Origin of the sequence: Trinickia diaoshuihuensis (genome assembly GCF_003390925.1) — a bacterium.
GTDB lineage: Bacteria > Pseudomonadota > Gammaproteobacteria > Burkholderiales > Burkholderiaceae > Trinickia > Trinickia diaoshuihuensis.
Map to the genome: position 1 here is coordinate 1 of NZ_QUBS01000072.1, position 57,671 is coordinate 57,671.

At 63.7% G+C, this 57,671-nt stretch carries 44 protein-coding genes (1 of these 44 running past the window's edge); 22 read left to right on the forward strand and 22 right to left on the reverse strand.

Going from position 1 to position 57,671, the window contains the following annotated elements:
- Positions 1–1,217 precede the first annotated feature (1,217 nt).
- The gene (locus tag DXT59_RS14395; RefSeq protein ID WP_162878083.1) at positions 1,218–2,024 is read left to right on the forward strand and encodes a hypothetical protein; all 807 of its coding nucleotides are present in this window, start codon (positions 1,218–1,220) and stop codon (positions 2,022–2,024) included.
- Positions 2,025–2,845: 821 nt separating this feature from the next.
- On the opposite strand, the gene DXT59_RS14400 is transcribed toward DXT59_RS14395, so the two are convergent.
- Positions 2,846–3,787: a LysR family transcriptional regulator gene (locus tag DXT59_RS14400; protein ID WP_116137571.1), complete on the reverse strand. Its 942-nt coding sequence runs from the start codon at positions 3,785–3,787 to the stop codon at positions 2,846–2,848.
- A gap of 145 nt (positions 3,788–3,932) precedes the next feature.
- Here DXT59_RS14400 and DXT59_RS14405 point away from each other — a divergent pair, with 145 nt between their 5' ends.
- Positions 3,933–4,937, forward strand: a complete 1,005-nt coding sequence (locus tag DXT59_RS14405; protein ID WP_116137572.1) for a zinc-dependent alcohol dehydrogenase family protein — start codon at positions 3,933–3,935, stop codon at positions 4,935–4,937.
- 41 nt (positions 4,938–4,978) lie between these two features.
- On the opposite strand, the gene DXT59_RS14410 is transcribed toward DXT59_RS14405, so the two are convergent.
- The 7 genes from DXT59_RS14410 to DXT59_RS14440 form a co-directional block, all read right to left on the reverse strand.
- A complete protein-coding gene (locus DXT59_RS14410) occupies positions 4,979–5,569 on the reverse strand; it encodes a nucleotidyltransferase family protein (protein WP_116137573.1) in 591 nt (196 codons plus the stop codon).
- A 126-nt stretch (positions 5,570–5,695) separates the two neighbouring features.
- Positions 5,696–7,921, reverse strand: coding sequence for a xanthine dehydrogenase family protein molybdopterin-binding subunit (locus DXT59_RS14415; RefSeq protein WP_116137574.1), 2,226 nt, complete (start codon positions 7,919–7,921; stop codon positions 5,696–5,698).
- Positions 7,918–8,940, reverse strand: coding sequence for an FAD binding domain-containing protein (locus DXT59_RS14420; protein WP_116137575.1), 1,023 nt, complete (start codon positions 8,938–8,940; stop codon positions 7,918–7,920). The genes DXT59_RS14415 and DXT59_RS14420 overlap by 4 nt, the downstream gene beginning before the upstream one ends.
- 19 nt (positions 8,941–8,959) lie before the next feature.
- The gene (locus DXT59_RS14425; RefSeq protein WP_116137576.1) at positions 8,960–9,646 is read right to left on the reverse strand and encodes a 2Fe-2S iron-sulfur cluster-binding protein; all 687 of its coding nucleotides are present in this window, start codon (positions 9,644–9,646) and stop codon (positions 8,960–8,962) included.
- A 264-nt stretch (positions 9,647–9,910) separates the two neighbouring features.
- Entirely contained in the window at positions 9,911–11,203 is a 1,293-nt protein-coding gene (locus tag DXT59_RS14430) for an aspartate carbamoyltransferase (protein ID WP_116137577.1), read from the reverse strand.
- Positions 11,204–11,380: 177 nt separating this feature from the next.
- Complete coding sequence (locus DXT59_RS14435; RefSeq protein WP_240324514.1) at positions 11,381–12,454, reverse strand: NHL repeat-containing protein; 1,074 nt, start codon at positions 12,452–12,454, stop codon at positions 11,381–11,383.
- A 376-nt stretch (positions 12,455–12,830) separates the two neighbouring features.
- Positions 12,831–13,718, reverse strand: a complete 888-nt coding sequence (locus DXT59_RS14440) for an SDR family oxidoreductase (protein WP_116137578.1) — start codon at positions 13,716–13,718, stop codon at positions 12,831–12,833.
- 104 nt (positions 13,719–13,822) lie between these two features.
- On the opposite strand from DXT59_RS14440, the gene DXT59_RS14445 reads away from it, so the two are divergent.
- The gene (locus DXT59_RS14445) at positions 13,823–14,725 is read left to right on the forward strand and encodes a helix-turn-helix transcriptional regulator (protein ID WP_116137579.1); all 903 of its coding nucleotides are present in this window, start codon (positions 13,823–13,825) and stop codon (positions 14,723–14,725) included.
- A gap of 172 nt (positions 14,726–14,897) precedes the next feature.
- On the opposite strand, the gene DXT59_RS14450 is transcribed toward DXT59_RS14445, so the two are convergent.
- Both DXT59_RS14450 and DXT59_RS14455 read right to left on the reverse strand, forming a co-directional pair.
- Positions 14,898–15,767, reverse strand: coding sequence for an SDR family oxidoreductase (locus tag DXT59_RS14450; RefSeq protein WP_116137580.1), 870 nt, complete (start codon positions 15,765–15,767; stop codon positions 14,898–14,900).
- A 30-nt stretch (positions 15,768–15,797) separates the two neighbouring features.
- A complete protein-coding gene (locus DXT59_RS14455; protein ID WP_116137581.1) occupies positions 15,798–16,733 on the reverse strand; it encodes an NADP-dependent oxidoreductase in 936 nt (311 codons plus the stop codon).
- Between the two features lie 103 nt (positions 16,734–16,836).
- Between DXT59_RS14455 and DXT59_RS14460 the strand changes: the two genes are divergently transcribed.
- Both DXT59_RS14460 and dapA read left to right on the forward strand, forming a co-directional pair.
- Positions 16,837–17,712 (forward strand): LysR family transcriptional regulator, encoded by an 876-nt coding sequence (locus tag DXT59_RS14460; RefSeq protein WP_116137582.1) that lies wholly within the window; start codon positions 16,837–16,839, stop codon positions 17,710–17,712.
- A gap of 287 nt (positions 17,713–17,999) precedes the next feature.
- Positions 18,000–18,857 (forward strand): 4-hydroxy-tetrahydrodipicolinate synthase, encoded by an 858-nt coding sequence (gene dapA / locus DXT59_RS14465; RefSeq protein ID WP_116137583.1) that lies wholly within the window; start codon positions 18,000–18,002, stop codon positions 18,855–18,857.
- Here the strand turns inward: dapA and DXT59_RS14470 are convergent.
- Complete coding sequence (locus tag DXT59_RS14470) at positions 18,823–19,290, reverse strand: rhodanese-like domain-containing protein (RefSeq protein ID WP_116137584.1); 468 nt, start codon at positions 19,288–19,290, stop codon at positions 18,823–18,825. The genes dapA and DXT59_RS14470 overlap by 35 nt on opposite strands.
- Before the next feature lie 145 nt (positions 19,291–19,435).
- Here DXT59_RS14470 and ftrA point away from each other — a divergent pair, with 145 nt between their 5' ends.
- Entirely contained in the window at positions 19,436–20,407 is a 972-nt protein-coding gene (ftrA, locus tag DXT59_RS14475; RefSeq protein WP_116137585.1) for a transcriptional regulator FtrA, read from the forward strand.
- Between the two features lie 22 nt (positions 20,408–20,429).
- Here ftrA and DXT59_RS14480 read toward each other — a convergent pair whose 3' ends face one another.
- The 4 genes from DXT59_RS14480 to DXT59_RS14495 all read right to left on the reverse strand — a co-directional run bounded on the left by DXT59_RS14480 (position 20,430) and on the right by DXT59_RS14495 (position 24,547).
- Entirely contained in the window at positions 20,430–22,175 is a 1,746-nt protein-coding gene (locus DXT59_RS14480) for a tetratricopeptide repeat protein (RefSeq protein WP_116137586.1), read from the reverse strand.
- Positions 22,176–22,313: 138 nt separating this feature from the next.
- Entirely contained in the window at positions 22,314–23,072 is a 759-nt protein-coding gene (locus tag DXT59_RS14485) for an SDR family oxidoreductase (RefSeq protein WP_116137587.1), read from the reverse strand.
- 6 nt (positions 23,073–23,078) lie between these two features.
- Positions 23,079–24,137, reverse strand: coding sequence for an alkene reductase (locus tag DXT59_RS14490; RefSeq protein ID WP_116137588.1), 1,059 nt, complete (start codon positions 24,135–24,137; stop codon positions 23,079–23,081).
- A gap of 107 nt (positions 24,138–24,244) precedes the next feature.
- Positions 24,245–24,547 carry an ArsR/SmtB family transcription factor gene (locus tag DXT59_RS14495; RefSeq protein WP_116137615.1) on the reverse strand — a complete coding sequence of 101 codons (303 nt, stop codon included), beginning with the start codon at positions 24,545–24,547 and terminating at the stop codon, positions 24,245–24,247.
- A gap of 207 nt (positions 24,548–24,754) precedes the next feature.
- On the opposite strand from DXT59_RS14495, the gene DXT59_RS14500 reads away from it, so the two are divergent.
- A complete protein-coding gene (locus DXT59_RS14500; protein WP_116137589.1) occupies positions 24,755–26,200 on the forward strand; it encodes an NAD-dependent succinate-semialdehyde dehydrogenase in 1,446 nt (481 codons plus the stop codon).
- Between the two features lie 224 nt (positions 26,201–26,424).
- A complete protein-coding gene (locus tag DXT59_RS14505; RefSeq protein WP_116137590.1) occupies positions 26,425–27,063 on the forward strand; it encodes a LysE family translocator in 639 nt (212 codons plus the stop codon).
- Between the two features lie 69 nt (positions 27,064–27,132).
- Here DXT59_RS14505 and DXT59_RS14510 read toward each other — a convergent pair whose 3' ends face one another.
- Positions 27,133–27,642 carry a DUF1993 domain-containing protein gene (locus DXT59_RS14510; protein WP_116137591.1) on the reverse strand — a complete coding sequence of 170 codons (510 nt, stop codon included), beginning with the start codon at positions 27,640–27,642 and terminating at the stop codon, positions 27,133–27,135.
- A gap of 381 nt (positions 27,643–28,023) precedes the next feature.
- Here DXT59_RS14510 and DXT59_RS14515 point away from each other — a divergent pair, with 381 nt between their 5' ends.
- The 5 genes from DXT59_RS14515 to DXT59_RS14535 all read left to right on the forward strand — a co-directional run bounded on the left by DXT59_RS14515 (position 28,024) and on the right by DXT59_RS14535 (position 33,976).
- Positions 28,024–29,637, forward strand: coding sequence for a S53 family peptidase (locus DXT59_RS14515; RefSeq protein ID WP_116137592.1), 1,614 nt, complete (start codon positions 28,024–28,026; stop codon positions 29,635–29,637).
- A 137-nt stretch (positions 29,638–29,774) separates the two neighbouring features.
- Positions 29,775–31,430, forward strand: coding sequence for a S10 family peptidase (locus tag DXT59_RS14520; protein WP_116137593.1), 1,656 nt, complete (start codon positions 29,775–29,777; stop codon positions 31,428–31,430).
- Between the two features lie 303 nt (positions 31,431–31,733).
- Complete coding sequence (locus tag DXT59_RS14525; RefSeq protein ID WP_240324515.1) at positions 31,734–32,021, forward strand: H-NS histone family protein; 288 nt, start codon at positions 31,734–31,736, stop codon at positions 32,019–32,021.
- A gap of 117 nt (positions 32,022–32,138) precedes the next feature.
- On the forward strand, positions 32,139–32,846 hold the full coding sequence (locus tag DXT59_RS14530; RefSeq protein WP_116137595.1) for a winged helix-turn-helix domain-containing protein: 708 nt from the start codon (positions 32,139–32,141) through the stop codon (positions 32,844–32,846).
- Positions 32,843–33,976, forward strand: coding sequence for an ATP-binding protein (locus DXT59_RS14535; protein WP_116137596.1), 1,134 nt, complete (start codon positions 32,843–32,845; stop codon positions 33,974–33,976). The genes DXT59_RS14530 and DXT59_RS14535 overlap by 4 nt, the downstream gene beginning before the upstream one ends.
- Before the next feature lie 10 nt (positions 33,977–33,986).
- On the opposite strand, the gene DXT59_RS14540 is transcribed toward DXT59_RS14535, so the two are convergent.
- The 3 genes from DXT59_RS14540 to DXT59_RS14550 form a co-directional block, all read right to left on the reverse strand.
- Positions 33,987–36,230, reverse strand: a complete 2,244-nt coding sequence (locus DXT59_RS14540; RefSeq protein ID WP_162878084.1) for an ATP-binding protein — start codon at positions 36,228–36,230, stop codon at positions 33,987–33,989.
- Positions 36,173–37,000, reverse strand: coding sequence for a PDC sensor domain-containing protein (locus DXT59_RS14545; RefSeq protein WP_116137598.1), 828 nt, complete (start codon positions 36,998–37,000; stop codon positions 36,173–36,175). Before DXT59_RS14545 ends, DXT59_RS14540 begins: the two co-directional genes overlap by 58 nt.
- Positions 37,001–37,166: 166 nt before the next feature.
- The gene (locus DXT59_RS14550; RefSeq protein WP_240324516.1) at positions 37,167–39,434 is read right to left on the reverse strand and encodes a patatin-like phospholipase family protein; all 2,268 of its coding nucleotides are present in this window, start codon (positions 39,432–39,434) and stop codon (positions 37,167–37,169) included.
- Between the two features lie 187 nt (positions 39,435–39,621).
- On the opposite strand from DXT59_RS14550, the gene DXT59_RS14555 reads away from it, so the two are divergent.
- Positions 39,622–42,051, forward strand: coding sequence for a tetratricopeptide repeat protein (locus DXT59_RS14555; RefSeq protein ID WP_240324517.1), 2,430 nt, complete (start codon positions 39,622–39,624; stop codon positions 42,049–42,051).
- Here the strand turns inward: DXT59_RS14555 and DXT59_RS14560 are convergent.
- Positions 42,048–42,791, reverse strand: coding sequence for a response regulator transcription factor (locus DXT59_RS14560; protein WP_116137601.1), 744 nt, complete (start codon positions 42,789–42,791; stop codon positions 42,048–42,050). The genes DXT59_RS14555 and DXT59_RS14560 overlap by 4 nt on opposite strands.
- 431 nt (positions 42,792–43,222) lie before the next feature.
- On the opposite strand from DXT59_RS14560, the gene DXT59_RS14565 reads away from it, so the two are divergent.
- The 7 genes from DXT59_RS14565 (at position 43,223) to DXT59_RS14595 (ending at position 51,891) form a co-directional block, all read left to right on the forward strand.
- The gene (locus DXT59_RS14565) at positions 43,223–44,668 is read left to right on the forward strand and encodes a FecR domain-containing protein (RefSeq protein ID WP_116137602.1); all 1,446 of its coding nucleotides are present in this window, start codon (positions 43,223–43,225) and stop codon (positions 44,666–44,668) included.
- Between the two features lie 9 nt (positions 44,669–44,677).
- On the forward strand, positions 44,678–47,116 hold the full coding sequence (locus tag DXT59_RS14570) for a CHASE2 domain-containing protein (protein WP_116137603.1): 2,439 nt from the start codon (positions 44,678–44,680) through the stop codon (positions 47,114–47,116).
- A 31-nt stretch (positions 47,117–47,147) separates the two neighbouring features.
- A complete protein-coding gene (locus tag DXT59_RS14575; protein WP_162878085.1) occupies positions 47,148–47,822 on the forward strand; it encodes a DUF4136 domain-containing protein in 675 nt (224 codons plus the stop codon).
- A 173-nt stretch (positions 47,823–47,995) separates the two neighbouring features.
- A complete protein-coding gene (locus DXT59_RS14580) occupies positions 47,996–49,402 on the forward strand; it encodes a GGDEF domain-containing protein (protein WP_116137605.1) in 1,407 nt (468 codons plus the stop codon).
- Positions 49,403–49,528: 126 nt separating this feature from the next.
- Positions 49,529–50,191: a response regulator gene (locus DXT59_RS14585; protein WP_116137606.1), complete on the forward strand. Its 663-nt coding sequence runs from the start codon at positions 49,529–49,531 to the stop codon at positions 50,189–50,191.
- On the forward strand, positions 50,188–51,537 hold the full coding sequence (locus tag DXT59_RS14590; RefSeq protein WP_116137607.1) for an ATP-binding protein: 1,350 nt from the start codon (positions 50,188–50,190) through the stop codon (positions 51,535–51,537). The genes DXT59_RS14585 and DXT59_RS14590 overlap by 4 nt, the downstream gene beginning before the upstream one ends.
- A gap of 69 nt (positions 51,538–51,606) precedes the next feature.
- Positions 51,607–51,891 carry a hypothetical protein gene (locus DXT59_RS14595; RefSeq protein ID WP_116137616.1) on the forward strand — a complete coding sequence of 95 codons (285 nt, stop codon included), beginning with the start codon at positions 51,607–51,609 and terminating at the stop codon, positions 51,889–51,891.
- Positions 51,892–51,954: 63 nt separating this feature from the next.
- Here DXT59_RS14595 and fusA read toward each other — a convergent pair whose 3' ends face one another.
- Positions 51,955–54,003, reverse strand: a complete 2,049-nt coding sequence (fusA, locus tag DXT59_RS14600; RefSeq protein ID WP_116137608.1) for an elongation factor G — start codon at positions 54,001–54,003, stop codon at positions 51,955–51,957.
- A 1,114-nt stretch (positions 54,004–55,117) separates the two neighbouring features.
- Between fusA and DXT59_RS14605 the strand changes: the two genes are divergently transcribed.
- The gene (locus tag DXT59_RS14605) at positions 55,118–55,783 is read left to right on the forward strand and encodes a hypothetical protein (protein WP_116137609.1); all 666 of its coding nucleotides are present in this window, start codon (positions 55,118–55,120) and stop codon (positions 55,781–55,783) included.
- A 76-nt stretch (positions 55,784–55,859) separates the two neighbouring features.
- Here the strand turns inward: DXT59_RS14605 and DXT59_RS14610 are convergent, their stop codons facing one another.
- Positions 55,860–57,671, reverse strand: partial view of an NAD(+) synthase gene (locus tag DXT59_RS14610; protein ID WP_116137610.1) — the 3' portion only. 258 nt of this gene lie beyond the right edge of the window; the window shows 1,812 of its 2,070 coding nt (coding positions 259–2,070); the start codon falls outside the window, past its right edge; it ends in the stop codon at positions 55,860–55,862.

The window sequence follows — 57,671 nt, forward strand, 5'->3', positions numbered from 1 at the left end:
TTCGACAATCAGATTCTCAGCTGAAACCTCCACCGCCTTCAACTTCCCGCCTCAACTCCCCCGTACACCACATTCGACTTTAGCTCCCGCAGTACCGCGAAATGACATTACATTCCGAGAATGTAAAACGTCCAATCAGGTATGTCTTTGATCCAGGTTGAATCATTCGTCACAAGCTGGCCGATCTGCTCGGTGTCGCAGTAGATGTCCTGACGCCGAATGCTCAGCCGGACAAGTTCCGGGCGCGATTGCTTGCAGAGGCTCCGCCTGTATGAGCAAAAAGGGAACCAGGCCTGCCGGGATTGCCTCGGCTATTTTGTGGAAGCCATAGACCGGATCGAGTCCTAGTTAACGATATATTGGAATTGGAAGCCGAGCTACGGTCGAATCAGCTTCTGATTGATGCTATCGTCGGTAACGATCGAAATCGTCCGCGAAGCGAGCAACAGTATATACAAGCAGCATCGCGAGTTTCGCGATGCGCATCGTGCGCATTCGAATCCCGAGGGGGCACGGTGGATCTCGAACAGATGGACAGCAGGATGCGACCGATGCGCGAGTTCGCGCTTGTTGTGTCAATCACAGGTCTGAAACACTACAAAGTGGGGAAAAAGCCTTGACCGTCCAACCTCCAGCATTCTTTTCGTCGGTGATCTCTGCGGGGGCCATCCTTACGGGCTTTTGCGGATCGTTCCTGGCATTCCGCATTCAGCGCGAGGCGAGCTACTATCGACAGCCTGCACTCAACTACGACAATGAGGACGCTCGGGACATATACATAGGGCTCTCTCATTTCTCACTGCCATTCCTTCTGCTAATCATCGCTTCGGTGGGCGCCCTCTTCTTCGGTGTGCTTCTACCGCTGTTCGGGATTGCAGGCGTCAGTAACGCCCTGGTGGCGCCGGGGGTGACGGTAGCGGGACTAGGGGCGAGCGCAGTTGTGTTATGCGGATACTTCTGGTCCGAGCTCAGCCATTACGAAATCTTGCGTGGGAAGTTAATAAACGACGCTGCGGAGCGACGCCGTGCGCGTCCCATCGTATTCGCGATGGCGCTTCTGGTGCTAGTCGTTGTGGGTATTGTGTGGCGCACAGGGCTGCTTCCTTAGAGCAGCTCCGACACTTGTGCCGATCGGAAAACGGCGACGAGACTTTCCGATACGCGAGACGTGGAAAAGGAAGTAGGTAAGGGCTAGCTTGAGACTGATCGGAAAATCAATGAACAAATGTACTCGAACAAAGATCGGGCTCTCCGTCGCAGTGTTCGTCATGGCCTCGCTCGGAGGATGTTCGCGTGGAAAGGGCAATCAAGAGGTCGCGGCCAGCACCCCGAACACGAGCGCGCAATTCGATGAGGCCCGAGCAATTGCCGAGGGAAAAAGGATTGCCCACGTTCTGCCATTCAAGATATGTCGCCTGGCCGTCAATGACCAGTTCACCAACGGGTACACGCTTGAGCAAGCCGAAATTCGCGTATCAGCATCCGCAAAACCCGAAGATTGGTTCGCAACTGCGGTGTCCGCTGCTGGGTACTTGGCAGATGCTGGGGTAGCCGAAGCCGTCGAACTTGATGTAACACGCGACGACTTGCCTACCGAGGGCGTGGCCGGTGAGTATGCATGGCTCGCCCAAGTTAGTATTGGCCGTGATGCCAAGCAATCGAATGGGCAAAAACTCCCGTACGATTGGAGCTCGTTTAACCCAATCTACATGAGCGCGGAGCGTGCGGCCCCCTGGAAAAGCCTCGCTATCCACGAGGCATTTGATGCCTTGCCGGAACGCCTTCAAGAACAGGATAAGGCAAGCGAGGCAGCGGCCCGGATTCGGAAGCAGATGGGGCTGAAGTATTTGCCCGATCTTTCACTCACGGGGCCGGTTTTCAGTGGCAATGCTTTGGAAAATCGCAAGCTCAATGATTACCACATTGTGGCTGGGGCTAATGCCGTGAAGCAGCTTGATCACCTGAAGGAATTGGCGCGAGGAAAGCCGGTTCACGATCTGCAATGCCCTGATTGGCACTCGTAAGCCTCAGGACTGACGAATCCAATGTGGTGGGCATATTTGAGCGCCACGCCTACCAACAGGTCGCCACCCTACGACTGGATTGCCGGTCGAGCACGTGAACCAGACAATGAAAAAAGTGGGGCAGCAGACATGTGGTTGAAGCGAATCAGGCGACGGCGAAGCACCTGCTACGGTCGTATGCAGCAATTGCGCGAAGACGCAGACAGCCGGTTATGCAGTACGGTACACGGCAGCATGCAAGCGACAGCGTAGCGTTCTACGAAGTGAAGCCAGGCATAGAAATGCCAGAATAGATCATCTGATGGTAACTCGACGGGGTTAATAATGTCTCGATTCACGAAGACAACCGCACCTAACGTCAAGCTAAAGGGCGGTAGCTGGCGTTCGAAAACATCGAAGGAAGACAGCCGCGACAAGCGCCGCAGAACGGTCGCTGTAGCGATGGAGGCTGGGAACCGGGAACGACGTAACGCGAAAGCACGCGTACAGCGTAGAAGGCGTGCTGTGCGCAGTAGTAGCGGGTTGCTTGACCCGCTAATCAATCTCGCGCTCAGGCTGCTGTCATGGGTGCTGTTACTGCCTTTCCGGCTACTCCACAGAGGTGTCGCGCGACTATTCAGACACCGGTAGATGGATATGCGAGCCTGAACCGTTGGCAATTGGTTGCCATCCCTGGTAAACGGAGCGCGGATCCAATTTCGTCTTCATCCTGGGGCAGTGGATTTGCGCCCCTACCTCCGGACACAGCCCTGCGCCGACATTCGCGTGACGAACGGCACCGGCGTTGAGCGAAAATCGGCGCATGAAACGCGCGCATTGATTCACGCGTGCGGCCGCTCGCCGGCCGGTTCGGTGGTGACCGTTAGGACGGGCGGCAAGCGGGCAGCCAGCATATCGATGGCGGCGCGCACGCGCGACGGCAGGTGACGCGTGCGCCGCCAAGCGAGGTGAAAGTCGATCTTAGGCCCCGGCGTGTCAGCCAATACGCGTTCGAGCGTTCCGCCGCGAACGTCCTCGGCGACTAACCAACAAGGTAATCGGGCAAGCCCGGCGCCTGCCTTCACGGCGGCGACGATCGTTTCCAGATCGTCGAACCTCAGGCGGTGTTTCATGGTGATCGTGCGCATCGACGCCGTATGGTCCGACAATGGCCATGCGGCCTCACGCCCGCCGGTTGCATAGAGCACGCCGTGATGCCCCTCCAAGTCGGCCACGGTTCGCGGTGTGCCGTGGCGTTCCAGATACCCGGGGCTGGCGCACAAAATCATCGTTTGCTCGCCCAACTTACGTGCGACGAGGTCCGCGGGTGCGTGAAGCAGCGAGCCGCTACGTACGACGAGGTCGATGTTTTCGCCGACTAGGTCGACGACTTTGTCGGTAAAGCTCATTTGGAGTTCGAGCTTCGGATAACGGCTCGCGAGTTCCAGCAGGACCGGTGCCACGCAGCGCCGTCCGAATAACACCGGGGCGCTGACATGAAGACGGCCTTGCGGTGAGAGGCGCGAGGCGCTCAACGCAGCTTCGCCCGCATCGATTTCGGCTAACGCGCGGACGCAGTGGTCGTAAAACGCTTGTCCGTCGGACGTCAATGCTTGACGGCGCGTGGTGCGCAGAAAGAGTCGAGTGCCAAGACGTTCCTCTAGCCGTGCGATGCTCTTTCCGACCGCCGAGCGCGTGAGATGGAGGCGCTGCGCGGCGAGCGCGAAGCTGCCTGCTTCCGCCGCATGGACGAATGCGGAGATGCCCGTCAGTCGATCTGTCATGACTCTCTTTCCGAACTTTTGATTGATTCCGCAAAGTCTACAACGAGGTGAATTTTTACCGTCACTGGCGACACGCTATCTCCACTACGATTTTTCCATTCAATCGACGAGGAGCGTGAACGTGAGTGATTCGACGAATTCCACGATGAAGCGATGGACCGTGACGCGTGCCGGGGCAGAGCATCTCATCTTGCAGAGCGCGGCGGTTCCGACGCCCGGTGAGCACGAAGTGCTCGTTCGCGTCGAGGCCGTGTCGCTCAATTACCGCGATATCGGCGTTATCGAGGGGAAGGAGTTGAACACCGGCATGCCGTTTCCGTTGACGCCGGGGTCCGATCTCGCGGGGCGTGTCGTCGCGACGGGCGCACGCGTGACTCGTTTTCGCGAAGCGGACGCAGTGCTTGGGACGTTTTGGGCCGGGTGGCTCGACGGCGATTGGCCCGAGCATGCGCGCGTGCTCGGCGGCTCGTTGCCGGGCGTTCTTGCCGAGTATGTCGTGTTGCACGAGGATTGGCTCGTTCATGCGCCACGTTCGCTCGATGCCGTCCAGGCGAGCACGTTGCCGTGCGCGGGGCTCACGGCATGGTTCGCGCTTGTCGAACAGGGCGGGTTGAGGGCGGGGCAGACGGTGCTCGTGCAAGGCACCGGGGGCGTGGCGTTGTTCGGTTTGCAACTCGCGCGGGCGCATGGCGCGCAAGTGATCGTCACGTCGGGCAGCGAGGATAAACGGCGCCGCGCGCTCGAACTCGGAGCGTCGCACGTCATCGATCGAACCGCCGACGTGCCCTGGGATGTCCAAGCGCGCGACTATACGGGCGGTCGCGGTATCGACCATATTTTCGAACTCGTCGGCGGCGACAATCTCGGGTCGTCCGTTCGTGCGCTGCGGCAAGGCGGCCGGATCTCGTTGATCGGGGTGTTGGGCGAATATGCGATGACGTTTCCCAGCGTGCCTTCGTTCTTGACTAGGCCGGTGATTCAGGGGATCGGCGTGGGGCATCGGCGCGCGTTGGAGGAGCTTGTACGTGCGGTCGATGCCGTCTCGCTCGAGCCCGTCATCGATGCTTGTTACGACTTCGATCGATTGCCGGACGCGCTCGAGCATTTAAGGCATGGGGCGTTTGGGAAGGTTGTCGTGCGCTTGGGGTAGGAATGTAGAACTTATGTACCCACCTCCGTAGCGGATACCTACTACCGCTGCCGATGCAAATCGGCAAACGTATCGATATCGGCCAGCACCCCCGCGTCGTCCACTTCGATCGGCATAACATCGGTCGATTCCAGAATCCCCCGCGCCCCGACGTCGCCGTCGAGCGACATCAGCGCGTCGCGGTGCATTGCGCCGAACCCGACCGGATGGCCGCGGCGCCCCCGATAAATCGGAGCGACGACCGAAGCGCCGCCGTCGATACGAAGCGCGATCGATTCGATCGTCTCGGGCAAGATCCAGGGCATATCGGCGAGCGCCACGATCCAACCCGTGGAGTCTTCCGTCGCACGAATCCCGGCGGCGAGGCTCGCGCCCATTCCACGCTCCGCGTCGGTTGAGAAGACCACGTCGCAGCCGGCATCGTTCAAGGCGTGTGCAAGCGCTTCGGCGCCGGGCCGCACCACCGCGGTCACGCGCGGCAAGATCGCCAGCAGTGGATGGGCGGCGGCGCAAGCGACGGGGGTGCCATCAGGCAATGGCGCCAGCAATTTGTTTTGCAGGCCGCTCGGATCGAAGCGCGAGCCTCGGCCCGCGGCAAGCAACAGTGCCGTGGCGGATGAAGCATAGGTCATGGTGGTCGCTGACGCGGGAAGTGGACGAGTCTTCGAATTGTGCGGTGCGCCATGCCCACGGGCAAGCGGCATCTGCATGGGGGAGTGGGCTCGGCCGCATTGCCCCGTGTCCACTCGCGCAATCCCTTACACGATGCCGCCGCCTTCGAGCACCTTGTCCAACGTGATGGGCAGGTTACGCACGCGCACGCCGGTCGCGTGATAAACGGCGTTCGCAATGGCGGCGGGCACCCCCGTGATGCCGATCTCTCCGATGCCCCTCGCGCCGAGCGCGTTGAATTGCGGATCGGGCACGTTAAGAACGCTCACGTCGATCGTACCGATATCGGCATTGACCGGGACATGGTATTCGGCCAGGTTCGCGTTGACGAAGCGTCCATAACGAACATCGAGTTCGCTCGCTTCCTCGAGCGCCGCCCCGATGCCCCATACGATCCCGCCCATGAGTTGACTCTTGCCGGTCTTCTCGTTGAGCAACTTGCCGACGTCGTAGACGCCAACCACGCGCGGCACGCGAATCGTACCCAACGCGGCATCGACATGCGCTTCGACGAACACCGCGCCGAATGAATGGAACGCATAACGCTGCGCCTCCTCGCCGCGTTTGGCTGTGGCGCGTCCCTCGATCGGCTGCCCGCCGGCCCGTGCGATGACGGCGGCCGCGGGGTCGCGGCGGGACGCGTCGCGCCGCGCAACGACCCAGCCGTCGACGACAGTGACATCGTCTGTCGACATCCCATGCAGCGGCGAGCCCGCGTCGGCGCAAGCCGTCGCAATCAGACGCTCGCGCGCGGCGATCGCCGCTTGCCTGACGGCGGGCGCAACGCTCGCGACCGATTGCGAGCCGCCCGAAACCGGCGCGTTCGGAAGCGAGGAATCGCCGAGCGCGAAGCTCACGCGATCGAGCGGAAAGCCCAATGCATCGGCAGCGACTTGCGTCATGACCGTGTACGTTCCCGTGCCGAGATCTTGGGTGCCCGAAGCCACGACCGCATTGCCGTCGGGCAAGATCCGCGCGAACGCGGACGCCTCGCTGCGCCGCGCGGGATACGTGGCCGTAGCCATGCCCATGCCGATGAGCGTATTGCCCGCTCGCATGGAGCGAGGTGCGGCGGTACGTTTGGACCAGCCGAACCGTTCGGCTCCGAGCCGATAGCACTCGCGCAGTTGCTTGCTCGACCAGGGCTTACGTTCCTCCGGATCGATCTCGGCATAGTTCTTTAGGCGGAGCGCCACGGGGTCCATTTTCAACGCCACGGCGAGTTCATCCATGGCCGATTCGAGCGCGAACGAGCCGGTCGTTTCGCCCGGTGCGCGCATGAACGTAGGCGTTCCGACGTTTAACGGCACGAGCCGATGACTCGTCGCGAGATTCGGCACTTCGTAGAGCATCCGTGTCACGACCCCCGACGTTTCGGTCCAGTCTTCGAACGTCGAGGTGTTCGAAAAAGTGTCGTGACGCAGGGCCGTGAGCGTGCCGTCCTTGCGAGCGGAGAGGACGAGATGCTGCTCCGTATACGGCCGGCCGCCGACCGGACCGAACATTTGCGGCCGCGTCAGCGCGAGCCGAACCGGCCGGCCGACTTGCCGCGCCGCCATCGCGCACAGCACGACCTGCGACCACACCGAGCCCTTGCAGCCGAAGCCGCCGCCGACGAAGGGCGAGACGATATGAACGTCCTCGGGCTTGATGCCGAGGAACGTCGCCACGGCTTTCCTTGCGTTGCCCACGCCTTGCGTCGTGTCGTAGAGCGTCAGGCGAGGGCCGTCCCACGAGGCCATGACCGCGTGAGGCTCCATCGGATTGTGATGCTCCATCGGCGTGGTGTAGACCGCATTGACGCGTACGCTGCCGGTACTGAAGCCATGTTCGATGTTGCCGCGCTCCGTATCGGGTTTGCCCCCGATCATCGACGCGGGCGGATGACCGTGTGCTTTTGCCGAAGCGAAGTCCAACGTGGGCGACTCCGGCGCATAGGTGATCCGTAGACGATCGGCGGCATCGATCGCGCGTTCCAGCGTATCGGCGACGACCAATGCGACCGGTTCGTTGTCGTATCGAATCTCGTCGGTTTGCAGCAGCGAGAGCCGGCGCTGCGCCGGCGGGGATACCTCGGGTTCGCCGCCGTTGGGCAAACGGGGCGCATTGCGCGACGTCATGACGAGGAGCACCCCCGGCATGGCATCGGCGCGCGTTGTATCGATCGCGGCGACGCGCCCGCGCGCGATCGTGCTCGTCACGAGTACGGCGTGCGCCAGTTGGGCTGCGGGGAATTCGGCGGCATACTTCGCGCCGCCTGTGACTTTCAGAACGCCGTCGGTGCGGTCGAGCGGCTGGCCGATCATATTCATGCGGTCTCTCCCGTGACGCCAAGGCGCTCGCGGCCAGCCGCCACGTTGACGGCGCGGACGATGGCCCGTTCGGCCACTGCGACCTTGTAACGGTTCTCGCGTAGCGGCCGTGCGTCGCGCATTTGCGCGGCGGCCGCCTCGTGCAGCGCTTTATCGCTGAGCGGCTGGCCCGTGAGCATGCCCTCGGCGATGGTCGCCCGCCACGGCTTATGCGCGACGCCTCCGAGCGCGATATGAACCGCTTCCACCTTATCGCCGTTCATATGCAGCATGGCGGCAACCGATACGAGCGCGAACGCGTAGCTCGCGCGGTCGCGGACCTTTAAGTAGGCCGTCCCGGCCGCGCTCGTCGCGGGCGGGAGGTCGACCGAGGTGATCAGCTCGCCCCGTTGCAGCGTGGTGTCGAGATCGGGCCGATCTCCAGGCAAGCGATGAAACTGCCCGATGGGGATGCCGCGCGTGCCGCCCGCATCCGCCACTTGAACCGTGGCATCGAGCGCGGCAAGGGCGACGCTCATATCCGACGGGTTGACGGCAATGCACGCTTCGCTGGCACCGAAGATCGCGTGATTGCGGTGATGGCCGTCGATGGCGGCACACCCGCTGCCGGGCGCACGCTTGTTGCAAGCCGCGAATGCGGTGTCGTAGAAGTAGGGGCAGCGCGTGCGTTGCATCAAGTTGCCGCCGACCGTCGCCATGTTTCGTAATTGCGCCGATGCCCCGGCTAAGAGCGCTTGAGTCAGCAGCGGGTAACGTTCGCGAACGAGCGGGTGATTGGCGGCGTCGCTGTTGCGCATGAGCGCACCGATCCGGACGCCGCCGTTCGGCAGAGCGCGCGCGGTATCGAGTCCGTCGTCGCTCAAATGCGTGATATCGATCAGCTTGACCGGCCGTTCGACGCCGCCTTTCATCAAGTCGAGCAAATTCGTGCCGCCGCCGATAAACGCGACGCCCGGCTCGCGCGCTGCCCGGATCGCGCCGGCGATATCGGCCGCGCGTTCGTATGCGATTGCCTCCATGGCTCGCCTCCCTATTGCGTTAGCCGTGCTCGTGGACGACGCGTATCGCCGCGACGATGTTCGGATAAGCCCCGCAGCGACAAATATTGCCGCTCATGCGCTCGCGGATTTCGTCGTCGGTCAGCGCGGCCGGGGCGTGACGAACGTCTTGCGTGACCGTGCTCGCCGCGCCCGCGCCGAACTCGTCGAGTAGTGCGGTGGCCGAGCACAATTGGCCCGGCGTGCAGTAGCCGCATTGAAAGGCGTCGTGTTCGATGAAGGCGCGTTGCAATGGGCTTAGGCTTTCCTGCGTCGCGAGGCCTTCGACCGTGGTGACCTCTTCTCCCTCGTGCATGACGGCAAGCGTCAAGCATGAGTTGATGCGGCGGCCTCCGACGATGACGGTACATGCGCCGCACTGTCCGCGGTCACAGCCCTTCTTGGTGCCGGTGAGTCCCGCGTATTCGCGCAGTGCGTCGAGCAGCGTGACGCGAGATTCGAGTTGCAGCGTGTAGGGCCGTCCGTTGATGGTCAGATGCAAGGGGCGAGCGGGTGGTGCGGAAGGCGAGGATGCGGGCGCGGACGGCGGCTGTGCCATGAGTAGTCCTTCGGCGGGCAAATGAGGCGCCGCGCCCAGGGTGGCGGCTGCGGCAGCCGATTGCAGAAAGCGGCGGCGTCCCGGATTGGACGCGCGCGTGCCATCGTGGCTGGAATCGGGCTTGGACATGAGAGATGAACGAGCTCCGTGAAAAAGCGGCGATCGAGCGTCATCTGCGGCCAGCAAGGCGGGTGCCCGCGCATGGTGAGCCGCCAAAAAGAGTTCGAATGCCGCAGTGCTTCTTGCGCAAGCAGTGGCGATCGCAATGAGCAATGAACGATGAATCGTGACGCGCGATAAAGCGCGCGTCAGAGTGTTATAGCAGGTTAAGGAAAAGCTGCCGGCGAGCGATAAAAAGAGTTACGCGAACCCTATCGCGCCTTTCAATGGGCTTTAATCGATGCCGTGAAATACCGCATCGTCCGGTCCCAGGTACGCGGGAGGACGCCACGTCGTGTCGCGCAGCGAATGTTGCACGAGGTGATCGACGCCGAGCAGCACCGCGAAAATCGCCATGCGCACGGGGATACCGTTGTCGGTCTGGCGGAAGATGGCGAGCCGCGGATCGTGGTTCAAATCCGTACTGAGGTCGTTTGCTCCGGGGCGGCTGTCTCGGGGCAGCGGGTGCATGATCAATGTGTCGCGCCGGCAAGCGGCATCCACCAATGCCTGATTGATTTGGAAGTCAGGGGTATAGCCTTCGAACGATTCGTCGGTGAAGCGCTCTTTTTGAATGCGAGTGGCGTAGACGACGTCGGCGCCGCGCAGGCCCGATGCGAGGTCGTTCGACTGCTCCACCACATGACCGTTGCGCGATATCTGTTCGACGATATAAGGGGGCATCTCGAGCGTGGGCGGCGAGATCAGCGTGAATTTGATGCCGCGATAAAGCGCCAGCAGTTTGACGAGGGAATGGACGGTACGGCCGTATTTGAGGTCTCCGACCAGGGCGATATGCGCGCCGTCGACGATCTTGCCGAGCCGCGAAAATTCCCGCTGGATCGTATAAAGGTCCAAGAGCGCTTGGCTCGGGTGTTCTCCAGGACCATCGCCGCCGTTGATGACTGGCAGATTCGTCGCGCGGGCGAATTCGGCCACGGAGCCTTTCTCCGGATGCCGCACGACGAGCGCATCGACATAGCCGCTCATGACTCGGCTCGTGTCGTAGATCGATTCGCCCTTTGCCATCGATGAGAACGTAAAACCGGTCGTATCGCAGACCGATCCTCCCAAGCGGCAGAAAGCCGCGCCGAACGAGACGCGCGTTCGCGTGCTCGCTTCGAAGAATAGGTTGCCGAGCACCGCGCCTTCGAGCACACGAGAAATCTTTTGCCGCCGCGCGATAGGCTGCATCAAATCGGCTACTCGAAACAGCGCTTCGACCGAATCGCGCGAGAACTGATCGACCGAGAGCAACTGCGGTTTGCCTTCGAACTGGATTTGGCACGATAGCGACGATGAATCTACGCGTTGCGTATATCCTTCCTCGCGGGCGGAATTGACGACGATCTCGGAGACGAAGCGCGCGACGATCTCGGGCATCGAGCGGGATTCCTGCGAATCCTCGGGCAAAAGCCACGTGTCGAGGGCTCGCCGACTTACGCCGATACGGTTCGCGAACGCATCGCGCGTCATGTTCATGCGGCGCATCGCGTCGCGCAGGAATGCTTGCTGGGGGACGGTCATCGGCGGGCCTCGGGCGAGTAAGCGCGGGTGGGTGTGCGCGATGCGTATATTACTTCGTCGACAGGGGAAGTCAAGCCGAGGGGGGGAAAAGGCGCCGCGCGGTCGATGCTGGCCGGGCGGCGCGTCGAGGCGCCGACAACCGATGATGGATGAACGTCCGGCGTTGCTTAGCGGGTCTTATGGACGTGAGCCGTCCAATGAAAGACTCCACACGGTAATGTTCGGAACGTTGTCGTCGACAGCCGCAAAACGGACTGTCCCATTGCTTACTTGGGAGAATGCCAAGCCGAATGCGCCGCCCTGCGCCGCATCCGTCGAGATCTGCGCGACGAAGTGTCCTTGCGGCGTGAACTCGACGATGTCGCTGGGTTGCTTCGCGTCGCCATTGATCGCATCTCCGTTGGCCGTGAAAAGGTGGCCATTCGGACCCAGCGCCAACGCGAGCGGGCCGTGCAAATGTTGATTGTCGGTGTAAATCAGCACACCTTTGCCGCCGTCGTACCGTGTCGAGCCGGCGCCGTAGACGGCGAAAATGGCATTGTCCACGGTTGACGCAACGTAGAGGACGTCGCGGTGCGGATCGTAAGCGAGCCCCGTCGGCCCGACGACGAGCGCCGCGGGATCGCCGCGGAACGGATACCCCGAGGCGATTCGGGTGCTGCGCTGAAGATGGATGCCGTTAGCGTCGATGGCAACGTCCAGACGCACGACCGTTCCATTGAGGACGTTCGAGACGAATACCTTCGCACGGTCGCCCAGATCGAGAATCGTCAGATCCCACGGACCATCGAGCCCTGCGTTGGCGAGCGTCCATTGCGCGACGATGCCGCCGGTCCGGTTGAGAACGATCAGCGAGCCGGGTTGGATTGTCGCGAAAGTCCCGTCCGTCGTCGGAACGTTGCCGACGAGAACGAAACCCGCGCGCAGCACGCCTAGCGCGGTCGTTAGACCGAGCCCCGCCGGCCCCGCGAAAAACACCTCGGGATTGGCGTTAGGCACAATTTTGACGATCGTCGTGCCGGTGCCCTGAAGGTTGTTGGCATTGTTGAAGTTAGCTACGAGCAGATCGTTGGGGCCGATTGTTCCGTGAGCGGGAAATCCTGGCGGGACGAACGCGACACCGTACGGATTGACATCGCCGTTCGGCGGCATCGTGGAAGAGGTGACGGACGCAGGGGGCAACAGCCGATCGCCGTCGGCCATCGCGGGGCGCCCGATGGTCAGCGCGATGACCGCGCATAGCAGGGTCATCCGCGCGATTTTGGCCGCCGGTTTACCGCGCGTCGCGGGGACATACGGCGACGCCTCACCTGATGATTCGGAATCAAAACGAGCGCAACTCATAACGATTCTCCGAGGAGATCGCGATGACGAGCAAACCGACCCGGTGCCGCGGATCGGATGCATCGACCGCGAACGGGCTCGCTCGGCGCGGGGCCGCGTCGGGCCGACCGTGCTGGTGAAACGAAATGGCGCGGGGGAATATTCCATGCGCGTTCGGTGCATTGCCGCGGCCGGTGATGTCTTTGCCAAGATCGGGGCCGGAGTGCCTTCCACGAACGAAAGCGACCGGACGAGAAGCTCCGGTCGCTTGATAAAGGCGTGCTGCTAGTGGCGGATTCGCTAACTAGATGTAGCGTGCTTGATCCAAATCGGAAATCAGCGTGGGGCCTGTCGGCTTCCAGCCCAACCGCGCCTGCGTGAGCGCGCTGGAGGCCGGCATGTCGAGCCCGGCGAACATGGCCATCCAGCCGAAATAGTCGGGCGCCTCCTCTTGGGTGATCGAGGTGACCGGCAGTTTGAGTCCGCGCCCCAGCGATTCGGCGATCTCGCGAGTGCTGATCCCTTCTTCGCCGACCGCGTGATAGCGGGCGCCGCGCTCGGCCTTCTCGATGGCGAGGCGGTAGAGCCGCGCGACATCCGATAGATGTCCGGCGGGCCAGCGGTTTTGTCCTTCTCCGACGTAGGACACCACGCCTTTCGCGCGCGCGATGTCGACCAGCACTCGAACGAGGCCTTGCCTAAAGGGGTTATGCACTTGCGGCAAGCGCATCACGGATACGTTGATGCCCGCATCCAGCAGCGTATTGCCCGCGATTTCCGATCCGATGCGCGGATTCGGATGCGCCGTATTAAACACGTCTTCGGTGGCGAGTTCGCCATGGCCCGGGCTACCGACGCCCGTGCCCGACGTTATGAGAAGTGGGCGATCGGAACCCGCGAGCGCGGATCCGAGCGCCGCGATCGCGCGCTTGTCTTTTTCGCAATTCGCGACGAAGTTCGAGAAATCGTGATCGAACGCCAGATGGATGACCGCATCCGCTTTTTCGGCGCCGCGGCGCAGGCTGTCGGTGTCTTCGAGCGTGCCGCGATGAACTTCGGCGCCGGCTGCGCTGAGCGCTTGGGCGCCCGCGTCCGATCGCGTCATGCCGAGCACTTGATGGCCTGCTTGGAGCAGTTCGGGAACCAGAGCGGAGCCGATGAAGCCGGTTGCGCCAGTCAGAAAAATACGCATCGCAAAGTCTCTCCTGGTTAATGACGGGAGTACTATGCGTTCATTCATTATCCTGTTGAAGTAGTGACTTTATCCTAGTAAACGGACTAACAGGCTGGTCAGTTATGTCAGGGAATGCCGCTCAAACCTTGGGGGAATTTTTGCGTAGCCGCCGAACGCGCCTCGATCCGGCGAGCTTCGGGTTCTCCGGCCGCAGGCGGACGCCGGGCTTGCGCCGGGAGGAGGTGGCGCAGCGGGCGAATATCAGTTCGGCCTGGTATACGTGGCTAGAGCAGGGCCGCGGCGGCGCGCCTTCCGCGGAGGTACTGGAGCGGATCTGCACGGCACTGATGCTAACCGATGCGGAGCGCGATCACCTGTTCCTGCTGGGTCTTGGGCGTCCGCCCGAAGTGCGGTATCGCGCCGTTGACGGGGTGAGTCCTCGGTTGCAGCGCGTACTCGATTCGCTCAACCCGAGCGCGGCGATTATCAAGACCGCGACATGGAATGTGGTGGCATGGAATCGGGCCGCCGCCGTGGTGCTGACCGATTACAGTCTTCTTAGGCCCGACGAGCGCAATATCTTGCGTTTTCTGTTTCTGAATCCTGAAGTTCGCTCCCGGCAACACGATTGGGAGAGTGTCGCGCGCTTCGTCGTCGGATCGTTTCGTGCGGACGTTGCACGGGCCGGGCTCGCAACCGAGGTGGCGGATCTCGTGGACGAATTGCGCCGCCTCAGTCCCGAGTTCGACCGCATGTGGGGCGAAAACCAAGTGCTGAGCCATGGCACGGGCGAGAACCTGAAGCGGTTGTTGCATCCGCAATTGGGATCGCTCGAGTTGGAGTACTCGCTGTTTGCGGTGGACGGCCGGCCCGATTTGAGCATGCTCGTGTACACGCCGGTTCAAGCCGAGACGGCCGAGCGGATTCGCGCGCTGTTGCGCGAGCCGGCGGTGGATGGGGCTGAGGTGTCCGATCCGCGGAGCGCGGGCACGTTTGAATGTGACTCGAATGGTATGTCCGTTTGAGGGGCGGCTGTTGGGTTCGTTGTTGGCTGACCAGTCGTACGCCGTCATCCGTTCGCGGTCCGATCTATTTAGAGCGCTGGTCATCGATCGACTCGCTGGGCGGCGCGCTTGTAAGCACGCCGCCCGCCAAGAACACAGCGCATTCATCCTAAGCGCCGGCCCCGCCTTTCGCTCACCCCGCAGCGGCAACCTCCGCGACAAAATCAGCATACTTCCGCAACGGCCGTCCCAACATCGCCTCGAGCCGGCTTGCCGTGCCGTCCTCGCTTCGCATGCCGAGCTTCTGAATGCCGTCCATCATGAGCCGCATGTCGTACGCGAGCCAGGCTTGGCCGAACGAAGCCATCTGTTGTTCGAAGGCTGCCGTATCGTCGCCGCCGTAATTCACTTCGCGCCCAAGCGCGGAACGCCAGATCTCAGCCGCCGAAGCCCCGGTTAGCACCTCAGGCCCCACCAAATCCAGCGTCACGCGCGGTAGCGCCGCGCCCGCCCGATCGCGCCGCAAAAGCTCCATGACCGCGATATCCGCAATATCCCGCACATCGATCATGGCAACACCGGCCGAGCCGATCGGCATCGGATAAACGCCGTAGCCTTGAATGACCTGCTGTACCATCCGCTCGTTTTGCATGAAGTAGGCGGGACGCAGAATCGTCGCAGCCATATCGAGGCTTTCGATCATGCGCTCGACGGTATGTTTTCCCGTGAAGTGCGGTACGTTGGTATACCGATCGGCGTGAATCACCGAAAGGTAGACGATGCGTTCGATGCCTGCTTCACGAGCGAGATTCAGCGTGATCAGCGCCTGCGTGACCTCATCGGGCGTGACCGCGTTGAGCAAGAACAGCGTACGCACCGAGGAAAGGGCGGCGCGCATCGACGACACATCCGTGAGGTCGCCCACGACCTCCGTCACACCCGCGGGAAAACGCATCTTGCCTTGCTTGCGAACGAGCGCTTTGACGTCCGCGCCCGCGGCGGCGAGTCGTTCAACGACAAGTGATCCAACGGTGCCCGTAGCCCCGGTAACGAGAATGCTCATTTCAATCTCCAGAAAAGCGTTAAAAACCAATTAGCGTGAAAAATCGACGACGGTCTTGCCGGAGTGCGGCTTCGTGCGATTGCGTTCGATTGCGGCAGGGAGTTCGTCGAAGCCGACGACCTCACTCAACTTCGCGATGAGCGTGCCGTTTGCCACCTCCGCCGCGAGTCGTTCGAGTAGCGCCGCGTCCGGTTGATTGATGAACCACAGGCCACGGCGTCCGGCTGGAGTGCGCGCCAGGATCTCGGGCGATGTCGTACCGACGATCGCACCCGTCGAAGTCAGCACCTGCCACGAACGCTCGAGTACTTCGCCGCCGACATAGTCCAGAACCAAGTCGATCTCACGCGCGATGTCCTCGAAGCGTTGCGTCCGATAGTCGATGACGTGATCGGCGCCGAGGCCGCGCACATAGTCAGCGTCCGCAGCGGCGGCGGTAGCGAAAACCTCGGCACCCGCTCGTTTCGCGAATTGCACCGCGTAACCACCGAGTCCACCTGCCGCACCGTGGATCAGAACGCGCTGGCCGGGACGAATCGGCCCCGCGTGGTGCAGGCTTTGCCAGGCGGCCACGGCGGCCAGCGGAACGGCGGCGGCATGAACGTCGTCGAGTTGTTGCGGCGTGCGAGACAAGATCGCCTCGTTGACCGCGACGAACTGCGCATAAGCGCCGAGCCCTCCAACGGGGCCCATCACCCGGTCGCCGATCTGAAAGCGCGTTACGCCGGGGCCCACTGCCTCGACGATCCCTGCCATCTCGACGCCGAGCACCGCGGGAAACTGGAGCGGGAAGGCGTCCCGGACGTAACCCTCGCGGACTTTCCAGTCGATGCCGTTGATACCGGCGGCACGCACGCGCACCAACACCTGGCCCTGTCCCGCCTCGGGCTTCGCAATCTCAGCCAATTCGACGGCGCTGGCGTCGCCATAAGCCCGGATCAATGCAGCGCGTTGTGTCGTGTTCATTTCGAATTCCTCGTATCAAGTTGGGGTGAGGACAAGATAAGGTGTTGCGCATATAAAACGAAGACGCGAAAATGTAGACACGTCGTTTCAAATATGGAACACCATGGATCTGAACGCGCTTGCCGACTTCGCATTGGTCGCATCGAACGGAGGCCTCGGCAAAGCCAGCCGCGCGAGCGGGAAGTCGAAGGCCACCTTGTCCCGTCGCATCGCCGACCTCGAAGAGCAATTGGGCGTGCGGCTTATCGAGCGAGGTGCGCGCGGGTTGAAACTCACGGAAGCCGGCGAAATGCTGATGGCCCGCACGGAGGGGCCGATGCACGAGGTGGCCGAAGCGATGACGGCGACTCGCGAAGGGTTGTCCGCACCGCGCGGCCGCTTGCGGATCGCCTCTCCGGTGCTGTTCTCGCAACTGGCCATGGGGCGGATTTGCGCGGAGTTTTGCGCGGCTTACCCGGAAGTCACGGTGGACCTCGTGGCCGAGGACCGGATGGTCGATCTCGTCGAGGAGCAGTTCGACGTGGCGATTCGAATCAATCCGAGCGCCGATAGCAGCTTGGTGGGCCGATGCTTCGCGAAGGACAGACTCGTCGTTGTCGCGGCGCCATCCGTACCGATACCGAGCCCGGGCGCGGTTACGCCGGTTCCCGGCATCGTCTTCTCGAATTTTCAGCCGGCGAACTGGACGCTCGACGACGGCCGCTTGGTGTTGCAACCGGTCCCGCGGCTTAGGCTCTCTTCGTTTCTGATGATCCGCGATGCGGCCGTCGCGGGCGCGGGCGCCGCGCTGATGCCGCAGTCGATCGCATGGAGTCAATTGACACGAGGCGAGTTGGTGCAGTGGGGGACGGTCACGGACGTGGAAGTCGCGTTGTGGGTGTTGCACACTTCGCGCCGTCTTCCTTCGCCGAAAGTTCGCGCGTTCGTCGAATTTATCTGCAATCAGTATCCCGAGGCGTCGCTCGTACTGAAGGGATAGAGGAGGTCGTCGCTTATTTCGTCGAACGAGTGTATTGCCGCTGAGCGTCTCGGCACGGTACACTGCGTCGCATGGAAACGAGCTTCGATTCTCTCGCACCGGTTTTCGCGTCTCAACGCCCGCACGGCGCGGCGTTCGCGCTTGCCGTTTCCAAAGCCAAAAAACAGTCGCACGTCTGACCGGTGCGCTGTGCCGTCGGACGCGCGACGGGACAGCATCTGCCTTCTTTTTCTTGCCCTCCCGGCGCCTCCCTCGGATTCGATTCGGTCACGTTTCGAGGTGAAGGGATGTCGATTTTCTCCGGTATTTGGATTCCGCTCGTCACGCCGTTCGAGGCAGGCGCGGTCGACCATCGCGCACTCGCCGCGCTCGTCGCGCGCTGCCGCAAGGCGGGTGTAGCGGGCTTTGCGGCGCTCGGTACGACCGGCGAGCCCGCCGCGATGTCGGACGAGGAGCAAGACGCGGTACTCAAGACGATCTTGCAAGCCGCCGAAGGCCTGCCCGTCATCGCGGGCGTGGCGGGCAACCAAGCCGTGGCGCTGCGTGAACGTGTACTGCGCCTGAACGATCAGCCGATCGATGGTTTGCTGATCACGGCGCCGTACTACATCCGTCCGTCCCAGGCCGGCATTCTCGACCATTTTTCGACGCTCGCCGATGTCAGCGCGAAGCCCATCGTCCTTTACGACATTCCGTACCGCACCGGCGTACGCATCGAGCTCGATACGTTGCTGACGCTTGCTGCTCATTCCCGAATTCAAGCCATCAAGGACTGTGCGGGGTCCATCGAGACGACGCTGGCGCTGATCCTCGACGGACGGCTTCAAGTATTGGCCGGCAACGACGACGCGATGTTCGTCTCGATGTGCATGGGCGGTGCGGGCGCGATCGCCGCGACGGCCCATGTTCGTACCGAGCGCTTCGTCGCGATGCATGCGGCTCTTGCGCGCGGCGATCTCGCGCAAGGCCGGGCGATTTTTCACGAATTGGCACCGCTCTTGCGCGCCTTGGTGTCCGAGCCGAACCCGGCACCGGTCAAAGCGGCGCTCGCCGTGCAAGGCGAGATTGCCAACGAATTGCGCTCGCCCATGATGCCCGCGAGCGACGCGCTCACACGGGAGTTGACTGCGCTGTTGGCTGCATAGCCGATTCGCGCGACGAGGGTTGCGCGTCCGTGCCGGTGGCGAGCGCGTAGCCTTCGTCGATCCAGCCGGTTACCCCTCCGATCATGATCTTGACGGGGCGGCCGAGTTTCGCCAGCCGTATCGCGCCGCGTGTCGCGCCGTTGCAGTGAGGTCCGGCGCAATACGTCACGAAGACGGTCTCGGGCGCATAGTGCGCGAGCTTCGATGCAATGATCTTGCCTTGCGGCAAGTTGATCGCGCCCGGTACGTGTCCGGCCGCGAACAGTGCGGGACTACGCACGTCGAGCAACACGAAGTCCTGCTGGCCCTTGGCGACGATTGCGTCGTATACGTCGGCGCAATCGGTCTCGAAGCGCAGCGACGATTCGAAATGTTCGAGCGCGGCTTCGCTGGGCGCGGGCGCGACGGCGGTGACGGCCGATGAGTTCTGCATGGTTGCCTCGTCTCGTTGTTAGCGGTTGGCGGTTAGCGGTTAGCGGTTGGCGGTTGGCACGATCGGTTGGAACGCATGAGCATTATCGCGACCCGAATCGAAAGATGGCAGTGGCGCGATCGTCAATATCCGGTAACATCGCGCCATGCAATCTCATCTTGTCGTGGCTGTCGCGTACGATCGGCTTTGCACCTTCGAGTTCGGCTGCGTCGTCGAACTCTTCGCGTTACCGCGGCCCGAACTCGGAGTGCAGTGGTATCGGTTCGCCGTGTGCGCCGCCGAAGACGGGCCGATTCGCGCCGCGGGCGGTATCACGCTCTCGGCGCCGTACACGCTCAAACTGCTCGATCGTGCCGACACGATCGTCATACCGGGTTGGCGCGACGCCGACGAGCCGCCGCCCGAACCGCTGCTGCGCAAGTTGCGCGCGGCGGCGCGTCGAGACGCAAGGCTCTGTTCGATTTGCTCGGGCGTGTTCGTGCTGGCGGCGGCCGGCGTGCTCGACGGCAAAACGGTGACGACGCACTGGCGCTACGCCGAAAAACTCAAAACCCGCTATCCGGCGCTCCATGTCGAGCCCGACGCGCTGTATGTCGATGAGGGCCATGTCGTCACGTCGGCAGGCTCCGCGGCGGGGCTCGATATGTTGCTGCATCTCGTGCGGCGCGATCATGGCGCCGCCGTGGCCAATCGCGTGGCGCAGCGGCTCGTCGTGCCGCCCCATCGCGACGGCGGGCAAGCGCAGTTCGTCCCGCGGCCGATGCCGCCCGAAGACGACGGCGGCCGCCTCGCTCGGTTGATCGATTGGATGCGCGCGCATGCGGCGGCGGAGCATACGGTCGAATCGCTGGCGCGGCGTGCGTCGATGAGCGCGAGGACGCTGCAGCGGCGCTTTCGCGAAGCAACGGGCCTCGGCCCGTATGAGTGGTTGATTCGCGAACGCATCGCGCTGGCGAAGGACATGCTGGAGACGCGTCCGCGCCTATCGATCGGCGCGATCGCGGAGCGAGCCGGCTTCGGCTCGGAGGAGTCGATGCGCAGGCACTTCCGGCGTATCGCAATGACTAGCCCCGCGGCCTATCGTCAGCAATTCGCGCAACCCCGGGCGGCTCGGTGAGCGCGTCGGCGGCGATGGCCTGCTAGCGATGTTCGGTGCTCGCCTGCGTCGAGGCGAACGCGGTCAATGCCTGCCTGATGTCCTCGATCACGCTATCCCAATCGCCGAGGCTCGGTTGACGGAACAGCCGGGCGCTCGGATACCAGGGGCTCTCCTCGCGTTCCAGCATCCAGCGCCAGCAGGTATCGAGGCGGTTCAAGATCCATACGGGTTTGTTCATCGCCCCGGCCAGATGGGCAGTCGATGTGTCAACGGATACCACGAGGTCCAGGTTCTCGACGAGCGCGGCGGTATCGGCGAAATCGGTCAACTCCGCGGTCCAATCGATGACGTGCCGGCTTGCTTCATGCCGTTCGCGCAACTCGCTCAATTGCCGCTCGGCTTTCTCGCCCTTTTGCAGGCTGAAGAACTGGACGCCCGGCGTTTCGAGGATCGGCGCGAATCGCTCGACGCTCAGCGATCGGCGTGCGTCGTTCTTTCTCAGTTCGGGAACATGGGGGCGGTGCCCGCCGGCCCAGACGAGGCCGACCTTCTTCACTGCGCCGGGCGCCGCCGCTTCAATGCGGCTGCGCCATTGCGCCGATGCGCGAGGGTCGGCGAACAGGTAAGGCGTATCGGCCGGGATCGTCGGGACGACCGTGCCGAGCGCGAGCGGCAGGCTGAGCAGCGGACAATGGTAGTCGAAGGGCGGTAACGGATCTCCGGCGGCGACGAGTTTGTCCACCCCCGCGAGCCCTGAGAGTAGGCGCGTGAGTTCCGGTTGAACCTCGAGGACGACCCGTGCGCCTTGCTTCGCCACTAGCGCGGCGTAGCGGCAAAATTGCAGCGTGTCGCCCAAGCCTTGTTCGGCGTGAAGCAAGATCGTCTGACCGTCGAGCGGCGCATCGCCGAGCCATAGCGGCACGTCGAACGCGCGCCGGCTCGGCGCGATGCGTTTGCGTTGCCAGCGCCATTCGTATTCCGCGAAGCCGCCGGCCAGTTCGCCCATCTGCAACAGGCATAGCGCGCGGTTCCAGTGCGTTTCGGCCGAATCCGGCGCTAGCGCCAACGCCCGTTCATAGCACGCGAGGGCATCGGCGTGCCGGTTCATGTCGACGAACGTAAGGCCCAAGTTGTTCCAAGCATCGGCAAACGTCGCTTGTATGGCCAGCGCGCGCTCGTAACTCTCCCTCGCTTCGAGCGGGCGGTTCAGATCGGACAGCGCGTTGGCGCGGTTGCTCCAAGCCTCGGCATAGTTCGGGCGTAGCGCGAGCGCTTTGTCGCAGCTCGCGAGCGCTTCTTCGGGCAGCCCGAGATCGCGCAGGACGCCGCTACGATTGCTCCATGCTTCGGGAAAATCGGGCTTGGCCGCCAGCGCTTTGTCGAAACTGGCGAGGGCTTCATCAGGCCGGTTCAGGCTCGCGAGCGCCACGCCGCGGTTATTGAGCGCATCGACAAAGCCGCTCTTCAAAGCGAGCGCTCGATTGGCCGCCGCGAGTGCCGCGTCGTGACGGCCGATCGCATTCAGGGCGAACGCCAGATTCGAATGCACGGGGGCTTGCCGCGCGTCGATGTCGAGCGCTCGGCTTAGCAACGCGATGCCTTCCTCGTATCGCTTGGACTGAAGGGCCAATGCGCCGAGAAGCTGCAACGCGTCGAAGTGGCGGGGACGCAGGGCGAGAATTTCGCGGTAGGCGCTCTCGGCTTCGGCGAGGGCGCCGTTTTGCTGAAGCTCGACGGCTTCGCGAAGCAGATTGTCGATGTGGCGCGGGCTGCCGGGCTTGCTCATGGAATCGATAGACGGCGAAACGAGGCGCCGCGTGCGGCCGGCCGAAGGATACCGGACGGGCCGCGCGCGGCGTGGGGTAGATGACCTCGATTATCGCCGATGCAAGGGCGCGGCGCGATGCCCGCCCTCGGCGTTGCCTTACAGCGATCGGATGTCGGCTGTCGGCGTTTGGCCGAATGCGTCGGACAGCAGGTAGTCGACCAACTTGCCCGCGGCGTCCCTGGGCGAGGTCAGTTGTCCGGCGCGTTTCATCTCGGCGAAACGTTCGCGTTGCGGAAAGCGTGCGTCGTCGGTGCCGCGGATCTCGCCTTGCATGTCGGTATCGACGACGCCGGGCGCCACGCTCGCCACGCGCAAGGCGGGTTCGCCGTCCAGCGCCGCGGCGCGCGCATGATGATCGAGTGCCGCCTTCGTTGCGCAGTAGACGTTCCAGCCCGCGTACGGATTGCGGGCCGCGCCGCTCGAGATGTGCGCGATACGCCGGTCTTGCAATCCGGCCGTCGCCGCCGAGAACGCGCTCGAGAGCATCAACGGCGCGGCGACGTTGAGCGCCACCGCACGGCCGACGTCGGCCGGCTGCTGCACGGCGCACGGCCCGATCGGCGCGACCGTGCCCGCGTTGTTGACGAGCAGGGCGCGCTCGGCGCCCCGCAAGAACGCGGCAATCGTATCGCCGGCCAGCCACTGCGCGAGCGCATCGCTGTCGGACAAGTCGAGTTCGACTTCTTCGAATCGGCCAGGCAATGCGGCGGGAGAGTCGTCCGGTGCGCGGCGCGAACGCGCCACGCCCAGTACGTCGATGCCGCGCCCGCGCAACGCTTCTACGAGCGCCGCGCCAAGGCCGCGCGTATGCCCGGTGACGATGGCGCGGGTGACCGGATGAGCGTGACTTGCCATATGCCTTTAAGCCGTTTCGAGCGCCGGATAATCGACGTAGCCTTGCGGCCCCGGAGCATAAAACGTTTCGGGGTTCGGTTTGTTCAGCGGCGCATCGAGCTTGAAGCGGGCCGGCAAATCGGGGTTGGCGATGAAGAGCTGGCCCCAAGCGACGGCGTCGGCTTCGCCCGCATCGAGCGTTTGCTGCGCGCTTTCCTTCGTGAATTTTTCATTCGCGATATAGACGCCGCCGAACGCTTGCTTAAGTTGCGGTCCAAGGCGGTTCTCGCCGATCGACTCGCGCGCGCAGATGAACGCGATGTGCCGCTTGCCCAGTTCGCGCGCGACGTAGCCGAACGTCTCGGCGGGGTTCGAATCGCCCATCGTATGCGCATCGCCGCGCGGTGCGAGGTGGACGCCGACTCGGCCCGCACCCCAGACGGCGATGCATTCGTCGACGATTTCGAGCAAGAGGCGTGCGCGGTTTTCGATCGGGCCGCCGTAGGCATCGGTCCGCTTGTTCGTGCTGTCTTGCAGGAACTGGTCGAGCAAATAGCCGTTCGCGCCATGAATCTCCACGCCGTCGAAGCCGGCGGCCTTAGCGTTTTCGGCTCCCTTGCGGAATGCGGCGACCACGTCGCGAATCTCGTCGAGCTCGAGTGCGCGCGGCGTAACGAAGGGCCGCTGCGGCCGGACGAGACTGACATGGCCTCCCGGTGCGATCGGGCTCGGCGCGACGGGCAGCTCACCGTTCAAAAAGATCGGGTCGGACACGCGTCCGACGTGCCACAACTGCAAGAAGATGCGGCCGCCCGCGGCATGCACGGCGTCGGTTACGATCTTCCATCCGGCCACCTGCTCGTCCGACCAAATGCCCGGCGTGGCGGCGTAGCCGATACCCTGCGGGGTCACGGAGGTCGCTTCGCTGAGAATGAGACCGGCCGACGCGCGCTCGGCGTAGTATTGCGCCATCAATGCGTTGGGCAGGCGCTCGTCGCCGGCACGTTGCCGCGTGAGGGGGGCCATGATGATGCGGTTCGGCAAAGTGAGGTCGCCGACGACAAGCGGATCGAACAGAGTAGGCATGGCAAGTTTTCCTTATGAGCGCGGCGCGCGAACGCAGGAACCGCGGTACGGTACAACCAGGGACACGATGGATTGAACTGCCGGCGAACGTTCAGGCGGTGCTCGCCTCAAAGTTCGTCGCGCAGCGCTGCGAGAAATGCCTCGATGACGGTTTCGTTTCGCTTGAAAAAGCTCCACTGACCGATCCGCTTCACGGTGACGAGCCCCGCACCCTGCAACGTGGCAAGGTGAGCGGACACCGTCGACTGCGATAACCCGCAGCGGGCATTGATTTGCCCGACGCACACGCCGCAATCGAGCGGCAGCGTTTGCTCGGCGAAGTAGACGCTCGGCTCCTTGAGCCACGCGAGTATTTCGCGCCGCACGGGATTGGCGAGTGCCTTGTGGATGGCATCGATATCTATCGTCATTTCAGGCAGTTCGGACGACCGCGCTTCGCACGGTATGCGCGCAAGCAAACATCGATCGTCGTTGGTAGAATCTTATATCGCTTTTTAACGATATGCGCAAAGACCTCGTGCTCTAAGGGGGCGATAGGTGGCGTTGTGCGACGGGCGCTTGTGCCGGCTCAAGGGGCAAGCGCGCATTTTTTGTTGGCGGAAAGTAGGGAGTGCCGGATGGAAAACGTGAGCTACACGGATACGCAGCTATTGATCGACGGCCAGTGGTGCGACGCGGCGAGCGGTAAGACGATCGACGTCGTGAACCCAGCGACGGGGCAGGTGATCGGCAAGGTGTCGCATGCGGGCATCGCGGATTTGGATCGCGCGCTGGCCGCCGCCCAGCGCGGCTTCGAGACGTGGCGCAAGGTGCCGGCGCACGAGCGCGCGGCGACGATGCGCAAGGCGGCGGCCCTCGTGCGCGAGCGGGCCGCGACGATCGCGCAGTGGATGACGCAGGAGCAAGGCAAGCCGCTGACCGAGGCGCGTCTGGAAGTGCTGGCGGCCGCCGACATCATCGAATGGTTCGCCGACGAAGGACGGCGTGTGTACGGCCGGATCGTGCCGCCGCGTAACCTTTCCGCGCAGCAGACGGTCGTGCGCGAGCCGGTTGGACCTGTCGCCGCGTTCACGCCATGGAATTTTCCTGTCAACCAGGTGGTCCGCAAGCTGAGCGCCGCGCTGGCCACGGGGTGCTCGTTCCTCGTGAAGGCGCCGGAGGAAACGCCGGCGTCGCCGGCCGCGTTGCTGCGGGCCTTCGTCGATGCGGGCGTGCCGGCCGGCGTGATCGGTCTCGTGTTCGGCAATCCGGCCGAGATTTCCTCGTACCTGATCGCGCATCCGGTGATCCGCAAGGTGACGTTCACGGGTTCGACGCCCGTCGGCAAGCAACTCGCGGCACTGGCCGGTCAGCATATGAAGCGGGCAACGATGGAACTGGGCGGGCATGCGCCCGTGATCGTGGCCGAGGATGCCGACGTCGCATTGGCCGTGAAAGCGGCCGGGGGCGCCAAGTTCCGCAACGCGGGACAGGTGTGCATTTCGCCGACGCGTTTCCTCGTCCACAACAGCATCCGCGAGGCGTTCACGCGCGAGCTCGTCAAGCATGCGCAGGGTCTGAAGGTCGGCAACGGTCTCGAAGAGGGCACGACGCTGGGCGCCCTCGCCAATCCGCGCCGGCTCGCGGCGATGACCTCGGTGGTCGAGAATGCGCGCACGGTCGGCGCGCGCATCGAAACCGGCGGCGAGCGAATCGGCTCGACGGGCAACTTCTTCGCCCCGACGGTGCTGTCGAACGTGCCGCTCGACGCCGATGTGTTCAACAACGAGCCGTTCGGCCCCGTTGCCGCGATTCGCGGTTTCGATTCGCTCGACGACGCGATTTCCGAAGCGAATCGATTGCCGTATGGCCTAGCCGGCTATGCGTTCACGAAGTCGTTTGCGAATGTCCATTTGCTGACCCAGCGTCTCGAGGTGGGGATGCTGTGGATCAATCAGCCGGCCACGCCTTGGCCCGAAATGCCGTTCGGCGGCGTGAAGGATTCGGGCTACGGCTCGGAGGGCGGCCCGGAAGCGCTCGAACCGTACCTCGTGACGAAGTCGGTGACGGTCGCCGCGGTTTGATCGACCACCTTTGACCGCAACCGCTTCACCTTGGGCCTGCGCGCCGCTCGAAACACTTCGGCGCCGCGCGGGACCTACGTTGAGCCAGAAAGTCGCGTGTGCCGGCTGTCGCGTAGTGGAAAGCACCATGTCTCCGCGAATTCCGCCGTCAATGCGCCGAACTTCGCTCGTACTCCAGCGGCAAAATATCACTTCCAAACAGTACGAGTGATATCGAGGTTGCCGTGGTTTCCGTGGATTTGCTGATTGCTTTCGTCGTCGCGCTTATCGTTGTCTATGCGATTCCCGGGCCCGACATGGCGCTGATCCTACAGACCAGCATTGCGCGCGGGGCGCGCCAAGGTCTGACTGCCGCCGGCGGTCTAGCCGTGTCGCGGGCGACGCATGTCACGCTCTCCGCGTGCGGTGTGGCGGCGCTGCTTAGAACCGCGCCTTGGCTGTATGAAGTCGTGCGCTACGGCGGCGCTCTTTATTTGGCCTACGTTGCCGTTCAAATCTTCCGTTCGCCGCTGTTCTCGTTGCAGCCGGCTCAAGAGCGCGCCCAGAGCGTGGGTGAGGGCGGCGCGCGCCGTCAGACCTTCATGAAGGGTCTGCTGACCAATTTGCTCAATCCGAAGGCGCTGCTGTTTTGCTCGGTGCTGCTGCCGCAGTTTATCCGCCCTGCAAACGGGCCCGTTGCCGCTCAAGTGACGGAACTCGGCCTTATCCTCGTGATCGTTGGCGCGATGTTCGACGCGATTTACGCGCTCGGCGCGGCGCGCATTTCGACGGTCCTTCGAAAGTACCCGCTGGCGCAAACGCTGCAGCGCTGGACTTTTTCCGCCGCGTTGATCGGCTTCGCGCTGCGTCTTTCCCTCGATTGATGTTTGACGGCCGGTCTGGGCGACGATGGCGCGTTTGGCCGCCATCCGCCCCCCGGCCCGTCGCTCGGATTAGGCCATACGCCCGAGGTAATCGAATTTGCCGAGTTCCACGCCGTTATGACGCAAGATCGCGTAGCTCGTGGTGAGATGGAAAAAGAAGTTCGGCAACGCGAAGTGAAGTAGATAGACCTGTCCGGCGAACTCGTGCTTACCGCTCGGTACGTTCAGCGTCACCGTGCGCGACTCGCTGCCGTCCAGCTTCGACGCATCGAAGCCCTTCAAGTACGCGATCGTCTTGTCGATCCGCTCGTACAACTCATCGAACGTTTGCTCGGAATCCTCATATTTCGGGGGCTCGACGCCAGCCAGCCGCGAGATGCAAAACTTCGCCGCGTCCGAGGCGATTTGCACCTGCCGCGTCAAGGGGTGCATATCCGGATAGAGGCGGCTCGAGAGCAGGATCGACGGCTCGAAGTGCTTCGTCAACGCATGGTCGTGTGCCTTTTGCAGCACGGCGCGCAGGTTCGTCAGCCCGCGCGTGAAAACCGGCACTGAAGCGTCGTAAATGGACAGGGACATGTCGAGTTATTCCTTCTATTGATACTGGAGCGTGTGCGAACGATCGGGTCTGAAGCCTCAGGCCCGGCAGCGCATGGACGGCACGCGGCGCCGCGCTGCGCGCGCCATGATATGCCGATGCGGCAAGCTTTGCCGAACCTTCGGCGAACGTCGCCCATCGCCGGCCGCAGCAAACGCTTGGCCGGTTGGCCAGCGTTGCAAGGAACCCTGCGCGGCGCCCCGGCGATGCACTACACTTTGTGCAGTCGTCCGACGAATGCATGGAGTCTCGCTTGCGGTGCTCGCCACGTGACGGCCGAGGCGCGCAAGGCACGAGGAACTGCGCGGCGTCAGCCGGTGTCGGAGCTTTTTCGCGTGTCCACTGCGTGAGGAGCGTCATAGATGACCAAAGCGAGACAGCAGCTCGCCGGTAGCGAGCGTGCGGCAGTTGAGGATTCGAAGTGCCTCGGGCCTATCGACCCGAAGGAGACGTTGAGCGTTGTCGTTACGCTGCGCCGGCCGGGCGGGCGCAATTTGGAAGAGTTCGCCCAGCGCGTCGCAAGCGGGCAGGAGGCACAGCCGCTTTCGCGCGAAGCCTTCGCGCAACGTTTCGCGGTCGCGCCGGAAGACCTCGCCAAGCTCGAGGCGTTCGCGCGCGAATACGGTCTCACGATCGCGCGGCAGGACCTCGCGGCCGCCAAGGTCGTGCTTTCCGGCACGGCCGAGCATTTCCAAGCGGCGTTCGGCGTCGAATTGTCCCATTACGAGCACCCGCGATTCGGCCGGTTCCGCGGTCGCACCGGCTGCATCACGATTCCGGCGGAAATCGCCGATGTCGTCACCGCCGTGCTGGGGCTCGACAATCGTCCGCAAGCCCGCCCGCATTTCCGGCTGCGCACGGAGCAGGGCCCGATCGTCGCGCGCGCCGCCGCGCAGGCGTTCACGCCGGTACAACTGGCGGCGCTCTACGATTTCCCCGACGGCGATGGAGCCGGGCAATGTATCGGCCTGATCGAGTTGGGCGGCGGCTACAGCGAGCAGGATCTGTCGGCGTACTTCAGCCGTCTCGGGGTGCCGGCGCCGCAAGTTTTATCCGTTCCCGTCGATGGGGCGCGCAATAGCCCGACAGGCGATCCGAGCGGCCCCGACGGTGAGGTGACGCTCGACGTCGAGATTGCGGGCGCGGTCGCGCCGAAAGCGAAAATCGCCGTCTACTTCGCGCCCAATAGCGACGCCGGCTTCGTCGATGCCGTTTCGCAGGCGTTGCACGATTCCGCGAACCAGCCGTCGGTGTTGTCGATCAGTTGGGGAGGTCCCGAAAGCGCGTGGACCGACCAGGCGATCGCGAGCTTCAACGACACGCTGCAATCGGCTATCGCGCTCGGCGTGACGATTTGCGCCGCCTCTGGCGATAGCGGTTCGAGCGACGGTTCGCCGGGCGGTGGGGACGACGTGGATTTCCCCGCGTCCAGCCCTTACGTGCTTGCCTGCGGGGGCACGCGCCTGAGCGCGAAACCTGGCGGCGCGGCGATCGCGAGCGAAGTCGTTTGGAACGACGGCGCGGGCGGCGGTGCAACGGGCGGCGGCATCAGCGCCCGCTTCGCGTTGCCGGCTTGGCAGCAAGGGTTGCGCGCGGTGCGTGTAGATGGCCCGCCTGTCTCGCTCGCGAACCGCGGCGTGCCCGATGTTGCCGCCGATGCCTCGCCGGCCTCGGGTTATGAGGTGTTGATCGACGGGCAGTCCATGCCGGTCGGCGGCACGAGTGCCGTCGCACCGCTGTTCGCGGCACTGGTGGCCCGCATCAACGCGATCGCCGGGAAGCCGGCGGGGTTCGTCAACCAAAAGTTCTACGGCGCCTCGAACGCATTCAACGACATCACATCCGGCAACAACGGTACCTATGCTGCCGCGACCGGATGGGATGCCTGTACGGGGCTCGGCAGTCCCAAGGGGCGTGCGCTCGCTGCCGCGCTCGGCGCGCCGCAGGGAGCGGCTTCGGGCGGCGGCGCGCAATAGCGCGGAGATGGCCCGGGGAGCGGTCACGATTATCGCCGGCGCGCTTCGGGGGGCGCAGGCATATCAGCAGCAGTTCGTCAACGCGGCCATGCGTGCGCTCGGACCGCACGCCGGCCATTACTGATGGAGCGAGTACGATGAATTCCGATACCGGCAGCCCGCAATCGTCTCACAATGCTCACGCGCCGTCGCCGGGCAGGGCCTCGATGCCGCAAGTATTCCTTCGCCAACAGGACGATCAACCGTTCCAGGACGACGTCGCTTACGGCAACGGGCCCGACGATTTCGTGACCGACACGAGCGAAGCCGCGGCCATCACGCATCACACCATCACGATCGACGGCCGAAAGATCGCGTACACGGCAACGGCGGGCCACCTCGTCACGGTCGACGAATCCAGCTCGAAGCCGAACGCGAAGATGTTCTACGTCGCATTCACCGAAGACAACCAAACGGAAGAGACGCGTCCGGTTACGTTTTTCTATAACGGCGGTCCGGGCTCGTCTTCCGTCTTCGTGCTGCTCGGCTCGTTCGCGCCGAAGCGGATCAAGACCTCGATGCCGGGCTTTACGCCGCCCGCGCCGTATTCGCTCGAGGACAATCCCGACAGCCTGCTCGATCGAAGCGATCTCGTGTTCATCAATCCGGTTGGAACCGGGTATTCCGCCGCCATTGCACCGCACAAGAACCGCGATTTTTGGGGCGTCGATCAAGACGCGCGCTCGATCAAGCAATTCATCAAGCGCTTTTTGACGAAGAACAACCGGTGGAATTCGCCCAAGTATCTGTTCGGCGAGTCTTACGGTACGGCGCGCAGTTGCGTGCTGGCCTATATGCTTCATGAAGACGGTATCGATCTGAACGGCGTGACGTTGCAGTCGTCGATCCTCGATTACACGCAGGCGGGCAATCCCGTCGGCGCATTGCCGACGGCCGCGGCCGACGCGTGGTACCACAAGCGGCTCGGCGTGGCGCCCACCCCGGCCGATCTCGGCGCGTTCGTCGAGGAGGTCGCGCAATTCGCGCGGACCGATTACATCGCCGCGTTGCGCAAGTTCCCGCAAACGGACGACGCCGTCGTCGAAAAGCTATCGCAGTACACGGGTATCGATAAAACGACATTGCTGGCATGGAGTCTCGATATCGCGGGCTACGATAGCCGCGGCAATTCATTGTTCTTGACGACGCTGCTCAAATCGAAGGGCGTTGCGCTCGGTGCTTATGACGGACGCGTCACGGCCATCGACACGGGTATCGCCGGCCAGATCGATCCGAACTCGGGCGGTAACGATCCGACGATGACGGCGGTGTCGGGCGTGTATACGACCATGTGGAACGAGTACTTGAACGAGCAATTGAAGTACACCTCGACATCCTCGTTCACCGACCTGAATGACCAGGCCTTCCAAAACTGGGACTTCGGTCACATCGATCCGACGGGGGCGCAAAAGGGCAAAGATGCCCAGGGCAACATTATTCTTTACACCGCGGGCGATCTGGCCGCCGTCATGGCGCTCAACGTCGATCTGAAAGTGTTGTCGGCCAACGGCTTTTACGACTTCGTCACGCCGTTTTATCAAACCGTACTCGACCTGCAACAGATGCCGCTCATCGAGCAAACCGTGCGGAACAACTTGTCGGCGCGCTTTTATCCGTCCGGTCACATGGTCTACCTCGACGGCGGTTCGCGTACGGCATTGAAGGCCGATCTCGCGAAGATGTACGACACGGTCGGCGCCGACGCGCCGGCGATGGCGCGCGTGCGGACGTTGCAGCAGCGGCATCGCGTCTGACGGCGCCCAGCGCATCGCGGTTTAGGGGCGGCGGCACCCGACAGGGCCCGCCGCCTTTTACTTTTTCTCCTCGAACTTGCATAGGAGGCATTACGAATCGTCATCCGAATCGCGGTTCCATCTACGGTTAAATTAAATCTAGCAAGAGCGGGCACGCCTATTGCTTATGCTGTGCCCGCTATGTCCAAGGATCATGGCAGAATTGGCGTGCAACGCGCCGTCGGCAGCACCGCGGAAACACGGTTTTCGCTCGCGGCCGAGGGGCTTGCCGCGCCCACGACAACCGTAAGGAGGATTCAGTCCGTGGCGACGTACAAGGAATTGCTAGCAAGAAAACAAGAACTCGACGCCGAGATCGAACGCGCGCGTCAGGCGGAGGCGCAAGTCGCCTTGGCGAACGTGCGCGAAACCATCGCCGCATTTGGGTTCACCGCGGACGATTTATTCGGCACGCGCCGCAAGTCGCGCGGCGCGTCGAGCGGCGCACCGCGTTTTCGTCACCCGGAAACAGGCGAAACGTGGGGTGGACGGGGCCCGCGTCCTCGTTGGCTGAAGGGCAAGGATCCGGAGCAATTCCGAATTAAAGACTAAGCAGTCCGGGGCTGACTAACCGCGCGGCCGACGGTAAAATTGCGCCTTGTTTCTCGTAAGTTTTTCCGGCCGACGTTTGGCCGTCGATAACAAGACCAGACCTCGAGCCGCGCCGTCATGTCTCATTCCATTTTGCTCGTCGAGGACGACGCTCGTCTGTCCTCGCTCGTCGCAGGATATTTACGCAAGCACGGTTATGACGTTCGCACCGTCTTGCACGGTAACGAAGCGGTGCCGGCAATCGTCGAGTACCGCCCCCATCTCGTCGTACTCGACATCAATCTGCCCGGAAAAGACGGCTTCGCGATTTTGCGCGAGGCGCGCGAGCGTTTCGACGGCGTGATCATCATGGTCACGGCGCGCGACGATCAATTCGACGAGGTGCTGGGCCTCGAGTTCGGCGCCGACGATTATGTTCACAAGCCCGTCGAACCGCGCGTGTTGCTCGCTCGCGTCAAGGCCCAGTTGCGCCGGGCGCCCGGCCGCGGCGGCGATGCCGGCGAGCAGCCGGAGTCGTACCGGTTCGGCAAGTTCGAGATCAGCCGGACCACGCGCGCGGTGGTGTTGCCCGACGGCAGCACGCCCGAGTTGACCTCGGCCGAATTCGATTTGCTGTGGGCGCTCGTGCGCAACGCGGGCGAGGTGGCGAGCCGCGACGACTTGCTGCGCGAATTGCGCGGTATCGGTTTCGACGGCTTGGACCGCACCGTGGATGGTTGTATCTCGCGGCTACGGCGCAAGCTCGGTGACGATGCCACCAATCCGCAACGGATCAAAACCGTGCGCGGCAAGGGCTATCAGTTCAGCAAGGTCGTCTGGGAATGACGGCGGCCTCCGCGCGCGTGGGCGCCTCTTTGTCGGCGTATCGATACTGCCGGTGGCGTTGGCTGCGCTTTCGCCGCGCATGGACCGATACGCGCGCCGATCGCATCCCGAACTGGTCGAAACTCTATCTGCGGGCTTATCTGCATGTGCTCGCCCTCGTGCTCGCGGTGGTCGCGGCCGTGCTCGCCATGCTGGCGTCCACGCTCGGCCTGGGCGTGCTGCGCCAGGCCGTCGCGGCGCTGCCCGGCGGGCTCTTGCCGATGGGCGGCTTTGCCTGTCTGGCGACGGCTTATGCCACGTATTGCTGGATCCGGCCGGTTTGGCTCGATCTCGTGATGGTCCGCGAACGTGCAATCGATTTCACGGGAGGCCGCTTCAATACCCGGGCGCGCGAATCGCATAGCGTCTTCATCGGACCGCTCGCGCGGACGCTGAACGCGTTGGCCGAACGCATGGAGCGGCTGATTGCCGCGCAGCGCGATCTCACCAACGGGATCTCGCACGAGTTGCGCACGCCGCTAGCGCGCACGCGCTTCGCGCTCGAGGTCTTGCGCGAGCCGGGCTCGGCGGCCGAATATGAAAGCGCCATTGCGAGCATCGAGCAAGACGTCACCGAGCTCGATGAGCTTATCGATATGAGCCTCACCTACGCGCGGCTCGAATACAGTTCGCTGCAGTCGAATCTGGAGCCCACGCCGCTTGCCGCGTGGATCGAGGCTCAGGTGCGCGATTCGGCCGTGCTCCACGCGGATAAGGCGGTGACGGTGACGATCGACTTGGATCGCCAAGTGCGCGTGGCGATGGACAAGCGCCTGATGTCGTACGCGATTCGCAACCTGCTGCGCAATGCCGGTAAGTACGCGCGCTCGACCATCGATATCCGGCTTGCGATTGCTCACGGCAACGTCTCGATCGCCGTCGAGGACGACGGTCCGGGGGTATCGGCGGCCGAGCGCGAGCGGATCTTCGACGCGTTCGTGCGGCTCGACCGTCACACGGGCGGCTACGGCCTCGGACTCGCGATCACGCGCCAAGTGCTGCATGCTCATAACGGACGCATTGCCGCCGCCGATCCTCGGGTGCTGTCCGGCGCGCGTTTCGAGTTGAGTTGGCCCGCGGGCCAAGCGTGACGCGAGCGAGTCAGTTCGGCCGTTCAACGTCCACCGCGAGCGTCATGGTTCGCACGAGGTCGATCGTACGGCGGTACGATGCGTCGAACCGTGCGGCAAGCTGCGCGAGCGTGTCGGGTTCGCTGCCCGGCCCCTGCGCTTCGATTTCGGCGCACAGGTCTCCGAGCGGCAGGGCGCCGATCGAACGCGATGACGATTTCAGCTTATGGGCGATCGCGGCCGCTTCCGATCCGCGGCCGGTGCTCAAGCGGGCACGCAATTGACCGGCGAGTTCGGATGAGCATTCGACATACTCGGCCAGCAGCGCTTGCACGGTCTCCACGTCGTCGCCGACGATTTCCTTCAATATGCCGATGTCGACGATCGACTGCTCTGCGCCCGGCTGCGCCTCGGGCGGGGCGCTGGCCGTCGTCGCCTCGATGCGCGGGGCGGCGCGCAAAGGGCTCGTCCATTGCGCCAACGCGTGGGCGAGCAGATCCAGCTTGAGCGGCTTCGTGAGGTAGTCGTCGATGCCGAGCGCCTTTGCGCGGTTCGCCTCGCCGGTGATGGCGTTGGCCGTCAATGCGACGATCGGCACGCGAGCGCGCGGATCGATCGCCTCTTCGGCGCGGATCGCTTGAGCGAGTTCGTAGCCGTCGCGCCTGGGCATATGCAAGTCGGTCAGCACCAGCGTGTACGTTTTCGCTCGCCACATATCGAGCGCCTCTTCGCCGTCCACGGCCATATCCGCGGCATAGCCGAGCAGGGACAGTTGCCGTGAAATCACGCGGCGATTGACCTCGTCGTCTTCCGCGACGAGCAGCGTGACGCCCTCGTTTGCCTGCGCAGGCGCCAGCGCGTCGTCGCCGTCTTGCGCGCGGGCGAGCGTGCCGGTATCGGCGCGGCCCGCCGCTAGAGCGACGGCGTCGATGAGCACGCGGCGCCGTAGCGCCTGCGCCCCGATCGAGACGGTATTGGCCGTGCGCGTCATCAACATGACGCCGCGCGGCGCCGCGATCAATACGTTGCCGATGAGCGCGGCGGCTTCGCGCGAAGCGCTCGGCGCGACCGCGTCGAGCGGGCAGTGCGCATCGTGCACGAGCACGCGCGGGCCTTCGGCGCGCGCCAGGGCTTGCCGCGCGTCGTACGCATCCGCCGCGATCTCCACGGTTGCGCCTGCGTGACGCAAATAATCGGCCGTGTCGTCGCAGCGCCAGTCGTGCGATGCAACGACGACGCATGCGAGTCCGGACAGATCCGCTAGCTTGCGCGCCTGCGCGTCCTCGACGCGATGCAGGGGCAGCTCGACGCTAAATACCGAGCCGCGTCCGGGTTCGCTTCTCACCGTCAATTCGCCGCCCATCAGCGACACGAGCCGCCGGCAAATCGCAAGACCGAGGCCCGTGCCGCCGAAGCGACGCGTGGTCGAGGCCTCGGCCTGGTTGAACGGCTGGAACAGCTTGGCAATCGTCTCGGCGGTCATGCCGATGCCGTTGTCGCTGATCTCGAACCGAACCGCGGGCGTATCGCCCGCGACGAGCGTCGCGCGCAGGCCGACGCTGCCTTGCACTGCGCTGCGGCCCGCCGAGAACTTGATTGCATTTCCCACGAGGTTATAGAGGATCTCGCGCAGCCGCGTGTCGTCGAACATCGCGCTGGACGGCAGGTCAGGCGACACGTAGGTGCGCAAGGCGACGCCGCGCGCATCGGCCACGGTCGCAAGCGACGACGCCATGCTGTCGACGACGTCCTCGATCGACGTGGGGACGCAATCGATCTGCAGCTTGCCGGCCTCGATTTTGGAGAAATCGAGAATGTCGTCGATGATCTTGAGCAGCGCCGACGCGCAATCGCGTATCGTGCAGACCATCTCCTTTTGATCGGCCGGCAAAGTCGAGCGCGTCAACACCTCGGCCATGCCGATCACCCCGTTCATCGGCGTGCGGATCTCATGGCTCATCGTTGCCAGGAACGCGCTTTTCGCACGCGATGCCGCTTCCGCGTCGGCACGCGCTTGTTCGAGTTGCGCTCCCTTGGCGATCTCCCGATCGTGCGCGGCGGCGACGTTCAGCAGCAGCGACTTCGTGCGCTTTTCGGTCGCGAGGATCAATACGGTCAGCAGCACCGCGGCCGCGAGCAGCAACAGGCTGCGCGTTTGCCAAGCGGCGAGATATTCGTTCGTGGAATAGCCGACGGCCACCGCGAGCGGATAATCGCTCAACGTTCGATAGCTGATGATCGAATCGCGGCTGTCGATGAACGAGCTCGTGTGCAAGTCGCCCGAACGCGAGTGCGCCAGCGCACGGCGCAGCGGATCGTTCCGCGGCAGCTCGGCGCCGACGGCCCGGTCGCGGCCCGAGCGCAGCGCGCGCAGGAGTAGTCGTTCGTGCCGACGACGGCGACCACGCCGTCTCGGCCGATCCGCAGTCCGTTATACAGCTCGGTGAAGTAGCTCGGATCCACCGACACGACGACGACGCCCAGGAAGCGTCCGTCGAGCGAACTGATCCGTTGCGAAAGCTGCAGCGATGTCTTACCGCTGATGCGGCCCACGATCGGGCGGCCGATCATGAGTGCGTTGCTCGTATCGTGCAGGTGGATGCGGAAGTGCTCGCGGTCGGACAAGTTGATCGGCGTGAAGCCGGGTACGGTCGACGCGCGCAAATAGCCTTGCGAGTCGATCACGGCGACCTGCACGAAAACGTCGAGCTTGAGCAGTCCCGAGCTGACGTAATAGGCGAGCGGGATCGAGACCCCGTCGTTTTGCACTTGCCACGATACGAGCGCGGCGACCTGTTCCGCCTCGCGTATGACGCGAACGGTATGAGCGGCCAGGGCATCGGCGAGCGCGGTCGCGCCCGCGCGGGCGCTGCGCATCTCGGCGTTCGCGTCCCACATCGTCAGTGCGCCGAGCGCCAGCCATAACGATGCGATCAGCAGCAGCGTTTGCAGCTTGACGTGAACGAATCGCTTGCGCAACGAATTCGGTGACGGATCGATGGCGGGTGTATGCGAAAGGTGGGAAGTGTCGAGCGCAGCGTCCATGTTCGACTCGAGGCGATAGTCAGCCGGAACAGGGCGTATTTCGCCCCAATGATCCGGACTACGGCGCCGTCCGGAAAAACTTCATACGGATTGTTACGGGGAGGCCGTATTCGAGATTGACGTGGATCAAAAAACGCGCGTACGCCGCGTGACCGGACTGTTTAATTCAATACGTGTGGCCGAGCTGGAAGTAAAGATTGCGGCGCCCGCCCGGGGCGAGCGCGATGCCGAAGTACAAGGGCCCGAACGAACTCGTCACGCTCGTGAAAAACGTCACGCTGCGTTTGAGCGAACTGCTGCCGAATCGGTCCCCTTGTTGCCAGACGTTGCCCGCTTCGAAGCTGATGCCGGCGTACAGCCCCTCGAGCGGGGCGGTTTGAAACTGCATCAGCTTGTTCAGATAGGTGACCTGCGCGTAAAGCATCGAGTTGCCGGAAAGCTGATCGGCCGCGTAGGCGGACAAATGCTGAAAGCCGCCGAGCGTAAAGCCGAGCGGATTCGCCGCGTTTTGGCCGCCGATATCGCCGCCTGCTTCGATGCTCGCGTTGACGCTATGCCGGCCGAAGCTGACCGCGCCGATAACCTTGCCGTAGAGCTCGGTAAACGGGTCGCTCTGACTGAAGACGGAGCGCTCCGCCCGCAACTCGGCGAAGTAGCCGGTACGCGGAAAGAGGGGATCGTCGAGTTGATCGATCACGAGCTTGGCGCGTGCGGAGATTTCCCGGCCGTAGACATCGGAGAACAGCAGCGTGCCGTCGTCGAGCGGCAAGTTGTAGACGGGCGAGCCGTAAGCGTGCGAATACGCCAGGCCGATCCGGAAATCGCCGAGGCGCGCGAGCGGCATGCCGAAGTCGATGCCGGCCCGCTCGATTTGCAGGTGATACTGCGTCATCCGTACGCCCGTACTGTCGTCGTAAATGTTCGCGAAGCGGCGCTGAAATTCGACGTAGGGCGCGACGTAGTAGCCGAGTGCCGTGGATAGCGGCTGGCGCAACTCGGTCTTGAAATGCAATAGATCGCTGCCGAGTGTCGCATCGGCCCGGAATTCGAGACCCGATTGCGTGAGCCAGGGGCGCCGGTAGCCGAGATTCAATCGGAAACCGCCTTCGTCTTCCGAACTGCTGGATAGGCCCAGGCCGAACAGCACGAAGTTCGGCCCCCAGGATTTTTCCCTTGCATCGATCACGAGACGCGGGCCGTCCTCGTCCTCGATCAATTGCTGCGTGGCGGTCTCGAAGTCACCCGAGGTGACGAGCGCCTGCAAATCGCGCGTCACCGCAAGGGAATCGTACGTGTCGCCCGGCTGCAAGTTAAGGAGCTTGCGCACGCGCGCGGCCGGTACGTCGCCGCGCGTACGGACCTCGATATGCGCGAGTTTGACCGGTCTCGGTTCCTCGGCCACATGGGCGGCGCGATAAGCCGCATATTGCTCCGGCGAAAGCTGGAACTGGCGCAACCGCGGCAACGCGGCGCGCGCCGCGGCCGCCCCGGCGTCGATCGCTTCGTTCGCATGCGCGAAATCGGAAAAGCCCAGGTTGCCGAGCGTCGGTTTGATCAGTACGTCGTTCGGCGCCAACTGCGCATGGTGCCGGCCCACGTTCTGGTGGATCAGGATGCCGAGCATCTGTTGCATGACGTCGGTCGGAGAGGACAATGCATCGAGCGGGCGCAAGGGCGAGCTGATATCGACGGCGATCAGGACGTCGGCGCCCATCGCGCGGGCGACGTCGGTCGGCAGATTATTGACGAGGCCGCCGTCGACGAGCGCCGTGCCGTCGAATTCGGCCGGCGCGAAGAGCCCCGGCATCGCCATGCTCGCTCTGATCGCCAAAGGCAGCGAGCCATGATCGAGGACGACTTCGTCGCCCGTCGTCAGATTGGTCGCCACGGCGCGATACGGGATCGGCAGGCTATCGAAAGGGGCGTTGGCGGGAAGCTTCGAGGTCCATTCCTGCAGCAGCGCTTGCAGCCGGTTGCCTTGCACGAGCCCGGCGGGCAGCTTCGCGCCTTCGGCGCTGAAGCCGATGCTGCCCACGTAAAGCCGCGAGTCTTCGCGTTGCGATTGAGGCAGGTCGGAGCGCTTTTCAACGTCGAACGCGACATCCGCGAGATTGACGTTCGCGAGCCGCGCTTGCATCGCGCCGGCGCCCATCCCGCTTGCATAGAGGCCGCCGACGACGGCACCCATGCTCGTCCCGGCGATGCAATCGACGGGAATGCGGTTTTCCTCCAGCACCCGCAGCACGCCCAAATGCGCGTAGCCGCGCGCCCCGCCGCCCGATAGCACGAGACCGATGGACGGCCGCGCATCGGTGCCGCCTTTGGCGTGGCATACGGGGTCTTGCGCATGCGCGCCTGGAGAGCCGATCAGCGTGGCGGCGAAGGCCAGCATGACGGCGCGGCCCGCGCCCATCGCCCTGCGATTCGACTCCATGCGTCCCATGCGGCCCCGAAAAAATACGAAATATTACACAGGTTGGCGTATTTTTCGGACGGATAGGGGCGTTTTATTACTGCATCGCCGGAAACCGTTCGCGCGAGGGGGTTGCGCAACGGGCTCGACTCACTACAATCGCCGAATTAGGTTGCGGCCCCGCTAGCGAAGCCGATGGATGACAATAATGAACGAAATCCGCCATGCTCAAGCCAAGGCCCACCATCTAGCCGGCGAATTCGATGCCGCGCGGCGCTTATACGACGAGATCCTCGCCGACGATCCGGCCGACCATGACGCATCGTTTCGGCTTGGTATTCTCGAATGGCAGATGGGCAACGGGGAGTCCGCGCTCGTGCGGCTGCGCACCGCGCTGGCCCGCCAGCCATCGCAGCCGCGGTATCGCTTGGGCGAAGCGCAAGTGCTGGCGTCGTTGGGCCGGCTCGATGCCGCCGAGCAGGCATGCCGGCGCCTGCTCGCCGACGCGCCCGATACGATCGACGCGTGGTTGACGCTCGCCGCGGCGCTCGAGACGGCGGGCCGGTGGAACGAAGCCGCGCACGCTTACGAGTCGCTGCTTCGACACGAACCGGCGCACGCCGACGCCCTGAACAACCTCGGCAATTGCAGACGGCAGCTTGGTCACTGGGATGCGGCTCGGGCGGCTTATCGCTCGGCGCTCGCCGCGCGGCCGGGTTTTGCGAGCGCGCTGACGAACCTCGGCGCGCTGTTGCAGACTCGCGGTCTGCTCGACGACGCGATCGGGCTTTTGCGCGAAGCCGTGGCCGCCGAGCCTGCCGCGGCGGCGCATCAGGCGAATCTCGGCGTCGCGCTGGCTGCGGCTTCGCGCTTCGAAGAGGCGGCCGACGTCTTGGCGCACGCGCGGCGACTCGATGGCGCGAGCGCCGATATCGCCTACAACTTCGGGATCGCGCTGCATGCGCTCGGCCGGCCCCGCGAAGCGCTCGCGCAATATCGGGCCGCCGTCGCGTTAGCGCCCGCGCACGCGGATGCGTTCAATAATCTCGGCATCGTCCTCAAGGAGTTGGGCGAGTTTTCGGACGCGGCGGCGGCGTTCGAGGCAGCGTTGCGCAGCCGGCCGGATTTCGTCGCCGCGCGCAACAACGCGGGCAGCCTTGCCCGTACGCTAGGGCGCATGGACGACGCCGAAGCGCATTATCGCGCCGCGCTTGCTTTGCAGACGACCGAGGCGGGTACCGCCGCGGGCGTGTCCGCGGAACGCTCGGCAACTTACAACAACCTGGGGAACGTCCTCAAGGACACGGGCGCGCTGGACGAGGCCGTCGATTGCTATCGGCTCGCCGTCGAGTGCGATCCGGACAACCTCGTCGCGCATAGCAATCTCGCGTACGCCCTCATGTTCCAACTCGATGATGGTCACGCGATTTTGGCCGAATGCCGTCGCCTGGCGCAGCGCCACGAAGCGCCGTTTCTGGCCGTTGCGCCCGAGCACCGCAACGCCCGTCAACCGGGCAAACGGCTACGGATCGGCTATGTATCGGCCGATTTCCGCGACCATTGCCAATCGCTCTTTACCGTGCCGCTGTTCGAGCATCACGATCACGATGCGTTCGAGATCGTCTGCTATTCGAGCGTCGAGCGTGCCGATGCCGTGACGAACCGATTGTCGTCCCACGCGGATCGATGGCGCGAGGTGCGCGAGTTCAGCGACGAGCGGCTGGCCGAGTTGATCCGCGAGGACGAGATCGATGTCCTCGTCGATCTGACGATGCATATGGCCGATGGCCGTCCGCTGCTGTTCGCGCGCCGGCCCGCGCCGGTACAGGTCGCCTGGCTTGCTTATCCGGGGACGACGGGAAGCCGCGCGATCGGCTACCGGTTGACCGATCCGTGGCTCGATCCCGTGGACGGAATGCAAGGCGACGACCGCTACAGCGAGTGCTCGATTCGGCTGCCCGAGACGTTCTGGTGTTATCACCCGCTCAGCGACGAGCCGCTCGCGCCGACACCCCCGGCGGCCCGCACGGGCGGCGTCACGTTCGGGTGTTTGAACAATCCGTGCAAGCTTACCGACCGCACGATCGGCCTATGGGCGCGCGTGTTGCAAGCCGTACCCGGCAGCCGGCTCGTGGTGATGGCGCCGCCGGGGCAGGCACGCGCCAGATTGCTGGGCCGCCTGGCGATCCAGGGTATCGATACCGCACGGGTGCGATGCGTGCCGTTCCGCCCGCGCGCCGACTATCTGCGGACCTATCATGAGATCGACCTAGCGCTCGATACCTTCCCTTACAACGGCCATACGACGAGCCTCGACGCGCTTTGGATGGGCGTGCCCGTCGTCACGCGCGTCGGGACCACACCGGCTGGCCGGGCCGGGCTGAGTCAGTTATCGAACTTGGGTTTGGAGATATTGGCGACCCATACCGACGATGATTACGTGCGGATGGCGTCGGCGCTCGCGGCCGATGTGGAGGCGTTGACCGCGCTGCGGGCCGAGCTTCGCCCGCGCATGCAACGTTCGCCGTTGATGGATGGCGCGCGCTTCGCGCGCCATCTCGAGAACGCGTACCGGGCGATGTGGGAGCGATGGTGCGGGCACGAGGCGCTCGGCCCGGCGCCGGCGCTACACGCTTAGCCGAGCCCCGCGTGGAGTTCGGACGGCTCCGAGCGCTCGCGCGCCGGGTCGGTGACGAGTTCGAGCCGGTAGCCGTGCCCGTAGACGGGGGCGAGCCGCACGCCGTTGTCGGGCCTCAATTGGAGCTTGGTCCGAACGCGCGACATATGCGTATCGAGCGTTCGCGAGATCGCGCTCTGCGGCTGCCCCCACAGCGTGCCGCCGATGTGCTCCCGGGAGAGCACGCGCCCCGCATGTTGGAACAACAGCAAAACGAGGTCGAATTCGCGCCCCGTCAACTCGATCGGCGTGTCGTGCAAAAAGCAAGTGCGGCTCACGGGGTCGATACGATAACAGCCCAGTTCGATCGTGGTTTGCGCGCCGGCCCCTGAATCGGGATAAGCACGACGGCTCAGTGCGTCGATCCGCGCGAGCAGCTCGCTCGTGCGGATCGGTTTGATCATGTAATCGTCGGCGCCGGCCGACAGGGCCGTCACGACGTCGGCTTCGAGCGAGCGGCTCGTCATGAATAGGATCGGCACGCGCTCGCTGAGATTGGCTCGAGCCCATATCGTGACTTGATGACCGGTCACGCCCGGCACGGACCAATCGAGCAGAACCAAGTCGAACCGGTCGCGTTTCAAGCGCCGAATCAACTGGCTGCCGTCGCGAAACAGTTCGCATTCATGTCCGGCCGAACGCAATACTTCGCCGATATGATCGGCGAGAACGTCATCGTCTTCCAGATAGGCGATCTTCATTTGTTTCGGGTCTCGCTCGCATGCATCGGATACGAATCGGATAGGCTTGCGCATTTCCCCGCGCAAACATCCGACGTAAATATGTCGGCGTGCAATTGTACCGCCGCAGCTCATCGAATGGATTGACGCAACTGTGGCAAAAAGTGAGAGATTGACATTTGTTTGCAATGTGGTTGCGCACTCTCGGCTCCAGCCCGGAGACGAGGGCGGATAGCGGAAAGCGCGGACGCACGGATTAAATGGGGCCGCTCTTTGGGCGGTGCAAGATCGCGGGAAATTCGTTAAGCTCCGGGCTTCGGTAGCACATACCGAATCATGTATACAAAAATTGGCGGGAGGCGCGGGCTCGATGCCAGCGTGCCGCGCGGCTCATGTTTGCATCGGCATGCACGCGGAGCTAGATAACTACTGTGCATTCATAGATCACGACAATGCGTAACCCAAATGCCGTCAACACGGTTTCGCGCGAGGGGGCGCCCGATTTTTTCGAAGCCGGGTACCGCAACGTGGGACGCGGCTTAGCGGTCTTCGCGGCCGCGATTTTGCTCGGCGCTTCGTCCGCGCACGCGCAAACGAAGATCGATGCGCGCGCAACCGCCCCATACATCACGGCAGCCGGCGATACGCTGTTCGAGGTAGCGCAGCGCTACTTGACCGATGCGGGAGGGTGGCGCGTATTGGCGCGCCTGAACCACGTCAGTGCGCCGAAACGCTTGCCGGCGGGTATGACGCTGCGGTTGCCGCTCGCGTTGCTGCGCCGCGACGCGATGCCCGCCAGCATCGTCGCGCTGAGCGGCCTCGTGACCGCGCGCGCCTCCGGCGCCGCGGCCGGTGAACGCCCGGCGCCCGACGTACCGCTGCTGCCCGGCCGTATTCTCGGCGAAAACGATTCGATCCGTACCGGCGAGGACGGCTTCGCGACGCTCGAACTCGACGACGGCTCGTTTGTCAGCATCGCGCCGAACAGTCATATCGTGCTCTCGATTTTGCGCAAGATGGCGCTCACGGGAATCGAAGATCACGTGATCGACTTGCAACGGGGCGAGGTCGCCAACGAAGTCACGCATGCGAAGCAAAGCGGCGATCGTTTCGAGGTTCGCACGCCGTCGATCGTCGCAGGCGTGCGCGGTACGCGCTTTCGCGTGAATCAGCTATCGTCGATGACCGCGGTGGAAGTCCTCGACGGAACGGTTGCCGTGGGAACGTCGGCGAGCGCGACGCAGGGCGCGCCGGCGGGCGAGCGCGCACCCTCGCAATTCGTCGGCGCGGGCCAAGGCAGCGCGACGCCGAACGGCGGTGCCGTGGGCGCACCGCAACCGCTCTTGCCCGCCCCGGTACTTGTGAACCCCGGCAAGGTGCAAGACGGCAAGCTCGTCCGGTTCGACGTCGCGCCGGCAGTCGATGCTCAAGGCTATCGGATCCAGATCGCGCGCGATGCCGATCTACTCGATTTGATCCGCGATGCACGCGTGCTCGCGCCTTTCGCGACTTTTTCCGACGTGCCCGACGGCACTTATTTCGTCCGCATATCGTCGATCGACAAGAGCGGCCTGGAAGGTCTGCCGCGCGTGTACGCGTTCGAGCGCCGCGCGAACGAATTGAGTGCGACGGCCGGTGCGCAGGCGGGTTCGCATGCGTACCGCTTCACGTGGCGAGCGTCGCGCACCGGGGTGGACACGCGGTTCCGCCTCGTGCTCTCGCGGTATCCGGATCTGCGCGATCCCCTGGTGGATGCCGTGGATCTGACCGGCACTTCGCTTGTCGTTTCGGACTTGCCGGCCGGCGATTACTACTGGCGCATCGTCTCCGAACAATACGAGCAAGCGCGTTTTTACGAAACGGCAGGGCCGGTGCGCATGTTCACGCTGGCGAAGTGAGGGGCGTGCATGACCCCTAACGAATCGCTCGTCTCGGCTAGTCCGGTACGTTGGAGCTGGCGCCCGGCGCTGAGCGTGTGGCACCGTTTCATGCGCGAGTGGCTGGCGATCGGCTGCTTCGGCATCGCGGCGATTCTCGCTTGTGCCGTCGGCGGCATTGCCAAGAATTTCGATCGCCTCGTCTATGACCGCATGCTGACGTTGCGTTCGGAACCGCTCGCGCCGGAGATCGCCGTCGTGCGCATCGACGACGACAGCGTGTCCGCACTGGGCCGTTGGCCTTGGCCGCGTACGCTGCAAGCGCGTCTGATCGACGCGGTCGCCAAGGACGGCGCGGCCGCGATCGTCTACAACGTTCTGCTCACCGAGCCGACGAAAGACGACGACGAGCTCGCACGCGCGCTTCGCTCGGCGCCCAGCTATCTGCCGCTATTCGTCGATGCGCGCGCGCGGGGCGAAGCGGTGGGGCCGGTGCCGGAATTGGCGGCGGCTGCCGCCGGAATCGGGCATATCGACGTGGAACCCGACTCGGACGGCATCGTGCGCGGCGTGGCGCTGCGCGAGCATGCGGCCGGGGTCAGTTGGCCATACCTCGTCATGCCGTTGCTGAACGACATCCGCAGCGGAAAGATCGCTCTGGCGGCCGGGCGCTATCGCACGGCGCACGCGGGCCCGATTCCGACCTCGAGTACGTTCGCCGACGCGGCGAGCGGCGATGCGCTATCGCGCGTGCTGATCCCGTTTTCAGGCAGCGTTCCGGACGAAGCCCAAGTTTCGGCGCACGATTTGCTCGACGGCAACGTGCCGGCCGGGGCGTTGCGTGGAAAGGTCGTGTTTATCGGTTTGACCGCATCCGGGCTGTTGACGCATTTGGCCACGCCGATCACGGGCACGTGGGGCCCGACGTCCGATACGCTATTGCACGCGAATGCCCTGAGCTCGCTGCTGACCGAAAGCGAGATTCGCCCCGTGACCACGCGCTGGCTCGTTGCGGCTTCGCTGGTCCCCCTGGCCGCTTTGCTCGCGGGCTTGCTGTTTCTCTCGCCATGGCGCACGTTGCTGCTGACGCTCGGCCTTGGGATCGTTTGCCTAGTCGTCAGCGCGGTGCTGCTCGAGCACGCTTGCATTTGGCTTTCGCCGGTCCCCGCATTGATCACCTTGCTGGCGGTGTACCCGCTTTGGAGTTGGCGCCGGCTCGAGATGACCATGTGGCGCCTGCAACGCGAACTGCAGCGGCTGGCGGATGATGCCGATACGATGACGATCATCCCCGCGCGCCCGCGGCAGGTCCGCGGCGATGCGCTCGAGAGGCATATCGCGCTCGTCGAGCAGGCCGCCGACCGCATGCAGGACATGAAGCGCTTCGTCTGGGATTGCCTCAATAGCTTGCCTGAGCCGATCCTGGTCGCCGATCAGCACGGTTTGATCTGCGTCGCCAACAAGGCGGCGCGCGAGTGCTTCGACCGTATCGGCGTGTCGGTGCTCGAAGGCCGGCGCCTCACCGATGCGCTCGGCGAGATGAGATTCATCAAGACGATCGGGGCCGAGACGGTGTCGGACGCCGAATTGATCGCGCGTTGGCCCGAGGTGCTCGATCCGACCGACCTCGAACGCGTGTGGATCGTCAAGCGCGGCATCGAAGTGCGCGATCGCGCCGAGCGCGATTTCCTGCTGCGCTACGCGCGTTGCCGCAACGCGCGGGGCGAGGCGTCGGGCTATTGGGTCGTGGGCCTGGCCGAAGTCACGGCGCTGCATACGGCCGAGCAAGCCCGGGAAGATGCGCTGCGGCTGCTGTCTCACGATATGCGTTCGCCCCATGCATCGGTGCTGGCGTTGATCGAAGAGGAAATGGCGGTCACGCGTTCGGAGCGCGTGCGCACGTTGCTCGAACATATCGAACGCTACACGCGCCGGGCGCTGACGCTGGCGGACGACTTCGTGCAGTTGACGCGCGCCGAGTCGCAGGCTTACGTGTTCGAGCCCGTCAATCTCGCCGACGTGGTGCTCGACGCGAGCGACGAAATCTGGCCGCAGGCCCGTGCGAAAGGCATCTTCGTCGAGACGCATTTCGAAGGCGACGCGCACTGGATTCATGCCGATCGCTCCTTGATGACGCGTGCGGTAACGAACTTGCTGAACAACGCGGTCAAGTACAGTCCGACCGAGACAGTCGTGCTCGTCTCGGTGACGAACGGTGCGAACGACCACGTGCATTGCCGGATCGCCGACCAGGGGTATGGCATGACCGAAGACGCCAGGGCGCACTTGTTCGAGCGTTTCCGCCGCTTCCGGGCACCGGGGCAGCCGCATTCGCAGGGGGCGGGACTGGGCATGGCGCTCGTGAAAACCGTCGTCACGCGGCACGAGGGCGAGGTGGCGGTGGACAGCGAGCCGGGACGCGGGACCACGGTGACCGTATCGCTACCCAGATGGAACGGCGATGACTAGGCGAGCAATGACGACGCGACGAACACATCAGATGAAGACGATATTGCTGCTTGCGGCTTGTATAGCTGCGCTCTCCGGGTGCGCCGCAACCGAAACCGCTATCCGGGCGAAAGCCGTTCCGGGGTTCGGCGCGGGCGTTCGCACCTACGCGCTTGCGAACGCTTCGGGGCCGGCGTCGAACGATGCGGCCGATGCGGCAGGGCACGAGGATGGTTTCGCGCGGGCGGTCGCGCGCCGGCTGGCCGAGCTGGGTTTTAGCGCGGCGCCGGAATCCGGCGCGCGTTATCGGGTCGCGCTGTCATACGAGACGCGTCCGGCCGGGGTCGGCGTCGTTTATGCCGATTGCGCCGACGGCGCGCCGTGCGGCGTGGCGAACCCCGCGCCCGGCTTCGAATGGCCCGGTGCGAAAGCGTTCGTCCATTCGCTGACCCTGCGGTTCTTCGATCGAGCGGACGGCCGCGAGGTCTATAAAGTGAGCGCCGCCAAACGCGATCGAGACCCGCTGGGCACCGGCGATATCGATGATTTGGTCGCCGGCGCGCTCGCGCGCCTACCGTTCGCCGAACCCTTAACCGAACCGTTAGCCGCGGGGGGCTCCGGCGCCAGCCTAGGCAAGTCGGGCATGACCGATTGGAAGGTGACGCTGAGCAAGGCGGCCACCGATGCAGCGCCGCGTGTCACCCGCATTGCGCCGCTCCCGCGCTGACGATATCAGGCTGACTTCGGAGCCGAACGTCCGAGCCGGACGCCGGCGCGACGTTGCTTCGGCGCGACTCGTGCTTGTTGTCATTCTTCCGTAGAATGTGCCATGCGAAGCGTCGGCACGGCCGCGTTTGATGCGCGGCCGACGGCACAGCATGGGACCGAAGGAGACGAACCATGAATACGATAACAACCGCGCCGGCCGGCGATCCTCCCCAAGCCGTGCGCCGCATCACGCGCTGGTACGCGAGCTTCCTGCGAGTAGCGTTCGCGCTGCTGCCGGCTTACCTCATCGCGTATTTGTACTACTTTCAAAACCCCCGCCTGACATTCGAGGACCACTTATTCCACGAGGTGGCGATCGCGGCCGCGACGCTCGAGGGGCTCTTCGTCAGCTACGTGACCTGGCAGTGCTATCGGCTGTCGGGCGAGCCGATCTTGCGCTGGCTCACGCTGGGCTTCACGGGATTCGTCGTCGTCTACGCCTTGCACGGCGCGTTCACGCCGCTCGCGCACCACAATATGTGGCTGTTTTTGCTGTACGGCCCCGCATCTCGCCTCGTCATGGCGATTCTGCTTTTCGTGGGCCTGCTTTCTTACGCTTCGAAAGCCGACGCCGTCGAACGCCGTAGCGACCGCTTGATGTGGGGCACATGGTTCGGCATCTTCGTCGTGATCGATTTGCTCGTCGCCGTGCTCGCCAACTCGCCGGTCGCGGGCGCATTGGGCGTGCGGCTATCGCTCGAAGGCGGGGCCATGCTGATCTCGGCGCTGAACGTCGTTTGCCTCATCGTTCGGCGGATCCGCTCCCCGCTCATGCAAATCTTCGGCATATCGGTGACCGCGTTCGCCCTGTCCTCGCTGGCCTTCATTCTCGGCAAACCGTGGAATCATATGTGGTGGCTTGCGCATGCGATCTTCGCGGGCGGGTTCTTTCTGCTCAGCTACGGTATCGTCCAGGCGTTCCACACGACGCGCTCGTTCTCGACGATCTATAGCCAGGAAGAGTTGCTCGCTCGTTTGCGCGGGGAAATGGCCCGCACGAGCAGCGCGCTGCAAGAGTTGCAGCGCAGCAATCAGAAGCTCGAATCGCTGGCGGCCGTCGATTCGTTGACGGGGATCGCCAATCGGCGCACCTTCGTGCAACGGCTCGAGACAGAGGTCGGATTGGCCAACCGCGGCGGCGCGCCGTTTGCGTTGCTGGCCGTCGATGTCGACAATCTGCAGCGCATCAACGAGCGGTTCGGCGAGCAGGTGGGCGACGCGATTTTGCGTGCAGTCGCGACGGCTTGCGTCGATGCCATGCGTCCGCATCAAGGGATTGCGCGCGTGGGCGGCGGTGAATTCATGGGCGTGGTGCCCGGCGCCGCGCTCGATGCCGCGCTGATGATCGGCGAGCGTATCCGGACGGCGATCCAGTCGCTGCAATTCGACGGCGGCCAAGAGCGTTTCTCCGTGACGGCCAGTGTCGGCATCGCGCAATTCGGACCGGACGGGACGACAGTCGATGCGGTCATGCGGGCGGCGGGCGAGCGCTTGAAGCGCGCGAAGACGCACGGACGCAATTGCGTGATCGCTGTTTGATGATGGATGGCGTTTGCCCCGCCCGCACTCGCCGCGCCCGAGGGGCTCGTTAGCGCCGGCTTAAGGCTTCGTTAAGCCGGTCCGTGCGATGCTCGCTACGCATCCCTACCTCGGAACCGACGAACCATGCGCCTGCTGCTGATCGAAGACGATCGAATGATCGCGGAGCCCGTGCTCGACACGATGCGCCGGGACGGCTACGCGATCGATTGGGCCGAGGACGGCCGCGCAGCGGAGCTTTCGCTCGGCAACGGCGTATACGACTTGGTCTTGCTCGATCTCGGCTTGCCGAAGAAGGACGGCATAGCCGTGCTGCGCGCCTATCGCGACGCGGGCGGCGCGGCGCCGGTCATCATTCTGACGGCGCGCGACGCCGTGGACGAACGTGTGCGCGGCCTCGACACCGGCGCCGACGACTACCTCGTCAAGCCGTTCGACTTGAACGAGTTGGCCGCCCGCGTGCGGGCGCTCTTGCGCCGGCGCACGGGACAAAAACAGCCGGTCTACACGCATGGCGAATTGGCTCTCGATCCCGCCGCTCACGAAGTCACGAAGCACGGCGCGCCCGTCGCGCTCGTACCGCGCGAGTTCGCGCTTCTGCGGGCGCTGATCGAGGCGCCCGCCCGAGTGCATACGAAGGCGGAACTCGAAGAGAAGCTCTACGGCTGGGGCGAGGAGGTCGGCAGCAACACGGTGGAAGTGCACGTGCATAGCCTGCGGCGCAAGCTCGGCCCCGAGCAGATCGTGACCGTGCGCGGCGTCGGATATCGGTTGAGGCGCATCGAATGACGTCGATTCGGCGTTGGTTGCTCGGTTGGCTCATCTTCGGTTTCGCGGCGGCCTCCTTCGGGGCGGGCTACGCCATCTTCCGGACGGCGCACGAGGAGGCGAGCGAGTTGTTCGACTACGAACTGCACGCGGTGGCGGATTCGTTGCCGCCGAGCATGGCGGCGACCGCCCGGCCGCCCATGCATGACCTTTCGGACGACCGGATTGCCATTGCCGTCTGGAATGCGCAGGGCCAGCTCGTCTACCGCTCGGCGGGCGCGCCGGACATCGCATGGCTAGCCGAGGGGTTTCGTACGATCGAGCGGCACGATAAACATTGGCGCGTCTTCGGGCTGCGGCAGCCCGAGCGCTTTATCCAAGTCGCGCAGCCCGTCTCGGTGCGGGAAGCGCTCGCGCTGCGCCTCGCATTGCGGACGTTGTGGCCGCTCGGCTTGCTCTTGCCGTTGACGATTGCGCTCGTGCTATTCGTCGTGAGACGGGGGCTTGCGCCGATTCGGGCGTTGTCGGCGATGTTGTCGACGCGCTCGCTCGATGCGTTGGAGCCGGTCCGGCTCGCGGGCTCGGTGCCCGTGGAGATTCTCCCGCTCGTCGATGCATTGAACGACTTGCTGTCCCGGCTCAATGCGGCATCGAGCGCGCAGCGGACCTTCGTCGCCGATGCGGCGCACGAGTTACGTTCGCCGCTGACGGCCTTGAAGCTGCAATTGCAAGCCGCGCAGCGCAGCGGTTCGATCAAAGGCGAAGGCGATACGGTGCAAAGTATCGAGGCGCGGCTCAATCGCATCATCCGGCTCGTGCAGCAGTTGCTGACCCTCGCGCGCCAAGATGCCGAGTCGTCCGGCACGGCGTTGACCCCGGTTGCGTTGCGCCGCGTTGCCGAGCAGGCCGTCAGCGATTTTTCGCTGCTGGCGGAAGCGAAGTCGATCGACCTCGGATTGGAGGTCCTAGCGCCCGCAAGCGGGGACGACGCCTTCGAAGTTTATGGCGAACCCAATGCGTTGTCGGTACTGCTGAACAATCTGCTCGACAATGCGATCAAGCATACGCCCGAAGCCGGGCGTGTCGATGTCGTGCTGTCCCGCGATCGGGCGGGTATTTCGTTCGAAGTGAGGGATACGGGACCCGGCATTGCCGAAGACGAGCTTGCGCGCGTGTGCGATCGTTTTTATCGCGGCGCGGATACGCAAGGCGAGGGTAGCGGCCTCGGACTGGCCATTGCGCAGCGGGTGGCCGATCGGCACCACGCGCGCATTACATTACACAATCGCGCCGAAGGGCGGGGGTTGGCGGTGACGGTGTCGCCGCTCACCCCGGTGAACCCCGGCGCGCGACGCGATGGCACCTAAGCAATCGCTTGTAGTATGTTGCCGATACAGGGCATCGCTTCGCTCCGGCCCAACACTGCGCACCGCGCCATGACACCCAACAAACGCCGTCTAACGATTGTGCTGCTGATCATCTTGGTCGGCATCGCGCCTTTTATTTCGGTTGCCATTGCCGGTGCGATCGCCGATGCCCACGGATGCCGTCTCGACGAGGCCGGTATCTATCCCTGCGTCGTCGGCGGACACGATTTCGGCGAGCTGCTCGCCACGATGAGCATGGCGGGTTGGGCGGGATTGCTGACGATCCCCGCGGCGATTTCCGTGCTCATGCTGTGGGGGTTCGTCGAGTTGTTGCTCGTCTTTTTGCGCAAGTAGATTTCGCCCGCTTTGGGGCGAGCGGCGCGTCGAACAATCGCCGGCCGGTCAACAGTCGTTTGATTATCCGGCACTCTCTTCGTGCCGCTTGTATTGCGCCGCGAGCTTGCCTTGTTGATGCGGCGGCACCGGGTCGTAGTGGCTCAATTGGATGCTGTACTGGCCTTCGCCTCCCGCCATGGCATTGAGCCGCGATTGATACTCGGTCAACTCGGAGAGCGGCACCTTCGCCGAGACTGCCACTCTGTGGCCGCCGATCGGACGCGAACCTTGAACCTGAGCGCGCCTCGCGGATAGATCGCCCATGATGTCGCCCATCGCGGCTTCGGGGGCCGTCACCTCGAAATCGACGATCGGTTCGAGCAGGAGCGGCTGTGCCTTGAGTGCGGCGTCGATGAACGCTTTACGACCGGCGACGACGAATGCGACTTCCTTCGAGTCGACCGGATGGTGCTTCCCGTCATAGACCGTGACACGCACGTCTTGCATCGGAAAACTGGCTAGCGGTCCGCTCTCGATCGCCTGAAGGACGCCCTTCTCGACGGCGGGCATGAATTGGCCGGGGATGGCTCCGCCTTTGACCGCGTCCACGAACTCATAGCCGGCGCCGCGCGGCAGCGGTTCCACCCGCAGCATCACTTCGCCGAACTGCCCGGCGCCGCCCGTTTGTTTCTTATGGCGATAGTGTCCGTCGGCGGCGGCGCCGATCGTCTCGCGATAGGCGATTTTCGGCGGTCGAGTGATTACGGCAAGCTTATATTGGTCGGTCAGCCGCTCCAGCATGAGCCGCAGGTGAAGTTCCCCGAGCCCGCGCACGACGGTTTCGTTCGTCCCGGCCGGGTGTTCGATGCGCAAGCAGGGATCTTCGGCCGCCAGCTTTTGCAAGGTCTCCCAGAGACGCTGCTCGTTGCCGCGCCGCTCGGGTTCGATCGCAAGCGCGTAAATCGGATTAGGGAAATCGAGCGGGGCGAGGTGGATGTCGCCGTCCTCTTGCGCATCGTGCAGTACGGCGTCGTACCCGATCTCGTCTACTTTGGCCGTCGCGCAAATGTCGCCGGGGCCCGCGCTGGGGATATCGATATGGTCCTTTCCCTGCAGGCGCATCAAGTGCGCGACGCGAAAAGGCTGGCGCGCGCTGCCGATATAAAGCAAGCCGTCGCGCCGTACCGTGCCTTGGTGGATGCGAAAAACGGCCATTTTCCCGATATATGGATCGACGACGATCTTGAACACGTGCGCGAGCACGTGCTTGCCGGCGTCCGGCTGCGCTCGTACCGTTTGCCGGTGGTCATCGACGTCCCGATAAAACAGCGGCGGGTTGCCCTCCAACGGATTCGGCAATAAACGGACGAATATGTCCAAGAGTTCCTGGACCCCCGCACCCGTCGCGGCCGAGGTGAAGCAGATCGGAATCAGATGCCCTTCGCGCAGCGCTTGCTCGAACGGAGCATGCAACTGGTCGGGTTTGACCGCTTCCCCTTGCTCCAGATAAAGCTCCATCAAACCGGCATCGAGTTCGATGACCTGATCGATGAGGGCGTCATGCGCCGAGGCGACTGAGGAAAAGTCGGCATCGCCCGCGGGCGTGAAGAAGCAATCGACGACCGCATGCGCCTGGCGCGCGGGCAGGTTGATCGGCAAGCAAGACTTCCCGAACGCCTCCTGGATCTGAGCGACGAGAGCGGGCAAGTCGACCTTCTCGCCGTCGATGCCGTTCACGATGAGGATCGTGCACAGCTTGCGCTCTTTGGCCCACGCCATCATGCGGCGCGTGGTCATTTCGATTCCGGTCCGCGCGTTGATGACCACCGCAACGGTCTCCACCGCCGATAAGGCACTCAGGGAAAGACCTGAAAAGTCGGGGTAGCCGGGCGTGTCCAGCACATACACGCGCGTGCCTTGGTATTCGAGGTGCGCGACGGCGGAATTCAGCGAATGGCGATATTTGCGCTCGAGCGGATCGAAATCGCAGACCGTCGTGCCTCGTTCGATGCTGCCTGCGGCATGGATTGCGCCGCTTCGGTAGAGGAGCGCCTCGATGAGCGAGGTCTTGCCGCAACCCGCGTGGCCGACCAATGCGATGGTACGAATGGCTTCGGGTTGGTGTTCCATGGCCGCTCCCGTCCAGCGATCGCGATGGGGGCATTATTGGCGAAAAAGGCCGGTGCCGCTACCCGCACTGCTCCTATCGGGCGCGGATACGACCCTTCGCGTTCGCGAACGGCGGCAACGACAGCCGGGGCGACTTGCCCCATGGTCAAATGCTTCGGCAGCTTCGACCAATGGCCGAAGCGCGAGCCGTAAATTACGTCGGAGAATCCTGAGATCCAAGAAACTAAAACATTCTTAAATATCGGCGACTCGATAGATAACGAGGTTCGACTATTTTTGCTTCGCCGTTTTATGTCTGTCTAATTCATAACAAATGTTAATTTCAGCTTGTTGGATGAGTCGCGCAATATTGCGCGAGACGACTTCGCGGGTCTTTTCTCGTCGTGCCGTGGAGCGACTCCACTCACATGTTGGTTCGACGCGCGTGACTTTTGGAAAATGTGGAAAAATTCGCTGCAACTCTGATTTATAACAGGGGGTGAAATGCGTCCTTTCGCTTGACAGGCAATCAACCGCTTACTAAATTCCATTTAAAGTTATAATTTCGATAATGATCATGCGAATCGGGATGCATGACGTGGCGGGCAAGACGAAATGAACGCAATCACGTACTGGATGCCGTCCGCTAAAAATAAAAGAGCCTGCCGTTGCTGAGATGAGTCGGGCTCATTCGTATCTCGCGGCAGTCGTATTCCCGGAACGTGAACGCGGCAGCGAGTTGGGCTAGGCAACCGTGGCATCGATTGCGAGGCACCTCATGTATTGCGATTCGAAGCAACGCGGCAATCGCAGCAGTGCGCGCGGCGGGGCACGGGTGCGGCGATCGGCGCTGCATCGGCCCGATCCTCGGCGCCCGCTTCCGATTTACGCCAGGGAGACGGATATTTTTCTCCCATTCGCGAGGTACGACGGAAAGGCGCGCTCGCCGTCCTAACGCGTCGATTTATGCCTCATGTTTTGATGGTTCGGCCTTCGGGACCGAGGCCGGGCCGCACTTCGTAGTTTTCGCGAATGCGGCAGCGCACAAATATACAGATTTGTTGTTCATCGTCGCAATAGTGCGATTACTTGGTTTCTGAGCATTCATTCATTAAACAAAAACCGAGGGCGAGAAATGATCGATGCAGTGCGGTACGGAGATATCGTCGTGCTGGAAAGTTGCGAAAGCGACGAGCATTTGTTCCTAGGAATCGTTCCGCGAAACGCCGGTAGGCGTCACCCGTTGCAATTGACGACGGAGGTTGCCGAGCCGGACAAGTTTCCAGGCGCCGACTATCAATGGCGGGTGCTGCCGGTGGTTGGGGCAAAACGCAAATGGGGCGATCCAATCGCGTTCGCGGACCGCGTTCGCTTGCATATGGTCGACGACAAAGGCCAATCGCGGATGCTTTCGGTCAGCCATTTGGACGATCGCTCCATCATGGCGGAACGGCGGCCGGGGAGAATCGACTCTTGTACTTGGTGGCTGTCGTATTCGAATGAGTTGGCCGTGGGGCGAGACGGGCGAGTCACGCCGGCCGGCGACTTTGAGCCGCACGTGCAATACGGGACGGCCAATTACGTCACGCTCGTGAATCGAGCCGGATATCTTGGGGCGGTCGACGACCAGTATCGAATCCTGCGCAAGCGCACGACGCTGCTCGAAGATTTGCCGGAAAGGGGAAAGGCGGTTTGGTGGCGGTTGCATCGCTCGACGTCCGACGTCGTGCCCACGGTGCGACAGGAGGCCCGCTCAGGGATAGCGCAGCAAGCAGCGCCGCATTCGCTTTCGGTGGTTTGAGGGCTGCCGTGGCGGGGGCGGCCGCGGCCGCCCGGGCAGTGGATGTGGTTTGGGCACCGATATCCGGTGCGTACGATTAGCCGCGGTCTTCCTCGTCCGGCACCGCGGCGAGTTCCGCGAGCCAAGCATCGGCCGTCGAATCGCTCGGCGCGCGATAGTCGCCGCGCGGCGACAGCGAGCCGCCCGAACCCACTTTGGGACTATTCGGCAGGCACGTTCGTTTGAATTGCTGCCCGCCGAAGAAGCGCTGCACTAGAACGCCGAGCCAGTGCTTGATTGTGCCGATGTCGTAAGCGCGCTTTTTCTCATCGGGGATATCCGGCCATGACCCGCGCGTGACGTCATGCCACGCGGACCATGCGAGAAACGCGACCTTCGATGGCCGATAGCCGAAGCGCAGCAGGTAGTAGAGATTGAAATCCTGTAGCGAATAGGGGCCGACGGTTTCCTCGCTTCGTTGCATTTGCCCCGCCGCGCCGGGCGGAATCAGTTCGGGGCTGATGTCCGTGTCGAGCACGTCCATCAAGGCTTTGCTCGCTTGCTCTCCGAGCGTCCCCCACTGCGCGCTGCGGCGGACCATATATTCGATCAACGTCTTCGGCACGCTGGCGTTGACGCCGTAGTGGGACATATGATCGCCCACGCCGTAAGTGCAAAAGCCGAGCGCCAGCTCGCTAAGGTCGCCGGTCCCAACGACGAGGCCGCCTACCTGGTTGGCCAATCTGAATAAATGGCTCGTTCGCTCACCGGCCTGCACGTTCTCGAACGTCAAATCGTGCACGGGTTCGCCGTTCGCGTAGGGATGTCCGATATCGCGCAGCATGCGTTCGCAGCTCGGGCGAATGTCGATTTCACGTGCTTCGCAGCCCAGCGCCGCGACGAGGCGGCGCGCTTGGTCCAGTGTGCGCTCGCTGGTACCGAAGCCCGGCAACATGCAGGCGACAACGGCTGTGTTCGGTAACTGCAACGCCGTCACGGCGCGCATGCAAACCAGCAACGCGAGCGTTGAGTCGAGCCCGCCCGAGATGCCGATGACGAGCCGCGATACCTTGGCGGCACGCATGCGCGTCACGAGACCCTGCACTTGAATGTCGTAGATTTCGCGGCAGCGTTCGTCGCGATAGGCGGGATCCGACGGCACGTAAGGAAAGCGTTCGTACACGCGCTCGAGCGGTAGGCGGATCGTGCGCGGCAGGGCGGCCGCGACCGGAATCGTCCGGAAGCGCGCGCATTCGGCTCGGTGCGCATGCGCCGTGTCGCCGAACGTGGTTTGACGCATCCGCTCGCTCGTGAGCCGGTCCAAGTCTATGTCGGCCACGATGCATTGAGAGGCATCGAGAAAGCGGCGCGTTTGCGCGAGCGCATTGCCGTTTTCATAGACGATACCGTGGCCGTCCCACGCGAGGTCGGTCGTCGATTCGCCGTAGCCCGCCGCGCTATACGCATACGCCGCGAGGCACCGGGCCGATTGGCCGCCGACCAGTTCGCGCCGGAACTCCGCCTTGCCGACCGTCACGTTCGAGGCCGAGAGATTGAGCAAGACCGTCGCGCCGGCCAACGCCGCGAACGACGACGGCGGAATGGGCACCCATAAGTCTTCGCAGATTTCGATGTGAAAGGTCAGCATCGGTTGCTGCTCGAAGCGAAACAGCAATGCGTTGCCGCATGGGATGTCCGATTGCCCGAGCAAGGAGATGGACTCGTGCAGCAAGCGGTCGGCGCGTGCGAATTGCCGTGGCTCGTAGAACTCGCGATAGTTCGGCAGGTAGGTCTTGGGCACGACTCCGAGGATCCGGCCGCGCCGCACGACGACCGCGCAATTGAAGAGCAGGGTTTCGATTTCCAGCGGCACGCCGACGATACAGACGGACTCGATGTCGCGCGACGC

Excerpts from the sequence above, each read along its gene's own strand:
- DXT59_RS14395 (WP_162878083.1), top strand. The coding sequence starts at position 1,218 with ATGAACAAATGTACTCGAACAAAGATCGGGCTCTCCGTCGCAGTGTTC.
- DXT59_RS14400 (WP_116137571.1), bottom strand. The coding sequence starts at position 3,787 with ATGACAGATCGACTGACGGGCATCTCCGCATTCGTCCATGCGGCGGAA.
- DXT59_RS14405 (WP_116137572.1), top strand. The coding sequence starts at position 3,933 with ATGAAGCGATGGACCGTGACGCGTGCCGGGGCAGAGCATCTCATCTTG.
- DXT59_RS14410 (WP_116137573.1), bottom strand. The coding sequence starts at position 5,569 with ATGACCTATGCTTCATCCGCCACGGCACTGTTGCTTGCCGCGGGCCGA.
- DXT59_RS14415 (WP_116137574.1), bottom strand. The coding sequence starts at position 7,921 with ATGAATATGATCGGCCAGCCGCTCGACCGCACCGACGGCGTTCTGAAA.
- DXT59_RS14420 (WP_116137575.1), bottom strand. The coding sequence starts at position 8,940 with ATGGAGGCAATCGCATACGAACGCGCGGCCGATATCGCCGGCGCGATC.
- DXT59_RS14425 (WP_116137576.1), bottom strand. The coding sequence starts at position 9,646 with ATGTCCAAGCCCGATTCCAGCCACGATGGCACGCGCGCGTCCAATCCG.
- DXT59_RS14430 (WP_116137577.1), bottom strand. The coding sequence starts at position 11,203 with ATGACCGTCCCCCAGCAAGCATTCCTGCGCGACGCGATGCGCCGCATG.
- DXT59_RS14435 (WP_240324514.1), bottom strand. The coding sequence starts at position 12,454 with ATGACCCTGCTATGCGCGGTCATCGCGCTGACCATCGGGCGCCCCGCG.
- DXT59_RS14440 (WP_116137578.1), bottom strand. The coding sequence starts at position 13,718 with ATGCGTATTTTTCTGACTGGCGCAACCGGCTTCATCGGCTCCGCTCTG.
- DXT59_RS14445 (WP_116137579.1), top strand. The coding sequence starts at position 13,823 with ATGTCAGGGAATGCCGCTCAAACCTTGGGGGAATTTTTGCGTAGCCGC.
- DXT59_RS14450 (WP_116137580.1), bottom strand. The coding sequence starts at position 15,767 with ATGAGCATTCTCGTTACCGGGGCTACGGGCACCGTTGGATCACTTGTC.
- DXT59_RS14455 (WP_116137581.1), bottom strand. The coding sequence starts at position 16,733 with ATGAACACGACACAACGCGCTGCATTGATCCGGGCTTATGGCGACGCC.
- DXT59_RS14460 (WP_116137582.1), top strand. The coding sequence starts at position 16,837 with ATGGATCTGAACGCGCTTGCCGACTTCGCATTGGTCGCATCGAACGGA.
- dapA (WP_116137583.1), top strand. The coding sequence starts at position 18,000 with ATGTCGATTTTCTCCGGTATTTGGATTCCGCTCGTCACGCCGTTCGAG.
- DXT59_RS14470 (WP_116137584.1), bottom strand. The coding sequence starts at position 19,290 with ATGCAGAACTCATCGGCCGTCACCGCCGTCGCGCCCGCGCCCAGCGAA.
- ftrA (WP_116137585.1), top strand. The coding sequence starts at position 19,436 with ATGCAATCTCATCTTGTCGTGGCTGTCGCGTACGATCGGCTTTGCACC.
- DXT59_RS14480 (WP_116137586.1), bottom strand. The coding sequence starts at position 22,175 with ATGAGCAAGCCCGGCAGCCCGCGCCACATCGACAATCTGCTTCGCGAA.
- DXT59_RS14485 (WP_116137587.1), bottom strand. The coding sequence starts at position 23,072 with ATGGCAAGTCACGCTCATCCGGTCACCCGCGCCATCGTCACCGGGCAT.
- DXT59_RS14490 (WP_116137588.1), bottom strand. The coding sequence starts at position 24,137 with ATGCCTACTCTGTTCGATCCGCTTGTCGTCGGCGACCTCACTTTGCCG.
- DXT59_RS14495 (WP_116137615.1), bottom strand. The coding sequence starts at position 24,547 with ATGACGATAGATATCGATGCCATCCACAAGGCACTCGCCAATCCCGTG.
- DXT59_RS14500 (WP_116137589.1), top strand. The coding sequence starts at position 24,755 with ATGGAAAACGTGAGCTACACGGATACGCAGCTATTGATCGACGGCCAG.
- DXT59_RS14510 (WP_116137591.1), bottom strand. The coding sequence starts at position 27,642 with ATGTCCCTGTCCATTTACGACGCTTCAGTGCCGGTTTTCACGCGCGGG.
- DXT59_RS14515 (WP_116137592.1), top strand. The coding sequence starts at position 28,024 with ATGACCAAAGCGAGACAGCAGCTCGCCGGTAGCGAGCGTGCGGCAGTT.
- DXT59_RS14520 (WP_116137593.1), top strand. The coding sequence starts at position 29,775 with ATGAATTCCGATACCGGCAGCCCGCAATCGTCTCACAATGCTCACGCG.
- DXT59_RS14530 (WP_116137595.1), top strand. The coding sequence starts at position 32,139 with ATGTCTCATTCCATTTTGCTCGTCGAGGACGACGCTCGTCTGTCCTCG.
- DXT59_RS14535 (WP_116137596.1), top strand. The coding sequence starts at position 32,843 with ATGACGGCGGCCTCCGCGCGCGTGGGCGCCTCTTTGTCGGCGTATCGA.
- DXT59_RS14545 (WP_116137598.1), bottom strand. The coding sequence starts at position 37,000 with ATGGACGCTGCGCTCGACACTTCCCACCTTTCGCATACACCCGCCATC.
- DXT59_RS14550 (WP_240324516.1), bottom strand. The coding sequence starts at position 39,434 with ATGGAGTCGAATCGCAGGGCGATGGGCGCGGGCCGCGCCGTCATGCTG.
- DXT59_RS14555 (WP_240324517.1), top strand. The coding sequence starts at position 39,622 with ATGAACGAAATCCGCCATGCTCAAGCCAAGGCCCACCATCTAGCCGGC.
- DXT59_RS14560 (WP_116137601.1), bottom strand. The coding sequence starts at position 42,791 with ATGAAGATCGCCTATCTGGAAGACGATGACGTTCTCGCCGATCATATC.
- DXT59_RS14565 (WP_116137602.1), top strand. The coding sequence starts at position 43,223 with ATGCGTAACCCAAATGCCGTCAACACGGTTTCGCGCGAGGGGGCGCCC.
- DXT59_RS14570 (WP_116137603.1), top strand. The coding sequence starts at position 44,678 with ATGACCCCTAACGAATCGCTCGTCTCGGCTAGTCCGGTACGTTGGAGC.
- DXT59_RS14575 (WP_162878085.1), top strand. The coding sequence starts at position 47,148 with ATGAAGACGATATTGCTGCTTGCGGCTTGTATAGCTGCGCTCTCCGGG.
- DXT59_RS14580 (WP_116137605.1), top strand. The coding sequence starts at position 47,996 with ATGAATACGATAACAACCGCGCCGGCCGGCGATCCTCCCCAAGCCGTG.
- DXT59_RS14585 (WP_116137606.1), top strand. The coding sequence starts at position 49,529 with ATGCGCCTGCTGCTGATCGAAGACGATCGAATGATCGCGGAGCCCGTG.
- DXT59_RS14590 (WP_116137607.1), top strand. The coding sequence starts at position 50,188 with ATGACGTCGATTCGGCGTTGGTTGCTCGGTTGGCTCATCTTCGGTTTC.
- DXT59_RS14595 (WP_116137616.1), top strand. The coding sequence starts at position 51,607 with ATGACACCCAACAAACGCCGTCTAACGATTGTGCTGCTGATCATCTTG.
- fusA (WP_116137608.1), bottom strand. The coding sequence starts at position 54,003 with ATGGAACACCAACCCGAAGCCATTCGTACCATCGCATTGGTCGGCCAC.
- DXT59_RS14605 (WP_116137609.1), top strand. The coding sequence starts at position 55,118 with ATGATCGATGCAGTGCGGTACGGAGATATCGTCGTGCTGGAAAGTTGC.